We start from the raw sequence: 53,273 nt of genomic DNA, 5'->3' as shown, positions 1-53,273 counted from the left end.
GATGAGTATATTAGTTATTATAACAATAAAAGGATAAGATTGAACTTAAATGGAATGAGCCCGGTTGAATACCGGGCACAAGTCTTAAATAATTAATAAGTTTGTCCAACTTTTTGGGGGCAGTCCATTGCTGCATGTGGCTTTTTAAGCTTTGTCTATACTGAGGCTTAAGCGTACATTTCTTCACGAAGTTTGGCAACATCGCTACTGTTAATATACTCATCGTAAGTCATTAATTTATCGATCGTACCTTTTGGTGTGATCTCGATAATGCGGTTGGCCACCGTTTCCGTTAACTGGTGATCCCGTGAAGTAAACAGGATGGTACCTTTAAAATCTTTCATACCGTTGTTCAGGGCCTCGATAGATTCGAGATCCAGGTGGTTGGTCGGCTCATCAAACATTAATACATTGGCCTGTTGCAGCATCATTCTGGAGAACATACAACGCATTTTTTCTCCTCCTGAAAGCACTTTTACGTTTTTTAGCACCTCTTCGCCTGAGAATAACATCCGGCCTAAAAAGCTGCGCACAAACTGCTCATCGGCATCCGTACCAGAGTACTCTCGAAGCCAATCAACAAGGTTTTCATCTTTACCGGCAAAATATGCTGAGTTATCATTCGGGATATCGGCCGTGCTGATGGTAACTCCCCACTTAAATTCACCTTTATAATCAGTATCCCTGCCGGTTAAAATATCATAAAAGGCTGCGGTGGCTAAACTGTTCTGAGATAAAACGGCAATTTTATCCCCTTTATTTACCATGAAAGTGATTTTATCGAATAACACACCATCGTTCCCGTTTTTGCTAAGGTTTTCTATCTGTAAAATCTGGTCGCCGGCTTCACGGCCGGTATTATTGAATATAATGGCCGGATATTTTCTGCTCGACGCCTTAATTTCTGCGATATCAATCTTATCCAAAGCTTTTTTACGGGAAGTAGCCTGTTTTGATTTAGAAGCATTTGCACTGAACCTGCGGATGAATTCCTGAAGCTCCTTTACCTTATCTTCCATCTTCTTATTCTGGTCGCTGCGCTGTTTTAAGGCCAGCTGACTCGATTCGTACCAGAAAGTATAGTTACCGGTGTAAATACTCATTTTAGCAAAGTCGATATCCACAATATGGGTACAAACGGCATCTAAAAAGTGCCTGTCGTGAGATACAACCAATACGATGTTCTGATAATCGGCCAAAAAGTTTTCCAACCAGGCAATGGTTTCGATATCCAAATCGTTGGTAGGCTCATCCAACAGCAAAATATCCGGATTGCCGAACAGGGCCTGTGCCAATAACACACGTACCTTTTGCGTGTTGTCCAGTTCCTTCAACAACTTATAGTGGTCTTCTTCAGCTATGCCCAAATTGCTCAACATTGTGGCAGCATTGCTTTCCATGTTCCAGCCATCCATTTCTGCAAAAAGATTTTCAAGCTCTCCGGCGCGTTCGCCATCTTTCTCAGAGAAATCTTCCTTCATATAAATGGCATCTTTTTCTTTCATGATGGCATAAAGTTCTTTATGGCCAATCATTACGGTTTCTAATACCGAAAACTCATCAAATTCGTAGTGGTTTTGTTTTAAAACCGCCATTCTTTCGCCTGGAGTAAAAGCTACGCTACCAGAAGTTTGACTAACTTCTCCCGATAAAATTTTCAGGAAAGTAGATTTACCTGCACCGTTAGCCCCAATTACACCATAGCAGTTGCCCTGGGTAAATTTTAAGTTAACATCTTCAAATAATGTGCGTTTGCCGTACCGTAACGATAAATTAGAAACTGAAATCATGCTATAATTGAAATAAGCCGCAAAGATACGCAAAAAGGTTGAGGGTAGGAAAGTGTTTAATAGTTTGGTTGTTGGAAAGTTTTAATACTGAAATTTTATAAGTTGGAAGGGTTAGGAAATGTAGGGACTGGTTCTTTGTGGCAGGTGGAGCCCCCGTTATCCGCTTTACTCCGTGTTCGCTGCTACCGGGTTTATTTTACAAAGGGGGGAAGCTTTTGGCCAGTTGTTAAACCCCAAAGCTTTAAATTAAGAAGATTAATAAATGGTTATTAGGTCTTAAGTCAGAATCTTAATTCAGACAGCATATGGCGTTAAGCTTCCCAATCTAATTGGGAATGACAATTTATCTTGAGGTACTCTATTTTAAAATATTTATTTTAGCCTCATGCTAAACCACACCTTGCTCGAAAACATTAAAACTACCTTTCAGAAAAGCAAAGTAGAAAAATTAGCGGCCATAGCTTCAGAAGAAACCTTTTCGGCGAAAGACCTGATTGATTTAAGTTTTTATCATGATGAACAGGTCGGATTCCGGGCTGCGTGGATTTTGGAAAATGTATATACTGCCCATCAGCATAGGTTTTTACCTTTTGTGCTGTATTTCCTGGAGAAATTTCCAAAGCAGGCTAACTTATCGGCATTAAGGCATTATGTTAAAATACTGGCCTTTATGACCAGGAAAAATGCCCCGGCCGAAATCAGGAAAGTGATCGCCGATTATGATACCGATCATTTAGTAGAGGTTGTTTTTGCCTGGTTGATTGATGAGAAAATCCCTGTGGCTGTAAAATCACATTGTTTAAATATTTTAGCCAATTTAAATGCCAAACACAACTGGATCAGGGAAGAATTGTTGCAAACCATGGATTTTCTGGTAGATAAAGAAAGTATTGCTTTTTTTGCAAAGGTTAAACAGATCAGGAAACAGTTATCAGTTCGCAGTTGACAGTTTTCAGTTAACAATTAGCTGTTGGCAATTTTTAGTTGGTCTTTTCTTAGACCTCCACTTTTTCTTTGGTTAACGTAAAGTCAAATCTTAGTGCTTTTAGCCCTAAACCCTATACCTTCAGCCTTCCGCCTTATCTAACCTTCCGCCTTTTACCTTATATTTACCAAATGAGTACAACATACGATATCGTATCAAAAGTTATAAAAGAACGTCGCAGTATTTTCCCTGCCAGCTATATAAAAAAAGAGATTCCGGTTGAGGTAATCAACCAGATTTTAGAAACAGCCAATTATGCACCAACACATAAGTTAACCCAGCCCTGGCGTTTTGTGGTTATCCGCAAGGCCGGACTGGCCAAATTGGGTGAGGAGCTCGGTAGACTATATAAGAAGCTGGTTTCTCCACAGCAATTTCTTCAAAAAAAGTACGATAGTTTTGCAGAAAAAACAAGTCAGTCCGATTGTATTATCGCCATCAACATGAAAGTGAGTGGTAAAATACCCGAATGGGAAGAGTTGGCTGCCGTTTCCTGCGCGGTTCAAAATATGGCTTTAACTGCAGAAAGTTTACAGGTTGGAGCATATTGGAGCTCTCCTCCGTTAATTAACGATTTAGGTAGTTTCTTAGGCCTGGGTGAAGATGAAAAGTGCATCGGCCTGTTCTATATGGGATATCATAATGAAAAACCATGGGCACCAAACCGGACTCCGATAGCAGAAAAGGTGAGGTGGATAGAGGGTTAGTCCCCAGTCTTTAACCCTGAGTCTGATTTTTGTTTTATGGCCATTATATTATGGCCTATCAAACTATGAACCATTCTTACATCACCCGTCTAGCATCACCCATTTTACACTATCCATTACCATGTTTGTTTTAAAATCTAAACTCTATCAGCTTTGCTTAACTTTTATCCAAAATAGGATAGAAAACATTGAATATTCGCTACAACAGGCCCGGCAGGCGTCTAATGATGATACTAAAAGCAGTGCTGGCGATAAATATGAAACCACCCGCGAAATGATGCAGCAGGAAATAGACCGCAACAATAAACTACTTTACGAGGCCGGACAGCAGAAAATTGCCTTGCAGCAAATCGAACATGTAGAATCAGATCGGCTGGTTAAAAATGGCAGCTTGGTATTAACCTCCCAAGGTAATTTCTACATTAGCATTAGTGCTGGGGAACTAACTACAGACGGAGAGAAATTCTTTGCCGTATCTCAAGCTTCGCCTATTGGAAAATTCCTGGTTGGTAAAGCAAAAAACGAAAGTTTTAAATTTAACGGGAAAGATTATGTTGTTAAAGAGATATTATAATTTACAGTTGGCAGTTTACAGTCTGTAGTTAACCGGTTTAAATAATTAACCAATAGCTATAATCAACCGTAAACTGATAACTGCCAACTCACTTTATTCCCATCCGTTGTGCAAAAGCTGGTGCCAGGTAAGGCTTTAAATCGATATATGGAATAAATATAACAATCTGGCCTTGCGCATAACTGGCTACTTCGTATGGGTTGTACATAAAAGCAATGCCATTGGCATTAAAATAAAAGTTGTTATTGGGTTTAATGAAATCGTCAAAAAGTACAGTGCTTAAAGCATCATTGGCTTTAATATTGTATTCTTTACGGAGATTGCGTTCTAAAATGCGTTGTAGTGTATTGGAATCTATTTTAACAATGTCGCTCAGCACCAGTTGTTTTTTATTCTTTACATCCAAACAATACATTATACTGCTGTAATTGCCATGTGCCCCACCGGTATAGGTATCAGCCAGAAAATCGATTACCACATAACCGTTATCATTATAATTCACAGCTTGCTGGCTATTGTTGGTGTAATTCATCCAGGCCTCAAAATCATCGCCGCGGCTATTTTTTGATTGTTCTGTAACCTGCTGCTTATAGTCTTTAAAATAATCAGCAGCAATATTTTTAAAGCCAGTTATACGGTCTGTTTGCTGCTTGATGCCATAAATTTTTTTAAGTTCAGTATTTAGCCAGTTGCCATATTCATCAGTATTTTTGCTTTCCAGGTACTCAAAGCTGATTTGTGCTGCGGGCGATTTAGGCTGACTGGCAAAGGCCTTAACCGAATCTTCGTAAATGCCAGCATTGAACCGGTAACTCCCGTCGGGATATTTTTCTGTTAACGCAATTGGAAATTTTTTTGTTTTATCGCCACTTTCCCAGGTACCATTAAAACCATTTCCGGTCCATTTTAAGGCTAAATGCGGAGACTTAAAGTCCTGTTTAAAGTACGATTCGTAATAACTGTATTCAGTAAGTAAAAGGCTGTCTTTACCAATAAGCGTATCGGTTGAAAGGTTAAGCCATGACCCATCATAATAATAACTTCCACTTACATCATCATTAACCTTTTGCAGATGCACAACTACTTTTTTCCCGGCAATGGTGCCTTCCAATCTTTTGTAAAAAGTTTCAGTAAGTTCTGTTTTGCTAGACGTAATGCTATCTGTTTTTCCTTCATTATTGTCCCCATTTTTGGGATTGTTGCAAGCCGAGAGTATTGCTAGTCCGAAAAAACATAAGAAAAAAGAGTATTTCATAGGGCTTTTGTTATTAGGTGTCTTAATGCTGCAAGGTTTTCATGTTGGCATTCATTTTCAACCTTTCAACTTTTAAGCTTTTTTTAATTAACCTTTTTACTTAGATTTTGTTTTGTTAAAACTCTTGTTAATGCTGTAATAAAGGTTTTTGGCAGTGTACCTTCCGGGGTCAATTATTCTCCTGATGGTATAAAGCGGATAATTTTCGTCTCTTGCTGTAGATAGGATAAATGCAGCCTTAAAGCCATGTTCTTTTAATTTATGCAGCGTAGATGATTTGAAAACTCCGTAAGGAAAAGCAAAGTATTCTACTTTTTTTCCGGTAATCTGCTCCAGTTTTTTGGTAGGTTCATCAATTTGCGTTGTCCAGTCGGCATCGGTAAAAGTGGCAAAGTTTTTATGATCGTAGGTGTGGCTGGCAATTGTATTTCCTTCATCAGATAACTGTTTGATCTGCTCTTTGGTCATGTAATTGATACGGCCTTTTCTGCCGATCGAAACCGTCATGATAAAATAAACGCCCTTAAAACCATATTTTTTCAATGTAGAGTTTCCAACCGTAAACTGATCTTCGTCTGTATCGTCAAACGTAATCATAATCGGTTTTTCGGGCAATTTAGCACCATAAACCAAATATTGGTATAATTGATCGGGCAAAATCGAATGGTAACCACTATCAGCCAGCATTTTCATGTGTTCCCTAAATTTATCAGGGGCAATAATGTCATCGTGTGCCCTTTTACTATCGCTGGCAATATTGTTCCTGATCTGGTGGTAACACAGAACAGGTACCTCCCTGCGTGCTAAAATGGTTTTGTTATCAGCAGGTTTTGTAGTTGCAGAATCTGTTTTAACCGTTTCAGTAGCATTTACAACAGCTGCTTTTTCTTTCGAAGCCTCGGAAGACTGGCAAGAGGTTAAAAGTAGTGAAGAAACAATACCGTAGAGCAGTAACCTTTTCATAATATAATGGTCTTTTTTTTAAAAGCTGTTTTTAATGCTGTTGCTTAATGTTTTTGGCGACCAGTAACCGCTTGCAATAATCCGGCGGATGGTAAACAGAGGATCTTTTTCATCACGTTTGGTCGATAATTGGTAAGCCATTCTAAAACCACGTTTTTTAAGCTCAGGTATACCTTCTGCATTCCATAAACCAAAAGGATAAGCAAATTCGGTCATTTTTTTACCGGTAATTTCTTCCAGTTTTTTTGTTGGTTTGTCTAACTGTTCTTCCCAATCCTTGCCTGCATATTTTTTAAAGTTCTTATGATCGTAAGTGTGGCTGCCGATAACATTTCCTTCATCTGAAAGTTGTTTGATCTGCTCTTTAGTCATATAATCAACAAACTTTCCTTTTCTCCCGATGGAAACGGTCATGATGAAATAAACAGCTTTATAGCCCAGTTTCTGTAAAGTAGGCCGTACAACAGTAAACTGGTCCATGTCGGTATCATCAAAAGTTAACATAATCGGTTTGCTCGGTAGTGCAGCACCTGTATTCAGGTAAGCATAAAGCTGGTCGGGCAAAATAGTGTGATAACCGCTGTCAGCCAGCATTTTCATCTGGTCTTTAAAGTTTTGTATCTCAACGATATAATCTTTACCCACTTTTCCATCGGTTGGCCTCCAGTTTCTCACCTGGTGATAACATAAAATAGGTACCTGTTTGCGGGCCAGGATGGTTTTGGCATCGGCAACTTTTATTTTCGAAACATCTACTGGTGTACCCGTCTTTTCAACGGTTTTAACGGTAGAATCTTGATCGGCAGAATTTGCTGTTTGTGATTTAGACTGGCAGCTGGCAAATAAAATTGCACCAGCACTTATTAAGGTTAAAAAACTGTATTTCATTTTTAGGATATATGTTTACAAAACTATAAAATCCGCTAATTATTCAGTTATCAAAATGGGTAGTGTTAATAATTATTTTAAGTGAAGAAATTACACTAACTATCTCTTTTATTACATATTAAAATACATTTAATGTGCTTTATTAAATAATTTAGCAGCTCAAACAAATTTTAATGAATAAACTTTACAAACTCCTGCTGTGTGCGCAGTTTTTATCTTTAACTATAGCCGCACAAACCAAAACATTTACCATAACCGAAAATATTCAGCCCCAACCTAAGGCAAATTATCAGCTTGCATCGCGTTTTTCGCCAAATAAGCTGAAGAAAATGGTATATTCTACTGCAGTAGATCCACATTGGTTAAAATTAAGCAATCGTTTCTGGTATACTTTCGAAACCCCAAAAGGAAAATTCTGGTACCTGGTTGATCCGGTGTCAAAAAGCAAGAAAGTGATGTTCGACAATTCTAAACTCGCTGCAGGTATTACCCTGGTTGTGCGCGATCCTTTTGATGCAGAACATTTGCCACTCGAAAACCTAAAATTTGCTGCAGATGAAAAAAGCATTTCGTTCGAAATTAAAAGCAGCGTTGATGAACTGAAAAAAGACCGTAAAGACAAAAAAGCCGCAGATTCTATGCAGAAGAAAATCTATTCTTTTAAATACGAACTGGCTACCGCAAAACTGACCGAAATTCCGAATTTCAGTAAACCAAAGCCGAAACCAACCTGGGGTTCAGTAGCGCCAGATTCTTCGGCCATCATCTTCTCGCGCAATTATAATCTTTACTGGATGGATAAAGATAATTACAAAAAAGCAGTGAAAAATGAAGATGATAGTACCATTGTTGAACATCAGTTAACCAAAGATGGCGTTAAGTTTTACTCATACGGAAGTGACGGTGATGGAGAAAATAACGTAGAAAACGAAAAGAACAATAAAAAGCGTCGAGGTGCTTATGTACTTTGGTCGCCAAATTCGAAGTATTTTGTACTGGATAGGACCGATTCGCGTAAGGTGAAAGATCTTTGGGTAATTAACAGCGTTACGCCTGGCCGTCCAACCTTAGAAACCTATAAATACCAGATGCCGGGAGAGGCTGAAGCACCGCAAGATGAGGTTTTATTGTTTGATTTTGCCGCTAAATCATATAAAAAACTCAATGTGTCTGCTTTTAAAGATCAAAGTGTTTCGGTATGGAGTAAACCTTCTTTAAACAAAGACCGCGATAACGAATTCCGTCCGTCAATATGGTTGGGTAACAATAGCCGTTTTTATTTTTCGCGTACCAGCCGCGATTTAAAACGTATTGACATCGGTACCGTTGATATTGCCACCGGAAAAGTTACTCCATTAATTGATGAGCGCTTTAATACGTATGTTGAAGTAAACCGTCCGGGCTTGGTAAACGATGGCAAAGAACTGATCCATTGGAGTGAACGCGATGGTTGGGCACATTTTTATCTTTTTGATGAAAATGGTAAACTGAAAAACCAGATTACCAAAGGTGCTTTCCACTGCGAAAGCATCGTAAACATCGACGAGAAAAAACGTATACTATATTTTACGGCTAATGGACGAGAGGGCAAAGAAGATCCTTATTACCTGCATTTATACAGCATCAATTTCGATGGCTCGAATCTAAAATTGTTAAACGCCGGCGATTTCGACCATTTGGCGAATATGAACGATAACAATACTTTCTTTGTTGATAATTATTCGCGGGTAAATACTGCGCCAAAAGCCACTTTGTACGATGGCAATGGTAAAAAAATAATGGACCTGGAAACAACAGACCTTTCTTTATTAATGGCTGCCGGATATAAGTTTCCGGAACCATTTAAAGTAAAAGCGGATGATGGGATTACCGATCTATATGGTGTAATGTATAAACCCTTCGATTTTGACCCGAATAAAAAATACCCGATTATCGAGTATGTTTATCCTGGTCCGCAAACAGAGGCAGTAAATAAGGCGTTCAGCAAAAGTATGGACCGTACCGAGCGTTTAGCACAATTTGGGTATATTGTAATTACCGTAGGTAACCGTGGCGGTAATCCTTCGCGCTCTAAATGGTACCATACTTATGGTTATGGTAACCTGCGCGATTATGGATTAGCCGATAAAAAAACAGCTATAGAGCAATTGGCAGCCAAATATTCTTATATAGACGAATCTAAAGTGGGCATTACAGGTCACTCAGGCGGTGGTTTTATGTCAACGGCTGCCATGTTGGTTTATCCTGATTTCTTTAAAGTTGCTGTTTCGAATGCGGGAAACCACGATAATAGCATTTACAACCGCTGGTGGAGTGAGAAGCATCATGGTGTAAAAGAAACCATTTCTTTAAAAGGCGATACTTCATTTAAATATAGCATCGATAAAAACCCCGATCTTGCTAAAAACCTTAAAGGACATTTGTTATTGATGCATGGCGATGTAGATAATAACGTGCATCCGGCAAATTCGATCAGGGTTGCCAATGCATTAATGAAAGCAGGTAAACGTTTCGATTTCCTGATTATTCCGGGCCAGCGGCATGGCTTTGGTGATATGACTGAATATGCTTTCTGGAAATTGGCCGATCATTTTAATAAATATTTAATTGGCGATTTTTCCGAACCAAGTGATATTGATATGGTAGAAATGGACCGTGACATTGAGCAGAACGGTAAGTAATTTTAACCACACCTGATTCGTGTCCTCACGAAGCGTTTTGGGTTCTAATATTGGCCTATGGAAACATAGGCCATTTTTTATTGTATTTTATTTTGAAATTGTGCTTCATAAAGCCTTTTATTTAAAAGTTTTATTTCTTAGCCGTGGTTCTTGAGGGCACAAACCATTTTTTCTAATTATTATTTTTTGAAAGCAGGCTCCGGTAGTTTTTCGGTTATTTTAGTCCTGCTATTGCCTATAGTCCCGATTTGAGTTTTTCTTAAATACAATCTTTGTCTTAAATCGGGAGCTATTCGGCGCTATCAGGTTTATTTAACCTCGGGTTTGTGTTTCAAAATGTAAGCCGTTCTGTTGCAGGTTTTTCTCTTTCCTATTCGCCGTGGCTCTTGAGGACACAAACCATTTTTTCTAATTATTGTTTTTTTTGAAAGCAGGCTCCGGTAGTTTTTCGGTTATTTTAGTCCTGCTATTGCCTATAGTCCCGATTTGAGTTTTTCTTAAATACAATCTTTGTCTTAAATCGGGAGCTATTCGGCGCTATCAGGTTTATTTAACCTCGGGCTTGTGTTTCAAAATGTAAGCCGTTCTGTTGCAGGTTTTTTCGTTATAGTTATGTCTTCACTTTTCTCTTTAAAATAAAAAACCTCCCGACTTTTGTGTCTGGGAGGCTTTTTATTAGGTTATAAGGTAATCCTTTTGGTCGTTTTGATCTTATTTGTATAGGTAGTTGATTGCAATTACGTCGTTTGCGTTAAAGGTACGGTTGCCACCATTAGAACAGGCTAACATAAACGAAGCTGAATCCGGACCGGAAGGAGTTCCAGGTATTCTAACGGCACCAACATTTGATGCACCTTCGTTGCCGGCACCACTTGAACCACAGCTAAATGCACGGTTCATATAATCGGTATGGCGGAAACCAATGCAATGGCCAACTTCGTGCTGTATAACCGATGCCAAATACAATAAATTTGGGTTTGTACCATAAGCTGCTGCATTGGTGTTCATTCTGATCTGGTTATAAGGGTTACCTGAAGAAGTAGGGAAGCCCGCAGAACCCAAGGTAATAAAGCCACCACTCGGACCCTCGTTAAAGCCAACAACGTTAATGTTTCCTGTAGTTCCTGCTGCAGCTCTTTGGAAAGTGATACGCAGGCCAAGCGAGTTATACCTCGAAATCATGGTATTTACAGCATCGCTATATACCTGAGGTAAATTAGTTACCGATACGGTAATTACACGAGGTAAAGAAGTAACAACGTTTGTGGTACGGTACTGTTCCGTTTCGGCAATGTTTAAGTTTGCACCTTTTGAAGTTTCAGTTAAATTGTCGTCGGTTAAAAGAATATCACCTTCAACCAAATAGCCTTCATCTATCTTACGAAGGTTATCCGTGCTAAAGCCTAAAGATTTGATCTTTGCTAATTTGTCAGCAGAAATATCAGTCTTATTTTGTACTTCACTTTCTGTATTATTACTCTTACAAGAATATAAAGTAGTGAACAGAATGCATAATGCTGCAATTGATAAAAAATTGGATGTTTTCATTTTGTTTAGGTTTGATTTTTTTAAATCGAATAAGTTAGTTAATAAAATTGGTGGATTACCTTATAAATCCTAATTTAGTAAAGATAATTAATGTAACCAAAATTTTATAATAAAATAATAATTGAAAGTCAATACTGTATATTTAATTATATTTTTTTGTCTGTCTGTAACTCGTTTAAACGCACAGATACAACCTGTAGGAATAGGAAAATATTTTGAAAAATATATTTCTAAAGCGCCACTTTCTCCAAAATCAAGTGTCGGTCAACCTGTTTTGGTGAAATTTAACCATGTACTAACTGCTGCCGAAATTCAGTTGCTAAATCCGAAAAAACAGCTTTCAGGAGATTGTTTTATTGTACAAAAATCTGACATTCCGAGCCTTTCCGGCAATGTGGTTTATCAGCAAGAGGCCAATGGGCTCTGGAAGGTGAGCGACAGGTTAATGAAAGTTCTTAATAAATCTGGCAAAAAGAGCGATTCTATTCTGGTTAGGCTATCTTTTAAAAATAGCGATGTATTACCCATCAAGGGTATGGCTTTAAGCATAAAATCTGTAGATCAGGTTAATAATATTTATACGGTTAATATTTCGCCGGCAGATTTAATGCAATTATTAGAAAACGAGGCCGTTTTATATGCTGATGTTTTACCTGTAGCCAAAGAAGAAGTAGTGGTTAACGGCCTCGATCTGGGCTTAAATCAAATTTCTAATGCCCATAGTCTTTTTCCGGGTATTGATGGTACAGGCATAAATGTTTCTTTTAAAGAAGGGATGTATGATACTGGCGACCTTGATTTATTAGGTAAAACTATACCAGGCGCTTTAATCGGTAAAACACCTACTACCCACGCCACTACCATGGCTACTTTAGCATCCGGTAACGGAAATTCTTTTATCCGTGGTTTAGGCGCCGCTCCAAAGGCCAAACTGGCTTATTCTGATTTTTCGAACCTGATGCCCGATTTGGTCAGCGACCTGAACAAGCTTCAGATCAGGGTACAGAACCATTCTTATGGTACCGATATCGATAACAATTACGGCATGGAAGCCGCTGCTTATGATAAGCAGATTTTCGAAACCGATACATTAATTCATGTTTTTTCGGCCGGAAATGTAGGCACATCAACACCGCCAAGCGGTTTATATCAAGGGATGACTGCCAGGGCAAATTTAACGGGCAATTTTAAGCAAGCCAAAAATTTATTGGTAATAGGAGGGATCAACCGGGAAAATATTTCTGAAAACCGGAGTAGTAAAGGGCCAGCTTATGATGGCCGGGTGAAACCAGAGCTGGTGGCTTTGGGCGAAGATGGAACATCGGGTTCAGCAGCCATCACCAGTGGTTCGATCGTTTTATTGGAACAATTTTATCTGCAGAAATTTAAAAGGGCACCTTCTGCTGCGGTTATCCGAGCAGCATTAATTAATTCTGCAGATGATCTCGGCACACCGCAGGTTGATTTTGTGTATGGTTATGGTAAATTAAATGTGGCCCAAGCCTTAAAAACCTTAGATGAAAACCGGGTTTTTTTATACAATGTAGCCAAGAACCAGGATTTGGTGGTGCCTTTGCCCGTTCCATCTAACGTAGCCGAACTTAAAGTTACCATTGCCTGGAATGATCCTCCGGCAGCGGTGAATGCCGCGCAAAGCGTGGTTAATGGTTTGGATTTAAGCCTCCAAAATCCATCAGGAAATTTAATATTACCATGGGTTTTAAGTACTTATCCTCATTTGGATTCACTGGCAAAGCCGGCAGTACGTAAAGCAGACCTGATTAATACTATACAACAGGTTAGCTTTGATAATCCCGATGCCGGTACCTATAATATCCATATTAAAGGCGATAGGATAGCACAAGGTAATAACCAGGCTTTTGCACTGGCCTATCATTATAAACTTAGAAATACCTTTTCGTTTATCAGTCCTGATCAAAACGGATACATATTTGCCAATGAAAGCAATTATATCCGCTGGGACAATACCTATTCAGCTAAAACCGGAAATTTGTCAGTGAGTTACGATGATGGGGCAACATGGAAACCAATTGCCCAGGATGTTGACCTTAGTACTGGTTTTTACAATTGGAATGCGCCAGATCAGTTTTCAAAAGCCATCATCAGGATGGAGATAGGAGGTAATAATATACAGAGCCAATCTTTTGTGATTTCCAGCCCGCGGGTATTGAAAGTTGGTTATGTATGTAAAGATGGCATTGTTCTGAACTGGAACAGGCAACCTGGCGCTAAAGATTATACACTTTATAACATTGTAGATAATGTCCTTTCTCCGGTATTAACCCTTACCGATACCATTGCAAAAATTGATATCAGTAAAATTGCAAGTAAATACTTTGCCGTAGCCGCTAATGGTGTAGGTTTTACAGGTTTAAAAAGCTATACCATCGATTATACACAGCAGGGAATATCCTGTTACGTGAAAAATTTGTTTGCATCAGTGGCTGATGATGCCAGGATAAGGGTTGACCTGAGTATTGGCGTTACTTTGGATCTAAAGAACATTATCTGGGAGAAACAGACAGGACCAAATACTTTTAGTGTTTTACAGCAGACCAAGCCAATTTCAAATCAACTCGATTACGCCATTTTTGATGATAAACCCAAAGAGGGTATACAATTTTACCGTGTAACTTTCGAAACAGCTAATGGGAAGGTAAATAGCGATCTGGTTTCAGTAGTATTTCTCAAGCCGGATCAGTTTTCTTTCTATCCAAACCCGGTAAGTGATTATTTAACTATCCTGAGCGGGGCTTTCGAAGAATATAGTTTATCGATATTTAATATTTTAGGACAGAAAGTTTTCGAAGAAAAGGCAACAAGTTCGAACCGTTTTTTACTTAATGCATTATCAACGGGTGTTTATGTGGGGGTGATTAATAAAAATGGGCAACAGCTGAAAAAATTTAAATTGATTAAGCAGTAATTTTCCATTCCTGATCTCGCGCTGTTTTAGATAAACGATACATTTGATAATTACTCCTGAAAATATGCTGTTTTTTCGTATTTTTCGACAAATACGACCGTTTTCATAAAAAAAAATAATTAATATCAATGAAAAAACTCCTACTACTTTCCAGTTACGCGCTTCTTATTTTTTTCGGTTCATGCAAACAGGGAGCCAAAAGTACAGGTCAGGACCCCGATTCTTTAGCGATAAAAGCCATTAACGATTCGAGTTTAACCCAATACTTGTCGGTTATTGCTGCCGATAGTTTGCAGGGAAGAAAGCCGTTTACCAATGGCGAAACCAAAACCATAAACTATCTAAAAGTACAGTTCGAAAAACTTGGACTGGAGCCGGGCAATGGCAATAGCTTTTTTCAGGAGGTACCTATGGTCGAGATTAAATCTACACCAGAAGATAAAATGGTATTTAAAGGGAAGAATGCTTCTCTGACGCTAAATTATCTAACCGATTTTGTGGCTGGCACCAGAAGGGTGCAAAATGAAGTCAGCATCAGTAACTCGCCTTTGGTTTTTGCCGGTTATGGCATTGTGGCTCCGGAATATGGCTGGAACGACTACCGCAATCTGGATGTTAAAGGAAAAACAGTTGTGGTATTGATCAACGATCCTGGTTTTGCAGATTCTACCTTGTTTAAAGGTAAAAATATGACCTATTACGGTCGCTGGACCTATAAATTTGAAGAAGCTGCCCGCCAGGGAGCTACAGGGATAATCATTGTGCATGATACCGAACCAGCGGCTTATCCATGGACGGTTGTACGCAGTGGCTGGTCGAAATCTAAACTTACTTTGCAAAGCGAAGATAACGGGATGAACAGGGCCGTAGTAGAGGGCTGGGTTACTTTGGACAAAGCGAAAGCATTATTTGCAATGGGGGGTAAATCTTTTGATCAATTGGCAATCAGTGCCCGTAAAAAAGATTTTAAGGCAGTCGATCTGGACATTACTACTTCGTTAAAAGTTAAAAATACCATCAAGAAATCAGTAACTTATAATGTGCTGGCTAAAATACCAGGCAATAAACGTAAAGATGAAGCTATTATTTATTCGGCACACTGGGATCATTTAGGTGTAGGAGAGAAAGTACAAGGCGATTCTATTTATAATGGTGCGGTTGATAATGCCACGGGGGTAGCCGCTTTGTTCGAAATTGCCTCTGCATTTAAAAAATTGCCTAAAACTCCCGGACGTACCATTTTGTTTATTTCTTACACCGCAGAAGAACAGGGACTATTAGGATCCGAATTTTATGCCAAACACCCTGCTTTCCCGTTAGCTAAAACGGTAGCCAATATTAATATGGATATGATGGGTATTGCCGGAAAAACAAAAGATATTGTTGTGTATGGTTTCGGGCAATCAGAACTGGAAGATTATGCTGCCGAATCGGCCAGGAAGCAGGGTAGGGTAATTGTGCCTGATCCGGTACCATCGTCAGGTTTATATTATCGTTCTGATCATTTTAACCTGGCTAAGGTTGGTGTACCATCATTATTTACCGGTTCTGGTGTAGATAACATTAAAAATGGCAGGGAGTGGGGATTAAAGCAGGTGGCAGATTTTACCAAATTCCGTTACCATTCGCCTCAGGATAACTTTGATTCCAAAACCTGGGATTTATCAGGCATTGTAGAAGATGTACGTCTACTTTTTGATATGGGCTATCGCATCAGTAATGAAGATTCCTATCCGAAATGGAAAGATGGATCTGAGTTTAAAGCCATTAGAGAAAAGAAGTAAAGCAAAAAGCGTCCTGCTTTACAGCCAGGACGCTTTTCGAAAAAAGTCATTAGTTAAACATTTCCCGTAGGAAGGTTTAATTAAAAGTAGAACTGAACGCCTAATCTTGGTGCAAAAGTATCAGCGTTTAAGCCAAAACTGTTGGTTTTAACTTTAGCACCTGTTCCTTCAGCTTTAACAGTATAGTTTTCATAACTTAAACCTTTAACTGAAAGTTCGATACCGATTTTCTTGGTTGGGAAGAAAGCAAAACCTGGAGCAACTTCTACACCGATTTTGGTAGTTGTACCTAATTTAACTGCGTTATCGCCGTTAGCATCAGTTGCTTTTAATTCGCCGAAAGCCAAAGGCACCGATAATTGTCCGAAGAATTTAAATTGATCTGATAAACCAACATAGTAACGGCCGAAAGGAGCAACTTTAAAAGCACCGTCTTTTGTTTTTTTACTTACTGTTTTATTGTATTCGTAACCAACAGCGGTACCGATTGCAAAATTATTGCCAACAAAATAACCAACACTTGGTAATACGGTAAAGCTGAAATCTGCTTTTGGAGCGCCATCAACTTTTGTAGAATTTACACCTACATTACCACCTAACATAAAATTTCCTTTTTCAGTTTGTGCTTTTGCACCATAAACTAAACCTGCTACTGCTACTAAAGATAATAATAGTTTTTTCATCTTTTTTATTATTTATTTGTTATTAAAATATAGCCAATTTTACTATTTTAATTTCTGACTATATTTGCCTAAAAGTCAACACTTGTGCCAAAAAACTTTGCTAACGTCATCAAAAAATCAGTTTTTGCTTAACTCGTTAGCTTACAAACAGATGTAAATTTAGTATTAACTCAATATTATTTTCGTGTGACTAAAAATCAATCGATTGATTAATTTTTTAGGTATGACAAATTGACAATCTGACTTTTTTTGTATAAATGTCAGATTTTTGACTGGCAGAAATGGCAGGCTTTGGAGAAAGCCTGTGCTGTTTTAGATTAAACTTTACAAGCCGAAATCAGGTTGTCTATTTTCCTTTGGATAATGGAGATGGTTTTTTCATCATTTAAATTTCCATCTGCATCGAATTTATTTTGTGCCTGTGCAATCAACACCTCTGGCTGCAAAACAGGGTTCATATTTAAGAAAGTAAAAACGGGTAAAAATGCGGTTTGCATCCTAACAGTTCCCCACATACCTTGTGTGGCACCCATTACAGCAACCGGTTTATGCATCAATGGCGAATCTTTGCCCCGGCTAGCCCAGTCTATGGCGTTTTTCAGTCCGCCTGGTATAGAATAATTATATTCAGGTGAGGCGATAATAAAAGCATCGGCATTGGCTAAAGCCTCTCTGAACCTGGTTACGCTTGCCGGCCGCTCTTCTGTTTCAGGTAAATCGTTGTCTGCATTATAAACAGGGATGTCATCATAGGTCACAATTTCAAATCTGATGCCTTTGGGGATCAACTCGCCTGCCACTTTAAGCAGCATCGCATTGTAAGATCCTTTTCTCAAGCTTCCGCATAAACCAATAATTTTTCTGTTCTTTTCCATAGCTATAAAACCACAGAGTAATCAAAATGTTTGGTTTTTGCAAGGACAATGCGTAGGAATTAAAAATATATAATCCTTATTTTTGAGCATATAAGCTACCCGTTATGACTGAAAATACATCTACTACTTCTATTATTGAAAAAACCGTTTTCCCGATACTTTTTGCACTCAGTTTTTCACATCTGTTAAACGATACCATACAATCTTTAATCCCAGCTATTTATCCTGTCATTAAAACCAGTTATCACTTAAGTTTTTCACAGATTGGGCTAATTACTTTAACTTTTCAATTGGCGGCATCACTTTTACAACCTTTTGTAGGTTTATATACCGATAAAAAACCTCAACCTTATTCTTTAGCGGTAGGAATGGGTTTTACGCTGATGGGGCTTATTTCTCTTTCTCAATCGGCCCATTTTTATACCATTTTGCTTTCTGTCTGTTTTATTGGGATAGGATCTTCTATCTTTCATCCGGAGGCTTCGAGGATGGCACATGCAGCATCCGGAGGGAAGAGGGGATTGGCACAGTCTGTTTTTCAGTTGGGTGGCAATGCCGGCAGTTCTTTAGGCCCCTTGTTGGCTGCCTGGATTATTGTGCCTTATGGCCAGTTCAGTGTAATCTGGTTTTCGGTGATTGCCCTTTTAGCCATAGTTATTTTAACTTATGTAGGCAACTGGTATAAAGGTTTTATGCTTTCGAGAAGTAAAAAGGTTAATATGCAGACGGTAGTGAATCAATTCTCGAGAAGCAAGATTGTTTTTTCGGTATGTATTTTATTATTGCTGATTTTCTCCAAATATTTCTATATGGCGAGCTTAACCAACTATTTTACTTTTTACCTGATTGATAAATTCCATGTTTCAGTGCAGACCTCACAGATTTATTTATTTATATTTTTATTCTCTGTGGCTGCAGGTACCTTACTGGGAGGCCCGATTGGGGATAAAATTGGAAGGAAATATGTGATATGGGTATCTATATTGGGTACAGCACCATTTGCATTATTGTTGCCACACGCTAATCTGTTCTGGATAGGTGTACTTATTGTTCCCATTGGAATGATTTTGGCATCGGCTTTTTCGGCCATTCTGGTTTATGCGCAGGAGCTTATCCCCGGAAAGGTAGGTCTGGTTGCCGGACTATTTTTTGGCTTTGCCTTTGGCATGGGCGGAATAGGGTCGGCACTTTTGGGTAAATTAGCCGATTCTACCAGTATCGAATACGTATTTAATGTTTGTGCATTTTTGCCTTTGATCGGGTTGCTCACGGGTTTCTTGCCTAATATTGAAACCAAGAAGAAATAAAACAAAAAATCCCATCAGCGATGGGATTTTGTTTTAATTGAGAATATTGAGGTTAAAATAGGATATAAATCTTAAAGCCCAGGTTGTTGATAAATCCCTGACTGCTTAAATTGAATGAAGTGTATTCATTTTTGATGAAATAGCTATTCGCAGTAACCTCATTTTGCTCTGTTTTACTGTAGGTGATATCTGCAGACAGTAAATTTGTTTCTAGTGCAAATCGTTTAGAAACAAATCAGGTAATGCCACCATAAGCACCAACAGCGTATTGGTTAGAGGTATAACTTGTTAATTGTGGGTAGGTGTTGGTGTATAGGCTGTTATTCTTACTATAAGTATAGCCGGCTTTTCCTCCTGCATAGGCAAACAGGGTTTTTACCAATGGAAAATAACGCTGATAACTTAAGTTTCCACCATAGCTTTTTAGCTCTTGGTTATTCTTGTTATTGTTATAGGTGTTTTTATTTAACCCGTATGTTAAATCCAATCCAATTTTATTGTTGTCTTTAAAAAAGTACCCATAACCCAATGTAAATGAGTTGTTTTTTACTTTGTCTTCGTAACCGCTTCCGGTCACTTTGTTCGTTGTTGAATTAACCCCAAAGCTTAATGCATTTGTTCCTTTTGTTTGCGAGAAACCGCATAGAGAGATACTCACGACAATAGCCGTAACTAATAATTGTTTTTTCATTTGTGTTTTTGTGTATTTAATTATAAAATAAAAAGCCCAACTAGGCTAAGTTGCTAGTTTATTTGTTTTGGGTAATCTGCTTTTTTAAAGCGTTTAGTTGTAAATGCTATTTCTGGTTTGCACTAAGTATAAAATAATACATTTCGATAGGAGAGGGATTGGTATTTCCACCTATTTTACCTGTAATGGATTTGAGCTTTCCATTTTCTTCCGGAAAGATGCTTTTGTAATATTCGACGTGGGCATCACCTATTGATTTTATCTTTCCGTTTTCTTCTGGGAAAATGCTTTTATAGTATTCAATATTAATATTGCCGATTGATTTGACTTTTCCATCTTCTTCGGGAAAGATACTTCTGTAATATGTGATTGCCATATCGCCAATTGCTTTGATCTTTCCATTTTCTTCCGGGAAAATGCTTTTGTAATATTCTATTTTTTTATCTCCGATAGATTTAATTTTACCGTTTTCCTCTGGAAAAATACTTTTATAGTACTCAAATTTCTGATCCCCGATTGATTTTATCTTTCCGTTCTCTTCCGGAAAAATACTTTTATAGTATTCTATTTTGTTATTGTCTATAAACTCTGGTTTTCCATCTTCTTCAGGAAAAATACTTCTGTAATATTTAATATTATTAATTTCTGTAGTCTGTGCTTCTGCGCTGAAAGAACAGGCAAATAGCAAGCTTAAGCTTAAAAAAATTAAGCTTAAGCGGTTGAATGTATTTCTCATTTTATTGGATGCTAAAAATGGTAATTGAAAGTAAATGTTGGTGTGAAATTTTGCAATGCAAACCTCAGGTTATTGGTTTTATCGTAGTTGTAAAGCGATTCTTCTGCGTAATAATTCTGATGGAAGAAAGATACAACGGGTAATGAAAACTCCAATGCTGCATGTTTGGATATGAAATAGCTGAAGCCAGGACTTACACTTGCACCCCATCCTTTTATTTTCGCATCTGTACGGATCAGGTAACCTGCATCGTCAACCCTGTTAAAGGTATTGATTTGCAGGAGCAGGTTGGCCTGTATGAAAAATTTGAAGTGCTCTTTCACATCGATGTATTTACGTACGAAAGGAGAGATGCCAAGGCTAAATTCCTTTACGCCCCTTTGTTCTTCATAAATGCCGTATTCGTCATTCCATGCGATATAAGTTTCGCCCCTAAGCTTCGAAAGGTTTAATGGAACTTCTAAACCTATGGCAAAATTGTTGGCTAGGAAGTAGCCTCCCCTGGGGGTCAAGGTAAAAGTGTTTAAGGTTGGCGATGAACTGTTTTGTTTGGAGGTTCCGAAACTCAGGCTTCCTCCAACAAAGCCCGAGCCTTTTTCAGTTTGGGCATGGCTGCGCCAACTGATGGTGCATAGGAGCACCATAATGATTAATTTAGGTTTCATTTTTTTGTGTTTTTGTGTGTAGTCAATAATAATCATTATTGAAACAAAAAACAACAAAAATGAACTATTATATTAGTTACATAAAGAATTTGGATTATAAATCTAAAGTTCGAGCGACTGGATTGCAAATCCAGACCAAATAAAGTGAAGCCGGGGACTACGTAAGTGCTCAGCGAAGCTAAATTTATCCTGAGGCAGATCTCTCACCGCCTGTACGGACAGGCGCTCCACTGCATTTCAGTCGAGATGAAGACCCTTTGAATTAATTAACCCTAACTTTTAAAAAAAATCCCATAGAAATTAATCTATGGGATTCAGTTTAATCAATATATTCTAATCTGCTTTCTGGTTGAGAAACACAAAATTATGATCGAACATATCTAACTTAATTTTGCTGTCTTTATCTATCTTACCCGCCAATATCTCTTTCGACAACTCATTTAAGATTCTTTTTTGGATCACTCTTTTTAATGGTCTGGCACCAAACTGTGGATCGTAACCCAATTGTGCCAACCAATCTAAAGCTTCATCACTGGCTTCCATTTCTATACCCATTTCGGCCAATGTTTGCTGTACATGTTTAAATTGTAAGCTTACAATATTTCTGATTTCGCTGCGGTTTAACGGGGTAAACATAATCAGCTCATCAATCCTGTTCAAAAATTCCGGACGAATGGTCTGTTTTAATACTTCGAACAATTCGTTTTTGGTTTTCGCAATTACTTCCTCACGGTTTTCATCGCTTAAGTTTTTGAAATTATCTTGAATTAAATGTGCACCAATGTTTGAGGTCATGATGATGATGGTGTTTTTAAAATTCACCGTTCTGCCTTTATTGTCCGTTAAACGTCCATCATCCAATACCTGTAACAGGATATTAAATACATCCGGATGTGCTTTTTCAATCTCATCAAGCAATACTACCGAATAAGGTTTACGCCTAACGGCCTCGGTTAACTGCCCGCCCTCATCGTAACCCACATATCCCGGAGGCGCCCCAATTAAACGTGAAACGGCATGACGCTCCTGGTATTCACTCATATCGATACGGGTTAAGGCATTTTCATCGTTGAATAAAAATTCGGCCAGGGCTTTTGCAAGCTCCGTTTTACCTACACCTGTTGTACCTAAAAAGATAAATGAACCAATTGGCTTGCGTTTATCCTGTAAGCCCGCCCTGGAGCGACGGATCGCATCTGAAATGGCTTCGATCGCTTCGTCCTGTCCGGCTACACGTTGGTGCAGCTCTTCTTCTAAATGGAGCAGTTTTTCGCGCTCACTGGCAATCAGTTTGGTCACCGGTATGCCTGTCCAGCGTCCTACCACTCCGGCAATATCATCTGCGGTAACTTCTTCTTTAAGCATGCGGCTATCGGTCTGCTGACTTTCTAAATCGGCTTTAAGTTTCTCAACTTTATCCTGGGCCTCTTTAATTTTTCCGTAGCGGATTTCGGCAACTTTACCATAATCTCCGGCACGTTCAGCTTGTTCAGCCTCTAATTTATAGTGTTCAATCTGTTCTAATTCGGTATTTACGGCATCTACCAGATCTTTTTCGCCCTGCCATTTTGCTTTGAATTCATCACGCTCAGCTGATAGGTTAGCAATCTCTTCTGAAAGTTCTTTAACTTTTTTATCGTCTTTTTCGCGTTTAATGGCCTCTCGTTCTATCTCTAAACGCATAATCTCACGGTCTAAAGCATCAACGTGTTCTGGCACACTATCCATTTCCATACGCAGCTTAGATGCAGCCTCGTCCATTAAATCGATGGCCTTATCAGGTAAAAAACGGTCAGAAATATACCGTTGACTCATTTCTACAGCGGCAATAATGGCCTCATCCTTAATCCTTACCTTATGGTGGGTTTCATAACGTTCTTTTAACCCACGGAGAATCGAAATGGCATCCTGTGTGTCGGGTTCTTCCACCATCACCTTTTGGAAACGACGTTCCAAAGCTTTATCTTTTTCAAGGTATTTTTGATATTCATCTAAAGTAGTTGCACCAATGGCCCTTAATTCTCCACGGGCAAGGGCAGGTTTTAAGATGTTTGCCGCATCCATTGCCCCCTCGCCACCACCGGCACCAACCAAAGTATGGATCTCATCAATAAAGAGGATAATATCGCCATCACTTTGAGTAACTTCTTTAACGACAGCTTTTAAACGCTCTTCAAATTCGCCTTTGTACTTTGCACCCGCAATTAAAGCGCCCATATCAAGCGAATAAACGACTTTGCTTTTCAGGTTTTCCGGCACATCTCCTTTAATAATCCTAAAGGCAATGCCTTCTGCAATGGCCGTTTTACCTACACCAGGCTCGCCAATTAATATCGGGTTATTTTTAGTTCTACGCGATAAAATCTGGATTACACGACGGATTTCCTCGTCGCGGCCTATTACCGGATCCAATTTTCCGCTTTCGGCATATTCATTCAGGTTGCGTGCATATTTGCTTAAGGCCTGATAAGTTGCCTCGGCATTTTGATCAGTTACACGGTTGTCGCCACGCAATTCTAAAATCGCTTTTTTAAGGTCTTTCTCGTTAACACCCTGTTCCTTTAATAATTTCGATGTGCTGTCGTTAACGGCCAGGATACCTAGTAACAAATGTTCAACCGATACGAATTCGTCTTTAAATTCTTTTAAAAATGTTTGCGCTTTCTGCAAAACGCTATTGGCATTGGATGACAGATAGACATTACTACCACTCACTTTCGGGAATTTGGCAATCTCTGCATCCAGATTTTGGTTTAATGAATTAAGGTTTACGTTCAGTTTCTTTAAAACATAAGAAACTACGTTTTCATCAACAGTAAGCAGACCTTTAAGCAGGTGTGCCGTTTCAATAGCCTGTTGCTGATTGCCCTGGGCTATTTCAGAAGCCTGTTGAATTGCTTCCTGGGCTTTTATGGTAAAATTGTTGAAGTTCATATTTCCTTTTAAGTCAAAACAAATGCCATAACTGTTTTGATTTTACAATCGGAAATTTTGTCGCTAAGTTTTTGTTTTGAATGACTAAATTGCTGATTTATAGTATTTTAATCTGAAATTTTGTCGTGTGCTGATTTTAAACTTGCAAGGCTTGTATTTAAGTTGCCAACTGTTAACTTCCAACTGCTTTGGGCATTCTACTAATTCTGATCAATAGGAAAAGGGGCGGGCTTTACAGGGCTTCGCTCCGGTACCAATGAAAGATCGGTACTGAATCCTTACAATCCTAAGGCGGAATCATTGGTGTCATTTCTGAACGCAATGAAGAATCTCTAGCTTCACTACTTAGATTTTGAAGTGATATTAATCGATGAAATCAGTAATCTATCGCTTAAAGATCCTTCGTGCCTCAGGATGACAACATCAAAAACAAAACCACTAATAACCTAAGAGGTCTTGATTATTTTCCGGCTTTATGCTCAATCACATATTTACCCGCTACTAAATCTATTTTCCCGGTGTTGTTTAGCTTCCCATTTATATAATTATCCATACCACGCGTAAGTGGCAAATTAATGGTCGCCGTGGAATTTGCTGGAATGGTAATATCGTATCTGATTCCATTATTAATTCTTTTCCATGCACTTACAATTTTGCCATACGGACCAATGTGACTGGCTTCAAAAGAATTTAGACCCTCCATAATATGCGGATCCAATATCACATGTTTAAAGCCAGGCTGTGTTTCATCCGGCTTAATACCACCTGGCGATTTGTATAGCCATGCACCAATTTCTCCGAACATAATATGGTTCATAGAAATATCCGATTTTGCATCTATAGGCCAGTTTTCGTACAAGGTAGTAGCGCCATTTTCCATCCACCAGCCCCAGCTTGGATAGGTTTTTTGAGCAGCAACTTTATAAGCAATATCATTGTAGCCGTTTTCACTCAATGCATTTAAAATGGCCTTTGTACCCAGTAAACCTACATCCAAATGGAAGTTATCAGCCTCTACGCGTTTGGCCAGGTTTTCGGCAACAAGGGCAATCGATTCTTCAGGAACAATTTTCCAGTACAACGGAACACTCATTTCGGTTTGGGTACCAGTGTGGTAAATTCCTTTTTCTTTGTTCAGGTATTTTGCATTAAAAGCATCTTTAATTTTTTTTGCCAGGGCGGTGTACTTTTCATAATCATCATTTTTACCTAAAATTTTTGCTGCCTTTGCCAAAATAACTACATCGGCATAATAATAACAGGTTGAAGTCAGCTCGACAGGAGATTTAGATTTCACCGGAATCCAATCGCCCAAGCCCCAGGTAGTTAAGCCAGTCGGGTAAGTTTCATTAATGTGGTTTACGTATCTTCTGATATTTTCATAACAATCGGCAAGTAGTTTTTTGTCGCCATAAAACAGGTAAACATTCCATGGAATAATGGCAATGGTACTGGTCCAATCGGGCCCATTGCCCCATTCGTAACCCCAGCCATCGGTAGGGATAATGGAAGGTAAAACACCATTTGGTTGTTGTTCATCACGGTGATCGGCGAGCCATTTCTCGTAAATGGTAATACCGTCAAACCCATATAGACCAGTTTCTATCGCAATCTGAGCATCGCCTGTCCATCCATTTTTCTCTCTCTGCGGACAATCTGTAGGGTAGCCAAAAAGATTCGACAGGTAAGAATTATTGGTGGCGTAATAGATTTTATTAATAATCGGTTCTGATGATTTAACATCGCCCATCACCGGGACATCACTATGCATAAAGTAACCCAGCAGATTTTCTTTTTTCAATTCGATAGGAGCAGAACTGCTTACTTCTACATATTGAAAACCTTTATAATTAAAATGTGGCATAAAACTTTGTTCTCTTTTTCCGTTTAAAATCAGGATGTCGGTTTGGAAAGGATCGGTATCATCTGTTGGGCGGTAATGGGCATCAATATTCGATATATCCACATGCCCATTGGCATATAAACGCTCTCCATGTTTCAGTTTTATCACCGTTCCTGCCGGGCCACTTACCGTGATTTTGCTTACCCCCGAAATATTTCTGCCCAGATCGAAAACATAAGTAGTATCATTAAATTTCCTTAAACTTTTGCTGGCTATTTCTTCAACATTGCGGATAGGATGCATAGCCTGTGCAACAATATTTTTAGACGGTGCGGAACGGTAGATCACATTTTTCCAATCTGTATCGTCGAAATTTGGCATGTTCCAACCTGCTTTTTCCAGTCGGGCATCGTAGTGTTCGGCAGTATAAATACTATTAAAAATAATCGGACTTAAAGCTGTTTTCCATTCTTTACCCGATTTAATGGTTTCCGTTGTGCCATCTTCATAAGTGATACGTAGGTCGAGGCAAAAAGCTGGCCTGTTGCGCCATGGTGCGCGGTCGAAATACCAAACTGCAGTAGATTGGTGGTTGTACCAACCATTGCCTAGCAATACGCCAATAGCATTTTTGCCTTGACTGATGGCATTGGTTACATCGTAAGTAACGTATAATGTTCGTCTATCAAAACGAGTGTACATCGGGTCCATCCGGTGATTGCCAATTTTTTTGCCGTTGATAGAGAGTTCGTACAAGCCAGCTGCAGCAATGTAGGCATTGGCCGACCTGATTTTTTTATTTGCGGTAAAAGTCTTTCTGAAATAGGGAGCAGGTTTAAGCTGGGTATTCTCAGTATCCGAAATCCAGGCGCCCTGCCAGTTTTGCATTTTCATTATGCCGGTTTCAAAGCTGGCGATATATGTTTTATTTGATTTCTTTTGCCCTCCATCAGCAATATCTACCCGCCAGAAATATTTAGTAAAAGGTTTTAGTGGATGGCCTGAATAAATAACCAGATTATTATCTGATTTAACCCAGCCCGTATTCCAAAGTTTTGCATTGGCTTTAACAAGCGAGGCCGAATCGGTATCTAAAAGAATGCGGTAAGCTGTTTGTTTGGCACCTTGGCTGGTATCGTTCATTTGCCAGGTAAAACGCGGGCTAGGATTATCTAAGCCGATTGGGTTAACCAAATATTCGGTTTTTAAAGCGCTAAGTGATTGAGCAAATGTTTTGGAAAGAGGAGCAAGAGCAAAAAATAAAGTAGTTACCTGAAGAAATCTGAGGTTCATAGTTTAAAGGTTATAAAACTAAGATATTAAAATAATGTGCTGTTGTAAGAACGCAATAGAATTTTTACGCATAAAAAAAGACGGGCTTTAACCCGTCTTATATTGTTTAAATTACTTAGCTCTTATAGACTAGCTTAATTTTTCTTTCAGTTTTTCGGTCTGATGATCAGCCAGTTTCTGCAAAGGACCCGATGCCAACATTTTCATCATCATATTTAAGTCTGCTGAGATAATGTGTTTAGCAGTGGTTGTTCCATTTCCGTTATCTGCAACCGTCCATTTTAATTCTACATCAAAAGGTGCTTTTTCACTCGGAATTGCTGTTATTTCCTGGTTTTCAACACGGTTAGAAATTTTAATGGCTAATTTTGCCATATTCTGGATAGTAAAACGTGCATCATCTTCTGTTGATTCCCAGTTGTAAATATTTTCTGGCATCAGTTGCTGATGATTGTTCATATTGGTTAGAAAAGCATAAACCTCAGCAACCGGTTTATTAACTTCTACTGTGCTTTCGATAACAGTCATTATATATTTTTATAGGTTTTGTGTTCTTATTTCAAAATTAAGACTCCGGACTTAAAACTTGTCCTTGTCCCCATTCTGAAGGGTTTAGGCGCCATTTGCCTAATAATTCCATGTCGCTTTTAGCAATAATGCTGTGCTCGGCAGCATAATCTATTAAAGCAGCATAATTTGATAGGGTAAGATAACGGCATTTTGCAGCGGCAAAATTTTCGTCTGCTTTTTCGAAACCATAAGTGAAAATTGCAGCTAAACCTGCTACTGATAAACCTGCAGCTCTTAGTGCTTCAACAGCCTGTAAACTGCTTTTTCCGGTCGAAATTAAATCTTCGATCACTACAACTCTTTGTCCTTCAACTACTTCTCCCTCTATTAAGCTTCCTGTACCGTGTTCTTTTGCCTTAGCTCTTACATAAATAAAAGGTAAACCCAGTTCTTGAGCTACTAAAACGCCCTGTGGGATACCAGCAGTTGCCACTCCGGCAATAACATCCACAGAACCAAATTCTTCCTGGATGGCCTGTGCCAGTTTCTGACGGATGTAAGTTCTAACCTGAGGGTGGGAAAGAGTAACTCTATTGTCGCAATAAATCGGCGATTTCCAGCCTGATGCCCAGGTAAAGGGATTGTTTGGCTGTAATTTAATTGCTTTTATCTGTAATAAAAATTCCGCTACCTTTAATTCAATATCACTTTTATTATACATGGCTCAAAATTACAGATTTATTTGTGTTTGTCATAACGTTTATTAAGCCCCTTTGTTTTGTAACTGGGGAAAAGAAAATGTAAGAGTCGGGATTTGAATTCGACATTTCAATACTACAAATATCGGAAATTTTGATGGATGCTAAAAGCTATTTCTTGCCACTTGCTGTAAATCAGTACAATAAAGAATCTGTGGTGTTAAAAAGGTTTTAAAATATTACAGTTGTAAAGCTATAACCTCTATGCAAATGAAGAATGTGTTTTTGTTCCGATTTTTACAATTTTGGCACTTAGTATTGCCCTAAATTTACGATCTTGTAATTACTCGGGATATGGAATTTAAACAGTTTGCACCTTCAGATATTTTAAAGCCTTATATCAGGCATTATTATATTTTTAAATCGGATGTTGATTCTGTTTTCGAAGATGTGGTGTTTCCAAGCGGCGATATGGAGGTGATATTTAACCTTGGCAATGGAAGTTGGGAATCTTTTGTGGGTGATGGTTTTAAGAAAACCCCTAAGGTTGAGTTATGGGGACAGATTACCAAACCTTTATCCATTAGGTCGACAGGTAAACACATTATGTTGGGCATCAAATTTTACACACATTCTGCATCATATTTTTTTAATGAGCAAATGGGGCTTTTTAATGATTGTATCACCGATCTGCAGGATGTAATAGGGAGTCATGCAAATACTATTCATCAAAAACTACTAGAAACCGAAGGCGAGCAGAACAGAATTGATCTGTTAGAGGCATTTCTTTTAAAAAGGTTAATCAGTCACGAGAAAAAAAACTTTCACATTACTAAAGTAGCCGATATTTTAAATAGTATTTTAAAAGATGCTTCGGTCAGTAATATTACTGCCATCGCATCAAGGCATAATATTACTACGCGTTATCTGCAGCGGCTATTACAACAGCATACCGGGCTTTCGCCAAAATCGTATGACAAGATCAACCGTTTTCAACAGAGTTTAAAAATGATCTCTAAAAATGATCAGCCTTTTACCGCTATTGCTTATGCCTGTGGGTATTTTGATCAGTCGCACTTTATAAGGGATTTTAAATCTTTCACAGGGCTTACTCCTTCAAGCTATCTGGATAACCTTACTCCGGTAAATCAATTGCTTTTTCCATAATTTTTATTCTGTTCGGATTTGTACAATCCGATGCTTTTTTAGTGCTATATCTTTGATATGTAATCAATTAAAATAAAGATATAACATGAATTCTTTTGAAACATTTAAACACCTGCACAAAAACAGCAGTCCGCTTTTAATAGGGAATGTGTGGGATGTAAAAAGTGCTGAGACTTTTCAATCAGCAGGCTTCAGGGCAATTGGTATATCCAGTCAGGCCATTTCTAATGCCCTTGGCTATCCTGACGGGGAAAATCTGCCTTTCGAAGATCTGCTTCGCATCACTCAGCGCATTACCGAAGTGGTTGATCTTCCTCTGACGGTTGATATGGAAGCGGGGTACAGCCGCAATTTGGATGGCATTTTGAAAAACATCGAAAAACTACATGATTATGGTGCAATTGGCATAAACCTCGAAGATACCATACCTGGTGAAAAGAGAAGCTTAACGCCGGCAGCTTCTTTTGCGGAAACTGTTGCAGCAGTAGCGGAACACATCAGGAGGAAAAGATTAGGTATTTTCCTTAATATCCGTACCGATGGCTTTCTATTGGGATTGCCCCATGCGTTGGAAGAAACCCTAAAACGGGTAAAACTTTACGAGGAAGCAGGTGCCGATGGCATTTTTGTGCCTTGTATTACTAAGCTTGATGATATTAAAACAGTAATTCAATCTACTTCTTTACCCATTAACGTAATGTGTATGCCCGATCTTCCAGGTTTTAAAGAACTGGAATTGCTGGGGGTTAAGCGCATCAGTATGGGCGGTTTTCTTTTTAATAAAGTATATGATTATGCAGGTGTACTTGCCCGTAAAATATTGGCAGAGCAAGAATTTTCAAGCATTTTTTCTTAAACATTAATCCAAATCAATATGAATTTACCAAAAAGGGCAGAAGATGCCCACTCGGCATTAGCTGCCGCATTTAATACTGGCGATCTGGCCACAGTTCTTAGTATGTACGACACATCAGGTGTCATTGTTCCTGAACCTGGAAAACCTGTATCAGGACGACAGGAATTTGAAGAAGCGGTTAAAGCGATCTTAGCTATTAAAGGAAGAATGGAAATCAAGACCGTTTATTGTTTGCAAACCGGAAACCTTGCAGTGGGAAGATCGGAGTGGAATATCACCGATGGAGATGAGGTGAAAGTAAAGGCAAAAGGCGTTGAACTGATGAAGCAAGGAGAAGATGGGATATGGAAAATTCTGATCGACCATGCTTTTGGAGCCGAAGCAGATCTGATCGCTTAGGTAACCAATAACAAAAAAAAATCGTCATTTCGAGCCGGGTGTAACAGAGGTTAGAGCCACGTAGCGCCCGCGAAGCTAAATCTGCTCAGATAAATTTTTCTCCTGAAATTTGGGATTAAGCTTTGGTCGGGATGGCGATTTTTTTCTTTTTAACCTATTCGTCAATTTGCTTCAAAAGATTTTATATCAAATAAATAGAATGATGAAACAAGTTTAATTTCAGTTCCGATTCATCCTATTTTAACACTTTTAGCAGCAGTAATTTTGATCATAATAAAAAGATACATGATGAAAACAAATAAAATTTTATTGGCCATTTTACTGCTGATTACAGTTTGCCAAACCAGGGATATTTTGGATCCGGAAATAAGAAAAATACAATTTGATAGACAGAAATTAGATGAAGTAGCAGCAAGATTTGGCAAATGTTTAACTGCATTTGAAAAAGAAAGAATGTCAAAAACAATTCTTCATTTCAGAAGAGAAGATGATGCTTGTAAAAGTATTTGCCTGAACTTTAAACTGCCTTTGACCTGCTTGAATATTGTAACGACATTTAGCCCCCTTCGTTTTAATCAAAATCTTAAAATTATGATCGTTTTAAATTCAGACCGCAGTTCTCATAAACGTTATACCCATTTTATCAACGAAAACCATATTAAACCTGAAGATATTTTAGCAATTACACAGGTTACTGGCTACTTTACTATCTTTTTTACGCTGATGATGCTTTTGAAGAAATAACACACGGATTGTTCTCCTGATGAGAATCTTTCATGATATTAAACATTTACCGAAAGCACGGATATCCCTTTTGTTCCGAATTCAGTTATATCAGGGTTGTTGTAGTCGGTAACCAAAATATTCACCAGCGATAAATCATTAAACTTTAAATACGATGTTTTTCCTATTTTACTGGCATCACAAAGTATAAAAACGCAATCGCTTTGCATTGCCATAGCCAGCGTATTCGAAGCTTCGTATTCACTGCCTGCATATAATCCTTCCTCGGTAATCCCATCTACACCTAAAAAAGCTTTTGAAGCGCGGTATCTGGCAATATGTTCGTATGCTGTAGCTCCATGAACGGCTTGTCTGGTTGCATCAACTTCGCCTCCAATAAGATTGATGGTTACCGCACTGTCCAGTAGTTCATTTACTACGGGTAATGAATTGGTTATTACTTTTATTTTTTTGTTTTTGATAAACTGGCATAACCTGAAGGCCGTGCTTCCACAGTCTATAAATATCACATCGCCGTCAATAATGTCTGCTGCAGCCCTTTTACAGATTGCATCTTTTGCCTTAATATTTACAGCCGCTTTATTGACAAATGAAACCGGCTTAATTACCTCACTTATTTTCATTGCCCCACCATGGGTGCGGTAGAGGAGTCCGTTGGCAGCCATAGCGGTCAGGTCTCTTCGTACAGTAACTTCAGATACATTAATATCGGCCGCTAACTGCCTGATCTCCACTTCGCCAAACGCCTCTAAAAGCTCAAGAATTTTATGTGCTCTTTTTTGAAATGTCATAAATAATGATTTAATTCGATCAAAAATAATCATAAAAAATCAAAAATAATCATTTATGAAACATATAAATATTCTGAAAACAGAAATTTTATCCGATAACTGGTATACCCTCAAAAAAGTAAGTTTCGAAATGACCGGAAATAATGGCGTTAAATCTATTTTAGAACGCGAAGCTTATGACAGGGGTAATGGCGCTACAATTTTATTGTATAATAAACAGTCTAAAAAGATTGTACTTACCCGCCAGTTCAGAATTCCTACATTTATTAATGGAAACGATACAGGTTACCTGATTGAGTGCTGTGCCGGACTGTTGGATGAGGATAATGCGGAAGATTGCATCAGAAGAGAAACCGAAGAAGAAACCGGATTTAGAATTGCCCAGGTAGAAAAAGTTTTTGAAGCCTATATGTCGCCGGGCTCGGTTACCGAGCGCTTATACTTTTTTGTAGCGGCCTATTCGTATGATATGAAACTACATGATGGAGGAGGACTGCAAGAAGAAAATGAGGACATAGAGGTACTGGAATTGCCTTTCGAAAAGGCATTGGAAATGATGTCGACGGGAGAAATAAAAGATGGCAAAACCATTATGCTTTTGCAATATGCTCAGTTAAAGGGGTTGATGTTGTAGCTGAATGTTTGAATTTTGCAATGATTTATTTGATTTACGTAATTGTTCTTATTAAACTGCTGTTTACATTTGTTATGGTTTAATTAATTTTAAATTTTTATGATAGCAACAAAAGGATATGCGGCACAAAATGCCGAAACGGATTTAGCACCCTGGAATTTTGAGCGTAGGGAAGTGGGACCTCATGACGTGCAGTTCGAAATACTTTTCTGTGGGGTTTGCCACTCAGATCTGCACCAGATTAAAAATGATTGGTTCCCGGGAATATTCCCAATGGTTCCGGGGCATGAAATTGTGGGCAGGGTGATAAAGGTTGGCGACCATGTTAAGAAATTTAAGGTGGGCGATCTTGCCGGTACAGGTTGTATGGTAGATTCTTGTCAGGTTTGCGAAAACTGTAAGCAGGGGCTTGAACAATATTGTTTAGATGGAAATACCCAAACCTACAATGGTTTAGAAAGAGATGGTAAAACACCAACTTATGGTGGATATTCTGATACGATTGTAGTAAGAGAAGAGTTTGTACTCCATGTACCAGAAAAATTAAATCTTGCTGCTGTAGCACCACTTTTATGCGCCGGGATTACCACTTACTCTCCATTAAGACATTGGAAAGTTGGAAAAGGACATAAACTGGCCGTACTGGGCTTAGGTGGTTTGGGCCATATGGCTGTGAAATTCGGCGTAGCTTTTGGCGCTGAAGTAACGGTATTGAGTACTTCGCCTAAAAAAGAAGAAGATGCCAAGAAATTGGGTGCCCATCATTTTGTGGTTACTACCGATCCTGCACAGGTTAAAGCGGCAAGAGGTACATTTGATTTTATATTGGATACGGTATCTGCAGAACATGATTTTAACATGTACCTTTCTTTATTGAGAACAAACGGAGTACATATTTGTGTAGGTGTTCCGCCTAAACCGGCAGAAATTGCTGCTTTCAGTTTGCTGGGCGGTAGAAAAAGTCTGGCCGGATCGGGTATCGGCGGTATTGCCGAAACTCAGGAAATGCTTGATTTCTGTGCAGAAAACAACATTGTATCTGATATTGAACTGATTGATATTAAAGATATTCACCAGGCCTACGAACGCATGATAAAAGGCGATGTGCGTTACAGGTTTGTGATTGATATGGCTACATTGTAGCCCTGACCGGATCAAAAATTATGGGGATTTAGGAATATTATATTTCTAAGTCCCCTTTTTTTTAAAAAGAGTCTTTATAATCTAAAACATGCCCGTTTTTCTCTACAAATTCGGCCAAGGGAATGTGGTGTTCGGATTCTACTTTCGCAACCTGCCTTTCATTTTCTGTTAACAGGTTGCTCAATGTATTCAGCGAATCTTTAAGGTAAGATATAGATAACATCCGCGAAATCCTGTTTTTGATTTTATCAGCAAGGAATAATTCGACCACGATCAGGCTGATCAGAAAAAGGTAATGGTTAAAAATAATGTTATTGGTTCTCTTGGCGAAGGTGGGGAGGCCGAGTACTCCAAAAAATAAATCTATAATTAAAGGAATACCGATAATCGCAATGAGCGAAAACCCGGTAACTTTTAAAGCAATTTCTTTTTCAGCTTTTTTGAGCTGTTCGCTAAAAGCAGAAAACTTGCTCTTAAAAGGGATTGCCCTGTTATGCTGCTGCTGTTCTAATTTTTGAAGCGCTTTACCGTGTTCGATATCGATTTTTCGTACCTGTTCTACAATCTGTGTTTCGGCATTGTTCAGTTTTTCCTGGTCTTCTACTATAGATTCCTGTTCGGCAATAATTTTGTCCATTACCAACAGGTCTTCCGGAATACCATGCCTAAGTTTTTGTTCTGCAGCCACAATCCGGTTATCCAATTGTTTAAACTGCCTTTTAAGCTCAGTAATTTCTTTATTGAAATGCTCTTTTTTTGAAGCATAAGTGTTTTCGAGGCTGCTAAGTGCCGAAACGTATTCGAAATCTGCCAAAAGCTGTTCGTTACCGGCAAAACGCTGATATAGCCCATTTAATTTGACGAAGAGCTCGCCCGTTGATTTTTCCGGGTCAGAAAGATCATTTCGGTATGCTTCCAGATTTTTTTCTGATAATGAAGGTATGGGCATAGTAGATTAAAAACTAAAATTATGAAAAATATTTCTCCTTGAAGGAATTATAAAAGCTGTTTTCCATTCAAATGTTCCATTATTACAATTAAACTATTTTTTTTACAATCTAGTGTATTCAGGGTTTTTCGCAGCACATGTTTTTTAAAGTAAATATAATCTGCTATCATTTAGCCGTTTAAAAACGGGTGTTTAATCGGTAGAAATATTTTTTTCATTTTTTTTATCAGTTTAATAAATTATTATATATTTGTACCAAGCAAGGGGTGAGAGCCTTGCATCAATCTTTGATTGAGAGCGTTAATTTAGATAAGGTTACAACATTAATTGTTGTAACCTTTTTTTATATCTTAAAAATAACCCAACAATTTTTCTACTTTAGGGGAAGCAAATGTATATTTTGCCGAGGTTAAAATATCCTTTTAAAGGGTTACAGGAGAAGGAGTATTTTTAGCAAAACGACCATTTGCGCTTCATTCAAATATGCTTTAAAACTATATGCCAAGAAACTATAGAATTTATATTAACGATAATACCTTGTTCATCTCTGATTTTTTACCGGAACAGAAAGAGAAAATACAGCAGCTTGAATTTCAGGATTTTAATCTGCATACTTTCTACAAAAAACTGAAAAACGGATCTAAAAAGAGCTATATTTTCCTGACAAAAAACCCAAAAGAAACCTTTCAGAAATTAAAGAAAGACTGTACCATTATTAAGGCTGCAGGCGGTTTGGTAGAAAGCGCAAACGGTAATTATCTGTTTATTTTCAGAAACAAAAAGTGGGATCTGCCCAAAGGAAAACTTGAAGAGGATGAGAAAATGAAGGAAGCTGCTGTGCGTGAGGTGGAGGAAGAATGCGGGATCAGGGTTTTTAAGCGGGAAGAAAAGCTTTGTAAAACCTATCATATATATCCAATGGGAACCAAAATGGTGATCAAGAAAACCAATTGGTACAAAATGAAGGTTAAAGGCGAACCTAAATTGGTGCCTCAAAAAGAAGAAGGCATTGATGAAGCTGTTTGGCTGGATAAAAACCACATTTCGCCTGTGATTAAAAATACATTTCCATCTATTATGGATGTGTTGAGGGCCGGCGGGATTTTGTAGATTCCTCTATTTCTACCGTAATGCTGAATTTGTTTCAGCATCTTTTTACCACAGATAAAAAGGATGAACACAGATCTGATATTTAGCATCGCATCAGATATTTCTATCTGACAAGGCTCGGAACAATTATAGATGGGATTTTAATATACTTTAACAGTCAGATGATAACATCTAACTACACAAAATCCCATTGAGTTTGTCACGTTGAGCTTGTCGAAACGCCTCCAAGATATTTAAGTAAGTCCTTCGACAGGCTCAGGATGACATTTGTATTTATAATATAGACTTGCATATTACTCATAATCCAACTCATCAACTACTTTTTTAACCTGTTTTAAATACCTACCATAATAATACCAGGCCCATAGTTCTGTTATTACTCCAATAATCAGAATCGTAATAAAACAGTTTAATATCAGATATACAGGCGATAAATTAGTTAAAATCTTCGCAAAAATGGAGGCTTTCTCAATAAAGAGGTAGGCTGACATAAATCCTACCGCTATAAAGGCAACAATATAGGTTAAGGCTTTATATAGCTCAACGTTCAGTTTCATTTCGTAATAAAACCAGAGGATATTTTTGCGGGTATCCATACTCATATCGTAAGAATTTTTATAGAACGTGTAGAATTTAAAAAAATAGTAAGCAGTAAAACCACAGATGGTGGCATATGTAATGAGATACACCTGTTTTATTGCAGTTGAAAACCCCGCCAGGAAAGGGATAAAAGCCATAAATAGCAGAAAGAAAAGTTGATAATAAAATTCGTGTTTCATTTTCGCCCTAATCTTATCGATCGGGGTATTGGCCTGCTTTATTTTAAGCATGTCGTTAGAAATGTTGTTTCCTTCTAAACTTTCAGCATTCCAGTCATTTTTTATATCGTCAAAATTCATAACCGTTTTTCTTTATGATGAATTGTAATTTTTCTTTTGTTCTGTTGAGTTTAACACGTGCATTAACTTCGCTTATTCCCAGGTTTTCGGCAATTTCACGATGGGATTGATTTTCGAGAAAGAGGAAGATTAATGCTTTTTCAATTGCATTTAATTCTTGAACGGCAGCGTATAAATAGGTCAGTTTTTCTTCTTTTCCTTCATTTTCGTTTACATCCATTACATCGATGTTCCCATCCAACGGTGCTTTGTCTACTTTTTTGTTGTCTTTTTTAAAATAGATTAAGGCCGTATTTAAACACACGCGGTACATCCATGTGGTAAACTTGCTGTTTCCTTTAAAAGTAGGGTAGGCTTTCCATAGCTGCAGTATAATTTCCTGAAACAGATCGCGTTGTTCTTCAGCATCGTTCATATACATTTTAGAAATCTTATGTATAATCGCTTTGTGCTGATTGATCAAGTTGAGAAATATATTTTCTGTTTCTTTCATTGTATACCGAATAGGTAACAGATTTTTAAAAACGTTACAATTAAGTTAAAAAATATATTTAACCACAGGTAAAGCGGATGAATGCAGGTGAAATTTCAACAAATAAAATCATCACGATCCGATAGCTACCAATGAGAGGAAGGACTGATACTATGCACAGGTCTATAGTTTGCAAATAATAACCAACATAGAAATAATGCTATTTAAGTACAGCTGGTTGTACCAATAAACACATCATATAGAAATTCTTAAGAGAAATATTCTTTAGATGAACCTGGATTTAAATCTGAGTTTATCTGTGGTTAATAAAAACTATAAAAAGTTAAGCGCCTCTTTAGGTACAAATGGACTTACATCACCTTGGTTTCTTAAAATATCGCGAACAATGGTTGAGCTGATGGCCGAGTATTCGGGTTTGCTTAAAAGCAGGATGGTTTCTACCTCTGGCATCATGGTTTGATTAATCTGTGCAATGGCCCTTTCATATTCGAAATCGGCGGCAGAGCGAATGCCACGAACCATGTATGTGGCGTCAATTTTCCGGCAAAAATCTACCGTTAAACCTTCGTAGGTCTGAATTTCAATGTTCTGGTAGCCTTTAAAAACGGTCTGTAAGATCTGAAGGCGTTGTTCAGCACTTAAAAAATTCTGTTTAGCGCTGTTTAAGCCAATACCGACTACAATTTTGTCGAAAAGTGGAGTTGCACGTTGCAAAATGTTTACGTGGGCAATGGTTATCGGATCAAACGAGCCTGGAAATAACGCTATCTTCATGATTCAAATATAGATTTTTATGGTGGAATGAGAAATAGTTTAGCGCCGGGCGTTTGGAGGTTAGCGTGAATGGACTGATGAGTTAATTCTCAATCATCAAAATAAGCAATTACCCCTTAACTCATCCTGGGCCTACAGTTGGCACCTGCATTGAACTAATAACAAATGACTAATGAACCAATGACCAATTTAACTAAACTCAAAAAAACTGAAAGAAGAATTCCCATATTTCCTTGTTTCAGTGTAACCTGGCTGACTGTTCAGTTTCATGTTACTCTGGTGCTCTACAATCAGTAAGCCATCCGATTTGAGTAATTGCTGTTCTTTAACCATCACCGGAATTTGCGGGATACTCGGCAGGTTGTATGGCGGGTCGGCAAAAATCAGGTCGTAACTGCCCGTCATTTGTTTTAATAATTTAAAAACATCGCCTTTTCTTACCTCGATCCGATCAAACTGGTACTGTTTAGCAGTACTTTTTACCCAGTTGACACAGCCATAATCCATATCAACAGCTAAAATACGTTCTGCGCCGCGAGAGGCAAATTCGAAAGTAAGGTTTCCGGTACCGCAGAATAAATCAAGTACGGTACAGTTTTCAAAATCGTATTTATTGTTAAGGATGTTAAACAGCGCTTCTTTCGCCATATCCGTAGTGGGGCGTACCGGTAAATTTGCAGGAGGCTGCAAACGGATTCCTTTCAATTTGCCGCCGATTATCCGCATAAATCTAAAGCAAGCAAACCACTGAAATAATGTTTAGGCATATCGGCCAATAATTCACTATTCTGTTTTCCGGCCGGAAGGAAGAAATAAAGTTGATTGAAATATTTTAACAAACAATTGTAATGTTCATCGTCTTCGTTAATAATGCCCTGGATGTAAACAGGAATGGTATCATTTAAGCCCAGTTGTTCGATCATCAGCAGCAGGAAATAATTAAATTCCTCGGCGGTTTCAGATTCGTAATGGTTCTGAAAAACAATCTTTTGATCCTTGGTATACAGTACATTAAATGATATTGCCGTAAAGTCGATCAATAAAGATTCGTTGTCCAAATGGTCAAATAAAGCGACTAAAGGTTCTGATTGTGTAAATAAATCCGTTTCCTGTGGTAAACTTGCCTTAATATCATCATTTAAACAAAAAACGGTATTAAAACCAAGTGATTTGTTGTGTTTGGTGTAAATTTTAGCATCCGAACCAAGGTATTGGGCATAAACACTTAGATTTTCATCGTCAAACCATTCGTCAGGGATAAAAATGAAATTGGAAGTATGTATTGCTGCTTTAACTGCAGCATAATTTAAAGAAAGATAGTGGTCTGTTGCAAAAGCCAGTTTGAGGTCTTTCTCAACATCTGAACAGCCTTGTTTATCGAAAATGACGTTAATCTCTTCTTTATCCTTACTTACAACGGCATACGAAAAGCTGTCATTCGTTATTTTTAACAGTAAATGGCAGTTTACGGATGCATCCGGATTAAAGTTCGGGTCGACCAATAAGAGACTATTGTTACTCATTGAAACAAAAATAGAGTTTTTTAAGGATTAACAGTAAAATGAGGTTAAATTTTTGATTTTGCCCTTTAATGCTCTAATTTTTTGCCACGGAAACACGGAATTCACAGAAAAAATCCCTGGCCGTTTGTTTTCTATTTACCCAATGAACCTTTTTGCCACCTGAGACACCTTAGTTAATTTAATGAAACTATATTGGCCCAAAAATATACCATTAACTTGGTGTTCTTTACGCCTTTGTGGTTAATCTTGTCTTTGCGTGCTTTTCGGTTAAAAGAATATCCAAAATGTCAGTGTTTTTTTACCAAAATCAAACCTTTAGCTTGTTCAAAAATCAAAATATTCGGCTTAAATTCGGAACATGAGTTACAGGCCTACCTATAAAGCAGCAAACACCATTGCAGCAACCATTGAGCAACATTTTATTAAACTACACAAAAATGCAATTGCCCAGGGTGAGATAGATTTGGCTACTCAACCTGGCCGGGAAATTATTGAAGCCATTATAGACGTTGCTTTTTGGAGTAGCCTGCGTAAGGAAGAAGGGCATTCGCCAAGGATTTCGATTGCATTTTTACAGCCGTCGCAAACCTCTAAACCGTTGGTTTTTGCTAAGAGATTACCCTTAAATGCCAATACTTTAACAAAAATTGCACCCGGAATAGAGCGGTCTGGTATACACCTTGGGGTTTGGGAAGAAGATGGTGAGCTTTATATCTGGGGTACAACCTTAAATATCCCCAATTTCTGCTTTGTAGTAGATGTTTCTGAGCCTGGTTTAATCGTGATTAAACACCGTCGGATTTATGGTATTGGTAAATTTACCAATGTGGCAGTATTAAAGGGCGAGCAGATCCGCATTGTTGATGACAGGAGCTGTACCAACAGGGATTGTCCGCCGATTTTACAGGCCCTGTTGGATTTAACCGTTTTAGCGAGCTGGAACGATCCGATCAATATCCTCATCCAGTTCTCGGTATCTATGCGTGCACATGGCAGGGGTGGGGCATTGCTGATTGTACCTAAAGGCGACACAAAATGGGAGGAATCCATTATCCACCCAATACAATACCTGGTAGAGCCTCCATTCTGCGGATTATCAAACCTTGCCAAACAGAACGGAAATCAGAGCGAAATCTTCTCGCAGGGTGCTGTTCGCCGAGAAGTAGAACATTTGGCGGGTTTAACCGCTGTTGATGGTGCAACAATTATAAACGAAGAGTTTGATCTGATTGCTTTTGGTGCCAAAATTGGCCGGGCAAAGGGTAAACCCACCGTAGAGCAGATTGCTTTTTCAGAGCCCATTGTTGGCGGGGAGGATAAGATTTTATATCCTGGTCAGCTGGGTGGTACGAGGCATTTTTCTGTTGCACAGTTTGTAAACGATCAACCCCAGTCTATTGGTTTCGTCGCTTCGCAAGATGGTCATTTTACCATTTTCAGCTACAGTAAAAAACAAAACATGGTCATGGCGCACCGCATTGAAACATTACTTCTGTAGTTTAAATTACTTAATTGTTACATTGTTTTATGCTGAGGCAAGGAGCACTTAAAAAAGAGCATTATCTTTGCCAGCTAAACCGTATTGCAGCGGCAGCTCCCGATTCTTTCAATCGGGACTACAGCGGAAAGACGGACGATCGGAACCGATGAGCATTGCAATTGCTTTTCAAAAAAAGATTGTTTTTTAAGAACGATAGCGGTAAACAGTTAACCGATTAACAATTTATACAATTAACTCCAAATGATCCAGGATAAAAGCCAGCTTATCGCCTCGGCATATGAACATACACCAACCAAAGAGCAATTGCTTTTTTGCGAGCGGATGTCGGTGTTTCTGCAGCAGGAGGATGAATATCGCTGTTTTGTGTTGAAAGGTTATGCGGGTACAGGTAAAACTACTTCTGTAGCGGCCCTGGTTAAAGTGCTGGCTAAATTTAACCTGCGCAGCGAATTGCTTGCTCCAACAGGAAGGGCAGCAAAGGTGATGAGCCAGTATTCGTACCGGAAAGCATTAACCATACATAAACGGATTTACCGGAAACGTTCGGCGGCATCGCCCGAAATGCAGTTTCAACTGGCCCCAAATCTATCCGAAAATACATTGTTCATTATCGATGAGTCTTCGATGATTGCCGATGAGTTTAATGAAACAGGTTCTTCAATATTGAGAGATCTGCTGGAATTTGTATACAATTCTAAAAACTGTTTCCTGCTTTTTGTAGGTGATACGGCACAGTTACCACCTGTGGGGAGTTTAGATAGTCCGGCATTGAATGAGCAATATCTAAAAGATAAATTTGCCCTGGAGGTATCGTCGGTTGAATTGAAGGAAGTAGTAAGGCAGGGGAAAAAATCGGGCATTTTAGCTAATGCCACCATGCTCAGGAACCAGATTGCCAAAAAACCGGAAAATCCCTTGCCTAAATTCCTGACTAAAAACTACAGCGATATTTATAATATGCCTGGTGCACGTTTGGTAGAAGGTTTAGAATACGCCTACCGAAAATTTGGGATGGAAAATACATTGGTGGTTTGCCGTTCCAATAAAGTTGCAAATGTGTATAACCAGCAGATTAGGGCGAGGTTGTTATACCGCGAAGAGGAATTAACAGGGGGTGATCAGATTATGGTAGTACGGAACAATTATTTCTGGCTACCTGAAAATGAAGATACCGCTTTTATAGCCAATGGCGATATGGCCAAAGTGATCCGCGTAAGGGGAGAGGAAGAGCGTTATGGCTTTCGTTTTGCCGATGCCACTTTAGAGTTTATGGATTTCCCCGCCGCGGGGCAGATTACTTGCAAGGTTATGCTGGATACACTGAATTTAGAAAGTGCCAACTTGCCCTATGAGCAGAACAAGCAACTTTTTGATGGGTTGAACGAAGATTATGAACACATTGCAAATAAAAGACAGCGGATGTTGGCTATTAAAGCCGATCCTTTTTACAATGCGCTGCAAATTAAGTTTGCTTATGCGGTTACCTGCCATAAGGCCCAGGGCGGGCAGTGGGACGCCGTTTTTGCCGATCAGGGTTATCTTACTGAAGATATGATTGACCTGGACTTTCTCCGCTGGTTATATACGGCCGTAACCCGTGCAAAAAAAGAGTTATATTTAGTGAATTTTGCACCACAGCTTTTTGCTAAAACAGCGTTGGAGGATTATTTTTAGAAGATGATTATACCGATTGTTAACCGATAGCTATAAATACACCACGGCATAATTTTTTGTTCCCCCGCCTTTGTGGTGCATAAACAAAATAAGATAATCACGACGTTTTTGATTTTATTTATGTTCTTGTAGTCAAACTTACTAACCAAATTATATATGAAATTTGCCTTTAGTCTTAAAAATAAGCTTAAAATTGCTTTCTTACTGTTATGTATCATGTGCTGTACCTTATTGATCCGTTTTTTGGAAGATAAAAGTGTAGAGAAAATCAATAATGCATTTATTTCGATGTATAACGACAGGCTTGTTCCGGCTACCGATTTATATTTCATTGCTGAAAATTTATACCAAAAAAATGCAATTCTTCAGGAAGTAGTATTTGGAAACAATGTTTTACAGGGAGCAACGGCACTAGTGAAAATGAATAAACATAACCGTAACATTGATTCTGTGATCAATAAATATGAACTTACTTTTTTGGTAAAGCAGGAACAAAGCTTTTTAAATGAGCTTAAAAAGGCATTACTTATTCAGCAGGGCCTGGAAGCTAAAATACTAAATTTAACAGGTGCCGAGGGAAGAATAATTTATGAGTCGATGGGTAAAAATGCAGCCGATCAAACGTTGGCCAAGCTATCGGCCCTGATTAAAATACAATCTAAAGTGGGTAACGACCTGATTAAAGGCTCAAAGATTTTTGTTTCGGGTACTAAAGTATATTCTACAGTTGAGGTTATTTTAGCCATTGTGATCGGAATTATGATTGTGGCTATTATTTCGGCTTCGAATGCGGTTAAGATTCATAGCGATAAATTTAACCTGAATTAAATTCGCCGACTCCGCTACCATTGACAGCTTTTAATAAAATGGTCGTTATTGCGAGGAGGAACGACAAAGCCTACAGCAGGCAGGCTTCGTTGGCTGAAAAAGCTTTCCCGCAATGACGATTTCCAGAGCAGAGCTATATACAGATTTCTCCTCGCCTGTGCGGGCAGGCATTCCGTTTCAAAGGAAATGACGATTTTAATAATGTTGATTTTATTATCATTCAGCTTCGTCGTCTGTAACCAGTCTGATTGAATCGTCGGAAAGAACGATTAAACGTTCTTTGTATAATGATCCGATCGTTTTTTTGAAAGCACTTTTGCTGATCTGAAAACGGTGATAAATATCTTCAGGAGAGCTTTTGTCGCCCAGTTCGATTATACCACCACTTTTTTTCAGTTCTTTTAACACCATCTCTTTCGAATCGAGGATATGGCCATAACCGCTGGGTTGCAGGGTTAGGTCGATCTTGCCTTCTACACGAATTTTTTTGATCCAGCCTTTACGTCTTTCGCCAGGCTGAACGTTATGGAAAACCTCGTTATTGTAAAGTAAACCAATGTAAGTATTGTTGATAATGGCATTGTAGCCAAGATCTGTTTCTTCGGTGATCAGCAAGTTTACTTCATCACCTTCTTCAAAATCAAAGCCTTCTTCTTCCACAAAATCGTACAATTTAGAAGATGCCAGCAAGCGGCCGTTATTTTCATCTAAATAAAGATATACTGCATACTTATAGCCTTTTTGCATTGGCCTTTTTTGTTCGCGGTTAGGTACGTATACATCTTTATCAATCCCCAGGTCCATAAAAACACCATCATCGCCATCGGAAACTACTTTTAAGAAGGCAAAATCGCCAACTTCGGCATAGGCTTTCTGGGTGGTTCCGGTAAGGCGGCCATCTTTTTGTATAAAAACAAAAACGTTGATATTATCGCCGATTTCTACACCTTTTGGTACATGCTGGTAGGGTAGGATTACCAGTTTATCGCCGTCGGTTAAGTTTAACCCGGCTTCTGTTTTGCTTAAAATCCTTAACTCGTTGTATTTACCTATTTCAATCATTTTATTGGGGTTTAACCATTTTCTTCAATGGCTTTTACTGCAAAGGTAGCAATGTTTAGTGGTAAATTGGTTTTAAATCATTGGAGATAATTTTAGCTGCAGTAAATCATCCTTTATAGATCTTTCGACACCGTTACTATTGATAAATTTTAAAAATTGAACATCACCTTGGCTGAAACGCAGTGGAATGCTTTCCAGTACGGGCAGAGAGAGAGATTTATCCCGTATGAAAGACCCTGAAACGAGTTCAGGGTGACGATATACTGAAGAGATACTGGATGAATGTAGTTTCGCGGAGAATCTTCGGGTACTCAACTGCATTGCCATCACTTATATTGATTTTATACAATTCATCTCTCAGCATGGCTTTTATACTTATAATGCCATCTTGATGGCTGTTAATAACTCATGTTAATTAGAAAATTAAGGATGGTTATTAAAAAATATATATTTTAGCGGCTTATCTAAAAACATATCAACAGAATGAATAAGCTGATACCTCCATTTTTTTTAAGCGACGAATATTTTATTGACGAGAAGGTAAACTTCCTCAAGTTTGCAAACGAATACAAGGTTTATAACGATCAGGGCGCTCAGATCGGAATTATTAAACAACGTATTTCGGGTTGGCAAAAAGTTTTAACATTATTGATCGATAAGCGAATGATGCCTTTTAAACTTGAAATTACAGATACTAACGATCAGCTGCAGGCCACCATTACAAGAGGCTGGACCTTTTGGATGTCGAAAATTACTGTTACCGATCCACAAGGCGTTGAAGTAGGAATAATTAAGCAAAAATTTAAATTTTTCAAGCCAACTTTTACTATTTCGAGTCCGGCAACAGGAGAAGAAATTGCAAAAATATCAGGTGATTGGAAAGCCTGGAATTTTACCATCACTAATAATGCTGGTGTAGAAATGGGTAAAATCAGTAAAAAATGGGCTGGTGCTTTAAAAGAAATTTTTACTACTGCTGATAAATACAATGTTTCCATTGATCCCAGTTATGCCGAAAGCAACCAAAAAGTAGCAATTGTAGCCACTGCAATTACTATTGATATGGTGCTTAAAGAAAGTAAATAACAGCACGGTTGTATGAGAGAATGATTGAGTTTGAATAGCAAATGCTTACGAATAAATTACATTCTCTCATTCAATAATTTACTCATTTAATCATTTCTTTGGGCTAAATTTGGGATCTACAATTTAAGGTATCTTCAATTGATATGAAAAAGACCAAAGAAGCCAAAAAACCGGGTATTTTCAGTTTACTTGGAAATTATAAGGGCTTAATTTTTCTGCTGATCCTTTTTGCCCTGCTCAGTAACGGTATTAACCTGCTTTTACCTAAAATTATTGCCAGTGGCATCGATTCTTATACGAAGAATACCTTCGATTTAAAACACATCCTGTTCCAGTTTTCGCTGGCCATCGTATTGGTTTTTATTTTTACCTATTTACAAAGTATGGTACAGACTTATGCTTCAGAACGTGTAGCAAAGGATTTAAGGACCAGGCTTTCTGATCAGATTTCGAGGCAGAGCCACGCGTATATTATCCAGGCCAATCCTTCTAAATTGCTTACCAACCTTACTGCTGATACCGATTCGATCAAAATGTTTGTTTCGCAGGCCATTGTTTCTATCTGCTCGTCTATATTTTTAATTGTAGGGGCAAGCATCCTACTGCTCATGATCAACTGGAAACTGGCGCTTTGTGTAATCGCTATTGTGCCAATTATCGGAGGTGCTTTTTTTTATGTATTAAGCAAGGTAAAAGTGCTTTTCAAAAAGAGCAGGGAAGTAATTGATTGGCTAAATAAGGTGATTAGCGAAAGTATTTTGGGCTCGGCACTGATCCGTGTAATCAATTCGCAGATGCTGGAGTACCACAAATTTTTAGATGCCAATGCTAAAGCAAAGGACTTGGGGATATCCATCCTCCGCATGTTTGCCGCATTGATTCCGGTTATTGTTTTTACAGCTAACTTAGCCGGATTGTGTATCCTGGTATTGGGTGGTCATTTTGTGATCACCAATTCGATGAGCCTGGGAGAGTTTACTGCTTTTAGCAGTTACCTTACCCTTATCATATTCCCCATTTTAGTAATTGGTTTTATGAGCAATGTTATTGCACAGGCCACAGCTTCTTACCAAAGGATTGAAAGTGTACTCAATGCAGCAGAAATTAATCATCCGGGAACGTTAAGTACTCCTTTAAAAGGCGATGTGGAAGTAAAAGACATCACTTTAAGTTTTGGACAAAAACCAGTTTTGAAGTCTGTATCTTTTTCTGCCAAAGCTGGTTCTAAAACGGCCATTATTGGGCCTACTGCTGCCGGGAAAACCCAATTGCTTTATATTTTAACAGGTTTGATAGACGCTGGGGCCGGATCGGTATTATACGATGGACAAGAGATTAAACAATATAAACAGGAAGATTTTCATAAACAGGTAGGTTTTGTTTTTCAGGATAGTATTATGTTTAACATGAGTATCAGGGAGAATATTGCCTTCAGTAATACGGTTACTGATGAGTCTTTGGCCAAAGCCATTGCAACAGCCGAGTTGAAAGATTTTGTAGAGGCTTTGCCCGATCAGTTAAACACGATTGTTTCGGAACGGGGAAATAGCCTTTCGGGCGGACAAAAACAGCGTATCATGCTGGCAAGAGCCTTGTCCGTAAATCCGAAGATCTTATTACTTGATGATTTTACTGCCCGCGTTGATACCAATACAGAGAAAAGAATTTTGGAGAATATCCAGCAGAACTACCCTGGTTTAACTTTAATTTCCATTACCCAAAAAATAGCTTCTGTTGAACATTATGATAAAGTGATCTTGCTGATGCAGGGAGAAATCATTGCAGAAGGGACTCACCAGGAACTGTTAACAAGCAGCCCTGAATATGTTCAGATTTACAATTCACAACAGAGCACCAGTAATTATGAACTACAATCTTAACCAGCTTAGCACCAGGCAGGAAAAGCAATCGACTTACAGGGCGCTGAAAAGCCTGCTAAAACTAATTTCTGCCGAGCGTAAAACCCTTTGGCTGGCCCTCTTTGCCATTTTGGTCAATTCAGGTTTATTGCTTTTAGGACCATTATTGGTCGGTCATACTGTAGATACTTACATACGTACCAAACAGTTTCATGGCGTGCTTATTTTTGGCGGTATCCTTTTGGTGATGTACATGATTGCCATGGTTACAGGTTATACTCAAACCAGGTTGATGGGTGGAGTAGGGCAACGGATGCTTTATACTTTGCGTAATGCCATATTTAATAAACTACAGGAACTTCCGGTTTCATTTTTTAACCAAAACAAGGCAGGCGATCTGATTTCGAGGGTAAATAACGATACCGACAAACTGAACCAGTTTTTTTCACAATCCTTAATGCAGTTTATCGGCAGTATTGTAACCATGATCGGTGCAGGCATTTTCCTGCTTTCTATTAACATAGAATTAGGGGCTGCCACACTGACACCCGCTGTAGTTATTGTACTTTTTACTGTTGCGTTATCGCCATGGGTAAAAGGAAAGAATGCTAAAAACCTAAAGAGTGTTGGTGGTATGAGCGCCGAGATTCAGGAAAGTCTTAATAATTTTAAAGTAATTATTGCTTTTAACCGCAGGGATTATTTTAGAAAACGTTTTAACGAGGCGAATAATCAAAACTACAAAACGGCAATTGGCGCGGGTTTGGCAAATAACATTTTTGTGCCTGTTTATGGTTTGCTATCAAGTACAGCACAGTTGATTACCTTATTGTTCGGTATTCATTTAATTTCTACAGGCAACCTTAGCCTGGGTTTACTGGTCAGTTACATTGCTTATACCACCAGTTTTTATAACCCATTAAGGCAATTAGCCGCACTTTGGACCAGTTTCCAGGTGGCGATGGCCGGTTGGGACAGGATTTCGCAGATTTTATCCCTTGAAAGCAATTTAAAACAAATAGCGGCTAATGAGACCATAACTTCTGATGCCCTGCTGGAATTCAAAAATGTACATTTTTCTTATGATGACAGTAAAGAGATCCTGCACCATATTAATTTAAGGTTCGAAAAAGGTAAAACTTACGCCTTAATTGGGCCAACCGGGGGTGGAAAAACCACAACTGCTTCATTGATTTCGCGTTTATACGATGCTACCAAAGGAACCATTTTATTCAATGGTAAAGATATCAGGTCACTTTCTGCTGAAGAGCGGACACAAAAAATCGGCTTTATATTGCAGGAACCATTTTTATTTACCGGAACCGTAAAAGAAAATATTTTGTACGGTAACAGTCAATATAAAGAAGTGAGTGATGAACAGCTGGAGAAAATAATAGAAGAAGCCAACTTAAATGCACTTTTGGCTATATTTGACGAAGGATTAAATACGCAGGTCACCTCTGGTTCTGATAGCATTAGTTTAGGCCAAAAACAGTTAATTGCTTTTATGCGTGCTGTACTTAGAAATCCTGAACTGTTGATTCTTGATGAAGCTACAGCAAATATCGATACCATAACCGAACAACTTTTGGGTAGTATATTAAATAAACTTTCGAAAGAAACCACTTTGGTGATTATTGCCCACCGTTTAAATACCATTGAAAATGCCGACGAAATTTATTTTGTAAACGAAGGCGAAGTGTTAAAAGCAGGTACATTGAACGATGCACTGAATATGCTATTGAAAGGAAAACGGGTAAGTTAATATCGTTATAAACCTACAAGGTTTTTGAAACCTGAATGGTTTTTTAAAAAAATACAAATGAAAAAATACTTCGTCTTTTGGGCTCTTTTAGCCTTAAGTACCGTCTCCTTTGCACAAAAGGCAGAACAGGCTCTTTTTGTCCAGGATAGTTTAACGCTGATTTCTGCACAATTTAAGTTTACTGAAGGTGCATCGGTTGATAGACAGGGAAACGTTTTTTTTACCGATCAGCCGAATGATAAAATCTGGAAATATGGCATTGATGGCAAACTGAGCTTGTTTATGGATAAATCCGGAAGGGCAAACGGTACATATTTTGATAAAAAAGGTAACCTGATTGTTTGTGCCGATGAACATAACGAGATCTGGTCTATCGATAAAAACAAAAAGATAAAAGTGCTCTTTAGCAATTTTGAAGGTAAAAAGGTAAATGGGCCAAACGATATCTGGTTAGATAATAAAGGCGGTATCTATTTCACCGATCCATATTATCAACGCGATTATTGGACCAGGAAATCGCCTGAAATCGAAGGGCAAAAAGTGTATTACCTTCCTAAAGGCAAAAAAGAAGCTATGGTGGTTGCAGATGATGTGGTAAAACCAAATGGTATTGTAGGCACACCGGATGGCAAATTCCTGTACATAGCCGATATGGATGCCAATAAGACTTACCGGTATACTATTGGCGCAGACGCTAAGCTATCTGAGCGGCAGCTTATCCTTAACCAAAACTCGGATGGCATGACCTTAGATAGCAACGGAAATATTTATGTAACCGGAAGGGGGGTGAATATTTATAAACCAAATGGGGAAAAGATAGGTCATATCGATGTGCCCGAAGGTTGGTGCGGTAACATTTGTTTCGGTGGAAAACACAGAAATAAGCTTTTTATTACTGCTTCAAAATCATTATACGTAATTCCGATAAATGCAAAAGGAGTAGAGTAACAGATGGTTTTAGTCGTTTAAAGCCACTTTAAAGCATAAAAAGCAAGGATGAACTAGCACAAAATTTTTTTTTGTTCAGTTTATTCAACCCTTAAAAATATTAAACTCATTATTTAGTTTTGGATTCCTACTTATAGGGATAGACGACTATGAAAAAGCCCTCTCAGGATTGAAGGGCTTTTTTACTTTTCTCCTGTTGTTCTTTGTTATGAGCGTAGTTGAAGAATCTTTTTATGGTTACGCCCTATTTAAAAAACTGTATTTAAATTCAGTAAAATCACGGTTATCCCGGCAGAGCATACCCAATAAACCCTTTTTGTATTTAAGATCTGGAAACAAGTTGAATATGGCTGATTGCAGGAGTTGCTATTTTTGATCCAAAATTGTATAGGTCCTGTTACAATTAATCTTATTTAGAATATTTTTTTAAATTAGCATATATTCATAAAAACCTGATAAGCTTATGGAAAATCTAAAAGAAGAAACCAAAATCAAAGCTTTTCTCAGCAGGATAAAAGCAGAGTGGCCAGGAGTTGTTGAACGCTTTGAATTTAAAACAGGAAGTGTAATTTACGTTCACTTAAAGGAAGGCATATCGAGTATGGATTTTCTCGGCAAACTTTCCAGGAAGATAGAGCGTTTTGTAGATTTCAGTATGCCTATTATCTTATATCATATTGAGAGTGATGGCATGAATCTAAGGTCGCATCCTATTAATTGGTATTCAACCATAACGCAAGGAAAATCTTTTTAATACGGTTAAATATTCCTGGTTAATACCTTGGACAGTAAAACGGTAGCCGCAATTTTACTGTGATAAATCTTTTTGAGCATAATTGGTAATTTTGTTTGCCAGTAATTTTGGTTTTTGGGTTTTAATCCTATTTTTGGTTTTTAATTTAAAAACATCCAGTATAATGAAAAACGGAACAGTAAAATTTTTTAACTCAGAAAAAGGCTTCGGCTTTATTAAAGAAGAAGGTGGATCTGAGATTTTTGTGCATGCATCAGGCCTGATCGACGAGATCAGAGAAAATGATACAGTTGAATACGAAGTTCAAGAAGGCAAAAAAGGCCTTAATGCAGTAAAAGTAAGAGTTGTTTAATTCTTCCAGAAAAAGATTTTGAGCAGGATTTAGTCCTGCTTTTTTTTGCTCCAATATTTTGTATAGTAAACAGGATATACCAGTTACTGAACAAAAAAGTTGAAAAAATTTCCTTCTCATTCCTAGCAGATTACCGCTCCGATTTTCTTTACCTGCTATCTGTACAATTGTTTTTTGAATTGGATTTTTATTTTTGCCGTTGTCGATATAATCGGCCTGAACCAAACAAACTAACTATTTTTGCAACTTTCTATTTTTTCGACCCCGGAATCTGTGATTAACAATAAACCACCAGATCGGGGAACTTTCATGGCTGCGGCGCAATTTGTAATGGCACTTAACTTTGCCCATGAATTTGAGCTTTTAAGCTTATCGGCTATGAACATTCAGCCAGACAATACTAAAAAAGGCGGACTGGTGTTCGTACGTAATGGCCGGCTTAAAATGCATCCTGAAATTTATGATCATTTAGCATTGATATCGATATCTTCTATCTGTGCAGGGAGTATTTATTTCCACGGACGGGATAAAATTGCTGCAGAAATTGCAAACCTTCCTTACCGCGAGGGGCTTTTAAATTTAGAGGGTGCAGAAGAGGATTATACTGCTTTTAAACGTTTGTGCAGTCCTGTATCCCGGTTCTTCTTACTGCAGGCCAAAAAAGTACAATGGTCTGCAATCCTATCTGCCTTTCGGTTTTTCATGATGGAAGGGATTTGGGATGTAGTTGATTTTGTGGTTCGTGCCATGCAGCAGGCAGATACCGATGTACTCGCCTGTGTGCAACTTTTAGAAAGCATGCAAAAACAACACTGGTATCCGGCTTTTTGTGGTTCACTTCATGATTTCCGTGCCACCCGTTATCCTTTAAGCAAAGTGGGCTTAGAATCAGAACTGCCAGAGATGGCTTAAATTATTTCAGGTAATTTTCTATTAAGGCACTCAATTCGTCTCCAATAGCTCTATGGCCCATATTATTGAGTTTTTGCTGCGAAGAATTGTGCTTTTCGATATATGTAGCCTCTGTTTTATTGAATTTAAGGTAACCCTGTTCAAAATAACGCTCTTCAATTTCGGTAGAAGAATCCATTGACCTGAACCATAATTTAATCAGCGAATCGGTTATTTTATCAAAATAAAGCCAGTGGTAAGTCGATTCCGCATCGGCATTGTCGGGCAGACCAAGACGCTGAATTTCTAAAATAGCGGTATCGGCATTTTGAAAAAAGTATAAGATCTTATATTTAGACGACATGCCGCAAAAATAGGACTTAATTTTTTATGACAAAAAAGATTTTTGCTGTTTAGAGGATAATCGTTTTTTGATTTGACAAAAATTAAAGGTCTTCGACAAGCTCAGACTGACAGGCTCCAATAGACTGGTAGTCATCTCGACTGTAGCGCAGTCCCGAATTTTCGGGAGAGAGATCTTTGCGTCAAAGTTATGGAATCAAAGTTAAAAGATTTCTCCACTGCGGTCGAAATGATTGTTATGATAAAAACAAATTTTACGCAGCTATATTATAGTTATTTTTATAGCTGACTTGATTTTTAATAACTGCAGCAATTCTCAATGCTATTTTGTTTCTAACGGCATTAATTATG

The 53,273-nt window shown here is 38.3% G+C and carries 48 protein-coding genes; 25 read left to right on the top strand and 23 right to left on the bottom strand.

Annotated elements, in window-relative coordinates:
* Window positions 1-96 (top strand): IS3 family transposase (locus ACFSR6_RS05930; protein ID WP_379076279.1); only part of this gene is annotated, 96 nt, incomplete at its 5' end.
* A 71-nt stretch (window positions 97-167) separates the two neighbouring features.
* Here the strand turns inward: ACFSR6_RS05930 and ACFSR6_RS05925 are convergent.
* Complete coding sequence (locus tag ACFSR6_RS05925; protein WP_379076277.1) at window positions 168-1,790, bottom strand: ABC-F family ATP-binding cassette domain-containing protein; 1,623 nt, start codon at window positions 1,788-1,790, stop codon at window positions 168-170.
* 385 nt (window positions 1,791-2,175) lie between these two features.
* On the opposite strand from ACFSR6_RS05925, the gene ACFSR6_RS05920 reads away from it, so the two are divergent.
* The 3 genes from ACFSR6_RS05920 to ACFSR6_RS05910 all read left to right on the top strand — a co-directional run bounded on the left by ACFSR6_RS05920 (window position 2,176) and on the right by ACFSR6_RS05910 (window position 4,056).
* Window positions 2,176-2,736, top strand: coding sequence for a hypothetical protein (locus tag ACFSR6_RS05920; RefSeq protein WP_379076274.1), 561 nt, complete (start codon window positions 2,176-2,178; stop codon window positions 2,734-2,736).
* A 170-nt stretch (window positions 2,737-2,906) separates the two neighbouring features.
* Window positions 2,907-3,482 (top strand): nitroreductase family protein, encoded by a 576-nt coding sequence (locus ACFSR6_RS05915; protein ID WP_379076272.1) that lies wholly within the window; start codon window positions 2,907-2,909, stop codon window positions 3,480-3,482.
* 121 nt (window positions 3,483-3,603) lie between these two features.
* Window positions 3,604-4,056 (top strand): 3-oxoacyl-ACP synthase, encoded by a 453-nt coding sequence (locus tag ACFSR6_RS05910; RefSeq protein ID WP_379076270.1) that lies wholly within the window; start codon window positions 3,604-3,606, stop codon window positions 4,054-4,056.
* Between the two features lie 88 nt (window positions 4,057-4,144).
* Here the strand turns inward: ACFSR6_RS05910 and ACFSR6_RS05905 are convergent, their stop codons facing one another.
* The 3 genes from ACFSR6_RS05905 to ACFSR6_RS05895 all read right to left on the bottom strand — a co-directional run bounded on the left by ACFSR6_RS05905 (window position 4,145) and on the right by ACFSR6_RS05895 (window position 7,162).
* Entirely contained in the window at window positions 4,145-5,311 is a 1,167-nt protein-coding gene (locus tag ACFSR6_RS05905) for a DUF3298 and DUF4163 domain-containing protein (protein WP_379076268.1), read from the bottom strand.
* A gap of 96 nt (window positions 5,312-5,407) precedes the next feature.
* Window positions 5,408-6,274, bottom strand: a complete 867-nt coding sequence (locus ACFSR6_RS05900) for a polysaccharide deacetylase family protein (RefSeq protein ID WP_379076265.1) — start codon at window positions 6,272-6,274, stop codon at window positions 5,408-5,410.
* An 18-nt stretch (window positions 6,275-6,292) separates the two neighbouring features.
* Window positions 6,293-7,162: a polysaccharide deacetylase family protein gene (locus ACFSR6_RS05895; RefSeq protein ID WP_379076262.1), complete on the bottom strand. Its 870-nt coding sequence runs from the start codon at window positions 7,160-7,162 to the stop codon at window positions 6,293-6,295.
* Window positions 7,163-7,335: 173 nt separating this feature from the next.
* On the opposite strand from ACFSR6_RS05895, the gene ACFSR6_RS05890 reads away from it, so the two are divergent.
* Complete coding sequence (locus tag ACFSR6_RS05890) at window positions 7,336-9,843, top strand: S9 family peptidase (RefSeq protein WP_379076259.1); 2,508 nt, start codon at window positions 7,336-7,338, stop codon at window positions 9,841-9,843.
* 711 nt (window positions 9,844-10,554) lie between these two features.
* On the opposite strand, the gene ACFSR6_RS05885 is transcribed toward ACFSR6_RS05890, so the two are convergent.
* Entirely contained in the window at window positions 10,555-11,391 is an 837-nt protein-coding gene (locus ACFSR6_RS05885; protein ID WP_379076256.1) for a M57 family metalloprotease, read from the bottom strand.
* A 277-nt stretch (window positions 11,392-11,668) separates the two neighbouring features.
* Here ACFSR6_RS05885 and ACFSR6_RS05880 point away from each other — a divergent pair, with 277 nt between their 5' ends.
* Together ACFSR6_RS05880 and ACFSR6_RS05875 are read left to right on the top strand one after the other, a co-directional pair.
* Entirely contained in the window at window positions 11,669-14,338 is a 2,670-nt protein-coding gene (locus tag ACFSR6_RS05880; protein WP_379076253.1) for a S8 family peptidase, read from the top strand.
* 128 nt (window positions 14,339-14,466) lie between these two features.
* A complete protein-coding gene (locus ACFSR6_RS05875; RefSeq protein WP_379076250.1) occupies window positions 14,467-16,122 on the top strand; it encodes a M28 family metallopeptidase in 1,656 nt (551 codons plus the stop codon).
* Window positions 16,123-16,202: 80 nt separating this feature from the next.
* Here ACFSR6_RS05875 and ACFSR6_RS05870 read toward each other — a convergent pair whose 3' ends face one another.
* Together ACFSR6_RS05870 and ACFSR6_RS05865 are read right to left on the bottom strand one after the other, a co-directional pair.
* Window positions 16,203-16,805, bottom strand: a complete 603-nt coding sequence (locus tag ACFSR6_RS05870) for an outer membrane beta-barrel protein (RefSeq protein WP_379076248.1) — start codon at window positions 16,803-16,805, stop codon at window positions 16,203-16,205.
* A 317-nt stretch (window positions 16,806-17,122) separates the two neighbouring features.
* Window positions 17,123-17,680 (bottom strand): NADPH-dependent FMN reductase, encoded by a 558-nt coding sequence (locus ACFSR6_RS05865; protein WP_379076246.1) that lies wholly within the window; start codon window positions 17,678-17,680, stop codon window positions 17,123-17,125.
* A 104-nt stretch (window positions 17,681-17,784) separates the two neighbouring features.
* On the opposite strand from ACFSR6_RS05865, the gene ACFSR6_RS05860 reads away from it, so the two are divergent.
* The gene (locus ACFSR6_RS05860; protein WP_379076243.1) at window positions 17,785-18,987 is read left to right on the top strand and encodes an MFS transporter; all 1,203 of its coding nucleotides are present in this window, start codon (window positions 17,785-17,787) and stop codon (window positions 18,985-18,987) included.
* Between the two features lie 235 nt (window positions 18,988-19,222).
* On the opposite strand, the gene ACFSR6_RS05855 is transcribed toward ACFSR6_RS05860, so the two are convergent.
* The 7 genes from ACFSR6_RS05855 to pyrE all read right to left on the bottom strand — a co-directional run bounded on the left by ACFSR6_RS05855 (window position 19,223) and on the right by pyrE (window position 28,380).
* Window positions 19,223-19,678: an outer membrane beta-barrel protein gene (locus ACFSR6_RS05855; protein WP_379076241.1), complete on the bottom strand. Its 456-nt coding sequence runs from the start codon at window positions 19,676-19,678 to the stop codon at window positions 19,223-19,225.
* A gap of 106 nt (window positions 19,679-19,784) precedes the next feature.
* The gene (locus ACFSR6_RS05850) at window positions 19,785-20,414 is read right to left on the bottom strand and encodes a hypothetical protein (protein WP_379076238.1); all 630 of its coding nucleotides are present in this window, start codon (window positions 20,412-20,414) and stop codon (window positions 19,785-19,787) included.
* Between the two features lie 11 nt (window positions 20,415-20,425).
* Window positions 20,426-21,079 (bottom strand): porin family protein, encoded by a 654-nt coding sequence (locus ACFSR6_RS05845; protein ID WP_379076235.1) that lies wholly within the window; start codon window positions 21,077-21,079, stop codon window positions 20,426-20,428.
* 333 nt (window positions 21,080-21,412) lie between these two features.
* Window positions 21,413-24,013, bottom strand: coding sequence for an ATP-dependent chaperone ClpB (gene clpB, locus ACFSR6_RS05840; protein ID WP_379076233.1), 2,601 nt, complete (start codon window positions 24,011-24,013; stop codon window positions 21,413-21,415).
* A gap of 460 nt (window positions 24,014-24,473) precedes the next feature.
* Complete coding sequence (locus tag ACFSR6_RS05835; RefSeq protein ID WP_379076230.1) at window positions 24,474-27,149, bottom strand: alpha-L-rhamnosidase; 2,676 nt, start codon at window positions 27,147-27,149, stop codon at window positions 24,474-24,476.
* Between the two features lie 129 nt (window positions 27,150-27,278).
* Window positions 27,279-27,677, bottom strand: coding sequence for an SRPBCC family protein (locus tag ACFSR6_RS05830; RefSeq protein ID WP_379076227.1), 399 nt, complete (start codon window positions 27,675-27,677; stop codon window positions 27,279-27,281).
* 37 nt (window positions 27,678-27,714) lie between these two features.
* Window positions 27,715-28,380, bottom strand: a complete 666-nt coding sequence (pyrE, locus tag ACFSR6_RS05825; RefSeq protein WP_183759655.1) for an orotate phosphoribosyltransferase — start codon at window positions 28,378-28,380, stop codon at window positions 27,715-27,717.
* 331 nt (window positions 28,381-28,711) lie between these two features.
* Here pyrE and ACFSR6_RS05820 point away from each other — a divergent pair, with 331 nt between their 5' ends.
* From ACFSR6_RS05820 to ACFSR6_RS05805, 4 genes are all read left to right on the top strand, one after another.
* Entirely contained in the window at window positions 28,712-29,524 is an 813-nt protein-coding gene (locus ACFSR6_RS05820) for a helix-turn-helix domain-containing protein (protein ID WP_379076224.1), read from the top strand.
* Between the two features lie 85 nt (window positions 29,525-29,609).
* The gene (locus ACFSR6_RS05815) at window positions 29,610-30,380 is read left to right on the top strand and encodes an isocitrate lyase/PEP mutase family protein (RefSeq protein WP_379076221.1); all 771 of its coding nucleotides are present in this window, start codon (window positions 29,610-29,612) and stop codon (window positions 30,378-30,380) included.
* Between the two features lie 18 nt (window positions 30,381-30,398).
* Entirely contained in the window at window positions 30,399-30,779 is a 381-nt protein-coding gene (locus ACFSR6_RS05810) for a YybH family protein (RefSeq protein WP_379076218.1), read from the top strand.
* 309 nt (window positions 30,780-31,088) lie between these two features.
* The gene (locus tag ACFSR6_RS05805) at window positions 31,089-31,523 is read left to right on the top strand and encodes a hypothetical protein (RefSeq protein WP_379076216.1); all 435 of its coding nucleotides are present in this window, start codon (window positions 31,089-31,091) and stop codon (window positions 31,521-31,523) included.
* A 38-nt stretch (window positions 31,524-31,561) separates the two neighbouring features.
* On the opposite strand, the gene ACFSR6_RS05800 is transcribed toward ACFSR6_RS05805, so the two are convergent.
* A complete protein-coding gene (locus ACFSR6_RS05800) occupies window positions 31,562-32,314 on the bottom strand; it encodes a DeoR/GlpR family DNA-binding transcription regulator (RefSeq protein WP_379076213.1) in 753 nt (250 codons plus the stop codon).
* Window positions 32,315-32,369: 55 nt separating this feature from the next.
* Between ACFSR6_RS05800 and nudK the strand changes: the two genes are divergently transcribed.
* Window positions 32,370-32,948: a GDP-mannose pyrophosphatase NudK gene (gene nudK / locus ACFSR6_RS05795; RefSeq protein WP_379076211.1), complete on the top strand. Its 579-nt coding sequence runs from the start codon at window positions 32,370-32,372 to the stop codon at window positions 32,946-32,948.
* Between the two features lie 99 nt (window positions 32,949-33,047).
* On the top strand, window positions 33,048-34,091 hold the full coding sequence (locus ACFSR6_RS05790) for an NAD(P)-dependent alcohol dehydrogenase (protein ID WP_379076208.1): 1,044 nt from the start codon (window positions 33,048-33,050) through the stop codon (window positions 34,089-34,091).
* Between the two features lie 61 nt (window positions 34,092-34,152).
* On the opposite strand, the gene ACFSR6_RS05785 is transcribed toward ACFSR6_RS05790, so the two are convergent.
* Complete coding sequence (locus ACFSR6_RS05785) at window positions 34,153-35,040, bottom strand: hypothetical protein (protein ID WP_379076205.1); 888 nt, start codon at window positions 35,038-35,040, stop codon at window positions 34,153-34,155.
* Window positions 35,041-35,538: 498 nt separating this feature from the next.
* Between ACFSR6_RS05785 and ACFSR6_RS05780 the strand changes: the two genes are divergently transcribed.
* Window positions 35,539-36,150: an NUDIX hydrolase gene (locus ACFSR6_RS05780; RefSeq protein WP_379076203.1), complete on the top strand. Its 612-nt coding sequence runs from the start codon at window positions 35,539-35,541 to the stop codon at window positions 36,148-36,150.
* Between the two features lie 293 nt (window positions 36,151-36,443).
* Here the strand turns inward: ACFSR6_RS05780 and ACFSR6_RS05775 are convergent, their stop codons facing one another.
* From ACFSR6_RS05775 to ACFSR6_RS05755, 5 genes are all read right to left on the bottom strand, one after another.
* Window positions 36,444-37,049, bottom strand: coding sequence for a hypothetical protein (locus tag ACFSR6_RS05775; RefSeq protein WP_379076200.1), 606 nt, complete (start codon window positions 37,047-37,049; stop codon window positions 36,444-36,446).
* On the bottom strand, window positions 37,039-37,542 hold the full coding sequence (locus tag ACFSR6_RS05770; protein WP_379076197.1) for an RNA polymerase sigma factor: 504 nt from the start codon (window positions 37,540-37,542) through the stop codon (window positions 37,039-37,041). The genes ACFSR6_RS05775 and ACFSR6_RS05770 overlap by 11 nt, the downstream gene beginning before the upstream one ends.
* Window positions 37,543-37,854: 312 nt before the next feature.
* Complete coding sequence (gene coaD, locus ACFSR6_RS05765) at window positions 37,855-38,316, bottom strand: pantetheine-phosphate adenylyltransferase (protein ID WP_379076195.1); 462 nt, start codon at window positions 38,314-38,316, stop codon at window positions 37,855-37,857.
* A 189-nt stretch (window positions 38,317-38,505) separates the two neighbouring features.
* Window positions 38,506-39,042: an RsmD family RNA methyltransferase gene (locus ACFSR6_RS05760; protein WP_379076192.1), complete on the bottom strand. Its 537-nt coding sequence runs from the start codon at window positions 39,040-39,042 to the stop codon at window positions 38,506-38,508.
* Complete coding sequence (locus tag ACFSR6_RS05755) at window positions 39,033-39,839, bottom strand: DUF3822 family protein (protein ID WP_379076189.1); 807 nt, start codon at window positions 39,837-39,839, stop codon at window positions 39,033-39,035. Before ACFSR6_RS05755 ends, ACFSR6_RS05760 begins: the two co-directional genes overlap by 10 nt.
* 358 nt (window positions 39,840-40,197) lie before the next feature.
* Here ACFSR6_RS05755 and ACFSR6_RS05750 point away from each other — a divergent pair, with 358 nt between their 5' ends.
* The 3 genes from ACFSR6_RS05750 to ACFSR6_RS05740 all read left to right on the top strand — a co-directional run bounded on the left by ACFSR6_RS05750 (window position 40,198) and on the right by ACFSR6_RS05740 (window position 43,842).
* Window positions 40,198-41,337, top strand: a complete 1,140-nt coding sequence (locus ACFSR6_RS05750) for a putative sensor domain DACNV-containing protein (protein WP_379076187.1) — start codon at window positions 40,198-40,200, stop codon at window positions 41,335-41,337.
* 243 nt (window positions 41,338-41,580) lie between these two features.
* Window positions 41,581-43,014, top strand: a complete 1,434-nt coding sequence (locus ACFSR6_RS05745; protein WP_379076184.1) for an ATP-dependent DNA helicase — start codon at window positions 41,581-41,583, stop codon at window positions 43,012-43,014.
* Between the two features lie 156 nt (window positions 43,015-43,170).
* The gene (locus ACFSR6_RS05740; protein ID WP_379076181.1) at window positions 43,171-43,842 is read left to right on the top strand and encodes an MCP four helix bundle domain-containing protein; all 672 of its coding nucleotides are present in this window, start codon (window positions 43,171-43,173) and stop codon (window positions 43,840-43,842) included.
* A gap of 216 nt (window positions 43,843-44,058) precedes the next feature.
* On the opposite strand, the gene ACFSR6_RS05735 is transcribed toward ACFSR6_RS05740, so the two are convergent.
* The gene (locus ACFSR6_RS05735) at window positions 44,059-44,904 is read right to left on the bottom strand and encodes a CvfB family protein (RefSeq protein ID WP_379076179.1); all 846 of its coding nucleotides are present in this window, start codon (window positions 44,902-44,904) and stop codon (window positions 44,059-44,061) included.
* A gap of 483 nt (window positions 44,905-45,387) precedes the next feature.
* On the opposite strand from ACFSR6_RS05735, the gene ACFSR6_RS05730 reads away from it, so the two are divergent.
* From ACFSR6_RS05730 to ACFSR6_RS05700, 7 genes are all read left to right on the top strand, one after another.
* Entirely contained in the window at window positions 45,388-45,990 is a 603-nt protein-coding gene (locus ACFSR6_RS05730) for an LURP-one-related/scramblase family protein (protein WP_379076177.1), read from the top strand.
* A 143-nt stretch (window positions 45,991-46,133) separates the two neighbouring features.
* Window positions 46,134-47,870 (top strand): ABC transporter ATP-binding protein, encoded by a 1,737-nt coding sequence (locus ACFSR6_RS05725; RefSeq protein WP_379076174.1) that lies wholly within the window; start codon window positions 46,134-46,136, stop codon window positions 47,868-47,870.
* On the top strand, window positions 47,854-49,614 hold the full coding sequence (locus tag ACFSR6_RS05720; protein ID WP_379076171.1) for an ABC transporter ATP-binding protein: 1,761 nt from the start codon (window positions 47,854-47,856) through the stop codon (window positions 49,612-49,614). The genes ACFSR6_RS05725 and ACFSR6_RS05720 overlap by 17 nt, the downstream gene beginning before the upstream one ends.
* Before the next feature lie 57 nt (window positions 49,615-49,671).
* Window positions 49,672-50,562, top strand: a complete 891-nt coding sequence (locus ACFSR6_RS05715; RefSeq protein WP_379076168.1) for an SMP-30/gluconolactonase/LRE family protein — start codon at window positions 49,672-49,674, stop codon at window positions 50,560-50,562.
* A 463-nt stretch (window positions 50,563-51,025) separates the two neighbouring features.
* A complete protein-coding gene (locus ACFSR6_RS05710) occupies window positions 51,026-51,316 on the top strand; it encodes a hypothetical protein (protein ID WP_379076165.1) in 291 nt (96 codons plus the stop codon).
* A 163-nt stretch (window positions 51,317-51,479) separates the two neighbouring features.
* Window positions 51,480-51,668: a cold-shock protein gene (locus tag ACFSR6_RS05705; protein ID WP_183759679.1), complete on the top strand. Its 189-nt coding sequence runs from the start codon at window positions 51,480-51,482 to the stop codon at window positions 51,666-51,668.
* A 240-nt stretch (window positions 51,669-51,908) separates the two neighbouring features.
* Window positions 51,909-52,580, top strand: a complete 672-nt coding sequence (locus tag ACFSR6_RS05700) for a hypothetical protein (RefSeq protein WP_379076161.1) — start codon at window positions 51,909-51,911, stop codon at window positions 52,578-52,580.
* Window position 52,581: 1 nt separating this feature from the next.
* Here ACFSR6_RS05700 and ACFSR6_RS05695 read toward each other — a convergent pair whose 3' ends face one another.
* Window positions 52,582-52,923 (bottom strand): hypothetical protein, encoded by a 342-nt coding sequence (locus tag ACFSR6_RS05695; RefSeq protein ID WP_379076158.1) that lies wholly within the window; start codon window positions 52,921-52,923, stop codon window positions 52,582-52,584.
* Window positions 52,924-53,273: the final 350 nt, after the last annotated feature.

This window comes from Pedobacter vanadiisoli (assembly GCF_042684385.1).
Lineage (GTDB): Bacteria > Bacteroidota > Bacteroidia > Sphingobacteriales > Sphingobacteriaceae > Pedobacter > Pedobacter vanadiisoli.
Note: the sequence above shows the minus strand (reverse complement) of the source record. Positions and strands in the feature narration are given on the sequence as shown.

Excerpts from the sequence above, each read along its gene's own strand:
- ACFSR6_RS05835 (WP_379076230.1), bottom strand. The coding sequence starts at position 27,149 with ATGAACCTCAGATTTCTTCAGGTAACTACTTTATTTTTTGCTCTTGCT.
- ACFSR6_RS05760 (WP_379076192.1), bottom strand. The coding sequence starts at position 39,042 with ATGCGGATAATCGGCGGCAAATTGAAAGGAATCCGTTTGCAGCCTCCT.
- ACFSR6_RS05745 (WP_379076184.1), top strand. The coding sequence starts at position 41,581 with ATGATCCAGGATAAAAGCCAGCTTATCGCCTCGGCATATGAACATACA.
- clpB (WP_379076233.1), bottom strand. The coding sequence starts at position 24,013 with ATGAACTTCAACAATTTTACCATAAAAGCCCAGGAAGCAATTCAACAG.
- ACFSR6_RS05695 (WP_379076158.1), bottom strand. The coding sequence starts at position 52,923 with ATGTCGTCTAAATATAAGATCTTATACTTTTTTCAAAATGCCGATACC.
- ACFSR6_RS05915 (WP_379076272.1), top strand. The coding sequence starts at position 2,907 with ATGAGTACAACATACGATATCGTATCAAAAGTTATAAAAGAACGTCGC.
- coaD (WP_379076195.1), bottom strand. The coding sequence starts at position 38,316 with ATGAAGATAGCGTTATTTCCAGGCTCGTTTGATCCGATAACCATTGCC.
- ACFSR6_RS05715 (WP_379076168.1), top strand. The coding sequence starts at position 49,672 with ATGAAAAAATACTTCGTCTTTTGGGCTCTTTTAGCCTTAAGTACCGTC.
- ACFSR6_RS05855 (WP_379076241.1), bottom strand. The coding sequence starts at position 19,678 with ATGAAAAAACAATTATTAGTTACGGCTATTGTCGTGAGTATCTCTCTA.
- ACFSR6_RS05750 (WP_379076187.1), top strand. The coding sequence starts at position 40,198 with ATGAGTTACAGGCCTACCTATAAAGCAGCAAACACCATTGCAGCAACC.
- ACFSR6_RS05780 (WP_379076203.1), top strand. The coding sequence starts at position 35,539 with ATGCCAAGAAACTATAGAATTTATATTAACGATAATACCTTGTTCATC.
- ACFSR6_RS05865 (WP_379076246.1), bottom strand. The coding sequence starts at position 17,680 with ATGGAAAAGAACAGAAAAATTATTGGTTTATGCGGAAGCTTGAGAAAA.
- ACFSR6_RS05720 (WP_379076171.1), top strand. The coding sequence starts at position 47,854 with ATGAACTACAATCTTAACCAGCTTAGCACCAGGCAGGAAAAGCAATCG.
- ACFSR6_RS05845 (WP_379076235.1), bottom strand. The coding sequence starts at position 21,079 with ATGAAACCTAAATTAATCATTATGGTGCTCCTATGCACCATCAGTTGG.
- ACFSR6_RS05770 (WP_379076197.1), bottom strand. The coding sequence starts at position 37,542 with ATGAAAGAAACAGAAAATATATTTCTCAACTTGATCAATCAGCACAAA.
- ACFSR6_RS05905 (WP_379076268.1), bottom strand. The coding sequence starts at position 5,311 with ATGAAATACTCTTTTTTCTTATGTTTTTTCGGACTAGCAATACTCTCG.
- ACFSR6_RS05900 (WP_379076265.1), bottom strand. The coding sequence starts at position 6,274 with ATGAAAAGGTTACTGCTCTACGGTATTGTTTCTTCACTACTTTTAACC.
- ACFSR6_RS05885 (WP_379076256.1), bottom strand. The coding sequence starts at position 11,391 with ATGAAAACATCCAATTTTTTATCAATTGCAGCATTATGCATTCTGTTC.
- ACFSR6_RS05820 (WP_379076224.1), top strand. The coding sequence starts at position 28,712 with ATGGAATTTAAACAGTTTGCACCTTCAGATATTTTAAAGCCTTATATC.
- ACFSR6_RS05895 (WP_379076262.1), bottom strand. The coding sequence starts at position 7,162 with ATGAAATACAGTTTTTTAACCTTAATAAGTGCTGGTGCAATTTTATTT.
- ACFSR6_RS05705 (WP_183759679.1), top strand. The coding sequence starts at position 51,480 with ATGAAAAACGGAACAGTAAAATTTTTTAACTCAGAAAAAGGCTTCGGC.
- ACFSR6_RS05730 (WP_379076177.1), top strand. The coding sequence starts at position 45,388 with ATGAATAAGCTGATACCTCCATTTTTTTTAAGCGACGAATATTTTATT.
- ACFSR6_RS05920 (WP_379076274.1), top strand. The coding sequence starts at position 2,176 with ATGCTAAACCACACCTTGCTCGAAAACATTAAAACTACCTTTCAGAAA.
- pyrE (WP_183759655.1), bottom strand. The coding sequence starts at position 28,380 with ATGTATAATAAAAGTGATATTGAATTAAAGGTAGCGGAATTTTTATTA.
- ACFSR6_RS05850 (WP_379076238.1), bottom strand. The coding sequence starts at position 20,414 with ATGAGAAATACATTCAACCGCTTAAGCTTAATTTTTTTAAGCTTAAGC.
- ACFSR6_RS05725 (WP_379076174.1), top strand. The coding sequence starts at position 46,134 with ATGAAAAAGACCAAAGAAGCCAAAAAACCGGGTATTTTCAGTTTACTT.
- ACFSR6_RS05735 (WP_379076179.1), bottom strand. The coding sequence starts at position 44,904 with ATGATTGAAATAGGTAAATACAACGAGTTAAGGATTTTAAGCAAAACA.
- ACFSR6_RS05740 (WP_379076181.1), top strand. The coding sequence starts at position 43,171 with ATGAAATTTGCCTTTAGTCTTAAAAATAAGCTTAAAATTGCTTTCTTA.
- ACFSR6_RS05785 (WP_379076205.1), bottom strand. The coding sequence starts at position 35,040 with ATGCCCATACCTTCATTATCAGAAAAAAATCTGGAAGCATACCGAAAT.
- ACFSR6_RS05910 (WP_379076270.1), top strand. The coding sequence starts at position 3,604 with ATGTTTGTTTTAAAATCTAAACTCTATCAGCTTTGCTTAACTTTTATC.
- ACFSR6_RS05815 (WP_379076221.1), top strand. The coding sequence starts at position 29,610 with ATGAATTCTTTTGAAACATTTAAACACCTGCACAAAAACAGCAGTCCG.
- ACFSR6_RS05925 (WP_379076277.1), bottom strand. The coding sequence starts at position 1,790 with ATGATTTCAGTTTCTAATTTATCGTTACGGTACGGCAAACGCACATTA.
- ACFSR6_RS05870 (WP_379076248.1), bottom strand. The coding sequence starts at position 16,805 with ATGAAAAAACTATTATTATCTTTAGTAGCAGTAGCAGGTTTAGTTTAT.
- ACFSR6_RS05875 (WP_379076250.1), top strand. The coding sequence starts at position 14,467 with ATGAAAAAACTCCTACTACTTTCCAGTTACGCGCTTCTTATTTTTTTC.
- ACFSR6_RS05790 (WP_379076208.1), top strand. The coding sequence starts at position 33,048 with ATGATAGCAACAAAAGGATATGCGGCACAAAATGCCGAAACGGATTTA.
- ACFSR6_RS05860 (WP_379076243.1), top strand. The coding sequence starts at position 17,785 with ATGACTGAAAATACATCTACTACTTCTATTATTGAAAAAACCGTTTTC.
- nudK (WP_379076211.1), top strand. The coding sequence starts at position 32,370 with ATGAAACATATAAATATTCTGAAAACAGAAATTTTATCCGATAACTGG.
- ACFSR6_RS05775 (WP_379076200.1), bottom strand. The coding sequence starts at position 37,049 with ATGAATTTTGACGATATAAAAAATGACTGGAATGCTGAAAGTTTAGAA.
- ACFSR6_RS05830 (WP_379076227.1), bottom strand. The coding sequence starts at position 27,677 with ATGACTGTTATCGAAAGCACAGTAGAAGTTAATAAACCGGTTGCTGAG.
- ACFSR6_RS05810 (WP_379076218.1), top strand. The coding sequence starts at position 30,399 with ATGAATTTACCAAAAAGGGCAGAAGATGCCCACTCGGCATTAGCTGCC.
- ACFSR6_RS05755 (WP_379076189.1), bottom strand. The coding sequence starts at position 39,839 with ATGAGTAACAATAGTCTCTTATTGGTCGACCCGAACTTTAATCCGGAT.
- ACFSR6_RS05710 (WP_379076165.1), top strand. The coding sequence starts at position 51,026 with ATGGAAAATCTAAAAGAAGAAACCAAAATCAAAGCTTTTCTCAGCAGG.
- ACFSR6_RS05800 (WP_379076213.1), bottom strand. The coding sequence starts at position 32,314 with ATGACATTTCAAAAAAGAGCACATAAAATTCTTGAGCTTTTAGAGGCG.
- ACFSR6_RS05890 (WP_379076259.1), top strand. The coding sequence starts at position 7,336 with ATGAATAAACTTTACAAACTCCTGCTGTGTGCGCAGTTTTTATCTTTA.